The organism is Bacillus sp. EKM208B (genome assembly GCF_011800725.1).
Classification (GTDB): domain Bacteria; phylum Bacillota; class Bacilli; order Bacillales; family Bacillaceae; genus Bacillus; species Bacillus velezensis.
In genome coordinates this window covers 239,500-283,863 of record NZ_JAANHO010000007.1, presented here as the reverse complement: position 1 = coordinate 283,863, position 44,364 = coordinate 239,500, and the positions used below count along the sequence as shown (strand labels likewise).

Here is a 44,364-nt window from a genome sequence, read left to right as displayed (position 1 = left end):
CGGTAGTTCAGTTGGTTAGAATGCCTGCCTGTCACGCAGGAGGTCGCGGGTTCGAGTCCCGTCCGGACCGCCATTTTTATTGTAAACGAAACGATCATGTTTTCGTTTTTTTTTGTGTTTTCTTTTAAATGCTGGCAGCTTGGTATCTAACCAAGCTTTCTTTTATATCGTTAAAGTCTTGGATATTGAAACATAATCCGATACACTAGAAAGAGCTGTATTTCACAAGAGCGTCAGAAAGGGAGACGGGAGATATATGGATGAGTTTGATTTGATTCACAGTATTACGCCGCATTCGCATTATCATCCTTCCGTCGATGTAGGGATCGGTGATGATGGTGCGGTTTATACAGCGTCATCTCATATGCAGCAAATTGTCTGCCTTGATACAATGGTGGAGAATGTCCATTTTAAATTAGAGTATTCCTCTCCTCATGATATCGGTTATAAGGCGCTTGCTGTTAACATTAGTGACGTGGCGGCGATGGGAGGCATTCCGAAGTTTTATTTGGTGTCTCTAGCGGTTCCTTCTTGCTGGCAGAAAGCTGACGTCCAGGCAATGTATGAAGGAATGGCGGAACTGGCGAAACTATATCAAATGGATTTGATCGGGGGAGATACCGTCTCCGCTTCCGGTCAAGCCGTAATTACCGTTACTGTCATCGGAGAAGTTGAGAAGGATCGCGCTTGTCTGCGAAGCTCGGCAAGACCCGGGGATGTTGTGTTTGTTACGGGGGATATCGGCTCGTCCGCAGCAGGACTGTCTCTTTTATTGGGAGAAACACTCCCTTCTGCTTTTCATACGAGTGATTATTTTATCCGAAAACATAAACGGCCCGTTCCGAGAGTTCAGGTCGGCCGCTTCTGCTCTCAGCTTCAGCGCGCGGCTCTGAATGATATCAGTGACGGATTGGCCAGTGAGCTGCATGAAATAGCTGAGGCAAGTTCAGTTACGATAGAAATTGAAGAACAACTTCTGCCGGTGCATCCGGATTTGCCTGAGGCAGATTCTGAGTGGAAGAAATGGGTGTTATTCGGCGGTGAAGATTTTGAATTGGTTGGAACGGTTTCTCAGCAAGAGTGGATTTCTTTGCTTGATTACTGCACTCAATCGGGCATTCCGATTGCGAAGATAGGAGCGGTGTCTGAACGGAAGGAAGCATGTGTTCTTTTGACAGCCAATGATCACAGACAAATCGTCCTTGAGAAAAAAGGATACAATCATTTTAAATAAGACGGGTGACTCACTTTGAAGACATTACAATGGAGAACGAAAAACCCCGAAGAAACGAAAGCCGTAGCCAAGCTTGCCGCTTCTTTGGCAAAGCCGGGAGACATTTTGACACTGGAAGGCGACTTAGGCTCGGGAAAAACGACTTTTACAAAGGGTTTTGCCGAAGGACTGGGAATCACGAGAGTGGTAAACAGCCCGACTTTTACAATTATAAAAGAATACCATGACGGTTCGCTTCCTCTATATCATATGGATGTGTATCGTATGGAGGATGAAAGCGAAGACTTAGGGCTTGAAGAATATTTTGAGGGACAAGGCGTCTGTTTAATTGAATGGGCTCATTTAATTCAGGATCAGCTGCCTGCTGAACGGCTGCAGATCGTCATCAAGAGAGCCGGTGATGAGGCAAGGGACATTACCTTTACGGCTTGCGGAACACGGTATGAAACGCTTTGTGAGGAGATAAATAAACATGACAATACTGGCAATTGATACGTCAAATTACACGCTGGGTGCCGCGCTCGTTCGTGACAAAACGGTGATGGCGGAGTATATTACATATTTAAAAAAGAATCATTCCGTGCGGGCCATGCCTGCTGTCAATTCATTGCTGAAGGATTGCGGCCTAACACCGCAGGATCTTACAAAAATAGCGGTGGCAAAAGGACCGGGATCGTATACAGGTGTCAGAATCGGTGTGACGCTGGCAAAAACATTGGCATGGTCGCTGAAGCTTCCGGTTTCCGCTGTCTCGAGTCTGGAGGTGCTGGCGGCTAACGGACGGCACTTTCAAGGACTGATCTGCCCGTTATTTGATGCCCGGCGCGGACAGGTATATACGGGACTTTATGAATATCAGGACGGCCGATTACAATCCGTTCTTCCAGATCAGAATGTCCTTTTGACTGATTGGCTCGGCATGCTGAAAGAAAAAGCGTCTCCGGTTTTATTTTTAGGGCACGATACAGCGATTCATGAAGAAACCATTCTGCATGAGCTGACATCTCAAGCAGTGATAGGAACGGCTGCACAGCATAATCCGCGGCCGTCAGAGCTGGCGTTTTTAGGCTTGGAAAAAGAAGAAGCGGATGTCCACAGCCTTGTTCCGGATTATTTGCGTCTGGCAGAGGCTGAAGCGAAATGGATGGAATCTCAAAAATAGGGTGATAGGGATGAAAACGAAAACGGCGATTCGAAGCATGCGGCCGGAAGATATTGATCAAATTTATGAAATTGAAACAGCATCCTTTACTTCTCCGTGGACGAAGGATTCATTTTATCATGAGCTTTTGGAAAATCCGTATGCCCACTACCTTGTCATTGAAAAGGACGGCTGTCTGGCGGGGTATTGCGGAATCTGGATTATTATAGATGACGCGCAGATTACGAACATAGCCATTAAGCCGGAATATCGGGGCCAATCATTGGGAGAAGCGCTGTTTCGCTCTGCGATAGAATTGTGCAGAGAAAAAAAGGCAAGAAGGCTCTCTCTCGAAGTCAGGGTCTCAAATCATCCCGCCCAATCCTTATATAAAAAATTCGGTCTTCAGGCCGGTGGAATCAGAAAACAATACTATACAGATAACGGGGAAGATGCGTTATTAATGTGGGTGACATTACATGAGTGAAAAACAAGATATTTATGTATTAGGAATCGAAACAAGCTGTGATGAAACAGCGGCCTCAGTCGTAAAAAACGGGAATGAAATTATTTCAAACGTCGTCGCTTCTCAAATTGAAAGCCATAAACGTTTCGGCGGGGTCGTGCCTGAAATAGCGTCCAGACATCATGTGGAGCAGATCACCCTTGTGATTGAGGAAGCTCTTTCAAAAGCGGAGATGGGCTTTGATGATCTTGATGCGATTGCCGTAACGGAAGGACCCGGACTTGTCGGAGCCCTGTTAATCGGAGTCAATGCGGCAAAGGCGTTAAGCTTTGCCCATCAAATACCGCTAGTCGGTGTCCATCACATTGCGGGTCATATTTATGCAAACAGGCTGATAGGAGAGCTTCAGTTCCCGGCGCTTGCTTTGGTTGTGTCAGGCGGACATACGGAATTGGTTTATATGAAAGAGCACGGTTCATTTGAGGTTATCGGTGAAACGCTGGATGATGCCGCAGGCGAAGCTTACGACAAAGTGGCAAGAACGATGGGGCTTCCTTATCCGGGAGGGCCGCAGATTGATAAGCTGGCTGCTGTGGGAACGGATTCCATTCCGCTTCCGCGTGCGTGGCTGGAAGAAGGGTCTTACAATTTCAGCTTCAGCGGCCTAAAATCAGCCGTGATTAACACGCTTCATAACGCCTCGCAAAAAAATGAGGTGATTCCTCCGGAGGATCTTGCAGCAAGCTTTCAGCAGAGTGTCATTGATGTACTGACGGCAAAAACCTCTAAGGCCGCGAAAGAATACGGGGTTAAACAAGTGCTGCTGGCAGGGGGCGTAGCCGCTAACAAAGGGCTGAGAGCCGCACTTCAGCAGGAATTCAGCCATTCGGGAGATCCCGAGCTTATCATCCCGCCGCTTTCTTTATGCACGGACAATGCAGCGATGATTGCGGCTGCCGGAACCGTTGCTTTTGAAAAGGGGATTCGGGGCTCATATGATATGAACGGACAGCCCGGTTTGGAATTAACATCCTTTGATCGTCTCACGTTGTAAAACGTGAGGCTTTTTTTACTTATTAACAGATAATTCTAACATATCCACAGGATTGTGAGTATATCCAGAAATCCAGGCTGGATAAGGGGCTGTAAGTTGTTAGTAAAGTGGATAAAGTCAGAAAATTTTGTGGATAGTGTGTATAAAACGCTTACTTACATGGCTGACAAGGAGGATAGCTGTGGATAAAAAAGCACCCCTTAAAGAGGTGCTTGACTTTTTCTATTCTTCTGAGGAGAGTTCCTCCCATTCTGCTAATAAGTTCTCGAGCTCTTGATTCAGAGCTTCATTCTCCGCGTGAATGGTCTGTACCTTTTCATGATCCTGATACACGTCAGGATCGCACAGCAGCTCCTCATTGGCGCTGATTTTCTCTTCGGCGGATGAGACGGCTGCTTCGATTTCTTCAATGCGTCTCAGGCGCTGCCGTTCTTTCTTCTTCCATTCTTTTTCTTCCTCGTAAGTTCTTTTCGTATCCTGTTTGACCTTGCCGGCAGGCTGAGCCTGCTCCTTTTCCTGCCGCTTCATTTCTTCCAGTTCCAGCTGCTGGGCTTTTTTCTCGGTGTAATAGTCATAGTCTCCCAAATATTCTTCTGCATGATCAGGTGAGAGCTCCAGCACTCTTGTGGCGATCCTGTTAATAAAGTAGCGGTCATGCGAGACAAATAACAGTGTTCCCGGGTAGTCGATCAGGGCGTTTTCCAGCACCTCTTTACTGTCCAGGTCAAGGTGGTTTGTCGGTTCATCAAGGATGAGAAAGTTTGCTTTTTGAAGCATCAGCTTGGCAAGCGCGACTCTTGCTTTCTCCCCGCCGCTTAACGAACGGACCGGTTTCAGGACATCGTCTCCGCTGAACAGGAAGTTGCCGAGGCATGTCCTGATCTCTTTTTCCGGCATGTCCGGATATTCATCCCACAGCTCGTCCAGCACGCGTTTGGACGAGGTCAGTTCAGCCTGCTCCTGATCATAATAGCCGATTGTGACATTGGAACCGTACGTGATCGATCCGGATTCCGGACTGATTGTATTCATAATGGTTTTCAGCAAGGTTGATTTGCCGATTCCGTTCGGTCCGACGAGGGCGGCGCTTTCGCCTCTTGTCATGCCGAAGGTCAGGTTTTTCAAGAGCGGAGGCTGGCCGTCATAGCTGATGGAAACATCCTGTACGCGCAGGACGTCGTTTCCGCTCTGTTTTGTAATGTCAAAACGGAAGGCGGCTGATTTTTCATCCCCGAGCGGCTTTGCCATGACGTCCATCCGTTCAAGCTGTTTTCGTCTGCTTTGGGCTCTTTTCGTTGTAGAAGCTCTGGCCAGATTGCGGTCGACAAAATCTTGAAGCTTGGCGATTTCGTCCTGCTGTTTTTCATACAGCTTCAGGTCTTTCTCATACTGCTCAGCTTTTTGTTCTAAATAGGCGCTGTAGTTGCCGAGGTATTTTTTGCTTTCTGTCCGTGAGACCTCGTACACTTGGCTGACGACTTTATCAAGAAAGTATCTGTCGTGGGAAACGATCAGAATGGCGCCTGAATATCCCTGTAAATAATGCTCAAGCCATGTAAGCGTATCGATGTCGAGATGGTTCGTCGGTTCATCCAGAATAAGCAGATCAGGCTGGGTCAGCAGCAGCTTTCCGAGCGCAAGTCTTGTTTTCTGACCGCCGCTCAGGCTTTGCACTTTCACGGAATCGTCAAATTTTCCGAAGCCGAGGCCGTGAAGGATAGAGCGGACGTCCGCTTCATATTGATAGCCGCCTTTATCCTTGAAATCCTGCTGAAGCCTGTCATAGGTTTTCATCAGCGTCTCAAGCTCCGCCGGGGCGGCCGTGGCCATCTTTTCTTCAATAGAGCGCATCTCTTTTTCCATTGCTTTCAGGAAATCAAAAACACTCAGCAGTTCTTCTTTTATGGTAAGCTGGGATTCCAAGCCTGTGTGCTGGGCAAGATATCCCATCGTTAATTCTTTCGGTTTGATTAATTCACCCTTTTCATATGAAAGGTGACCTGCGATAATTTTAAGGAGAGTTGATTTGCCGGCTCCGTTTCTGCCTACTATGGCGATGCGATCCCGAGATCTGACTTCAAGCTTTATATTGTTTAAAATAGGATCAGCGCCAAAAGATTTGGATAGCTGATTAATTTGTAAGATCATCATATTATTTCACCTCTGTTATAATAAGTTAAGTGTAGCTTATCAACCTGCTGTCAGCAAACAATACATCAGAATTGGAACATTATAGGATAAGACATCAGGGAGAAAATAGTGTATGATCAGAAGTAAGGAGAGTTTAAATATGAATGGATTTTCTCATTTTAATGAAGAAGGCCGTGCCCGCATGGTGGATATAAGCGATAAATCTTCAACAGTCCGTACTGCCGCTGCGATATCCAGCGTACACATGAAGCATGACGTGTACAGCAGAATCAAAAACCGCGAGATCGGAAAAGGAGACGTGCTGGCTGTCGCACAGGTGGCAGGAATTATGGCCGCAAAGCAGACGTCAGCGATTATCCCGATGTGCCACCCGCTTTCTTTAAGCAGCGTCGACATTTCATTCGGCTGGGAGGAAAAGGATTCAGAAGCCGTTCTTCATATACAGGCAAGCGTAAAAACGAAAGGGAGTACAGGTGTGGAAATGGAAGCGCTAACTTCCGCTTCAGTCTGCGCTTTGACCGTTTATGACATGTGCAAGGCGCTGGATAAAGGAATGGTCATCGGCCCGACCTGCCTCATGGAAAAAACAGGAGGCAAAAACGGTGATTTTAAAAGAGATGCATCTGAGTATAAAGTGGAGGACCAATCATGAACAAGGATCAATCAAAAATTCCACAGGCGACGGCAAAACGGCTGCCGCTTTATTATCGCTTTTTAAAGAATTTACACGCGTCAGGAAAGCAGCGCGTTTCATCAGCTGAACTGAGCGACGCGGTAAAAGTCGATTCGGCCACGATCCGCCGGGATTTTTCCTATTTCGGGGCGCTCGGCAAAAAAGGATACGGCTATAATGTGGATTACCTGCTGTCATTTTTCAGAAAAACACTGGATCAGGATGAAACGACGAATGTCATTTTGATCGGTGTCGGGAATTTAGGGACGGCGTTTCTTCACTATAATTTCACAAAAAATAATAACACCAAAATATCTATGGCTTTTGATGTGAATCAGAGTAAAATAGGAACTGAGGTAGGCGGTGTGCCTGTCTTTGATCTTAATGATTTAGAGCTTCACATTAAGGATGAACCCGTGGCGATTCTTACCGTTCCGGCGGTTGCCGCGCAGTCAATCACCGACCGGCTCGTGTCGCTCGGAATCAAGGGAATCCTTAACTTTACGCCGGCCCGTTTGAATGTGCCGGATCACATTCGAATTCATCATATAGATTTAGCTGTAGAACTTCAATCATTGGTTTATTTCTTAAAGCATTATTCTGTTTTGGAAGAAATTGAATAGCGAAAGGAGGAGCTGCACATGATCGGTCCTGGAAGCCTGGCGGTTATCGGTGTGGTGGCGGTGATTATTTTCGGTCCGAAGAAGCTTCCCGAATTAGGAAAAGCGGCGGGAGACACGCTTCGTGAATTTAAGAATGCTACTAAGGGATTAGCCGGTGAAGAAGAGGAAAAAAAGAAAGAAGAACAGTAAGATAGGATGACGCGTATGAGAGTGAATCAAATGACGCTTGTGGAGCATATTGCCGAACTTCGGAAACGATTGCTGATTGTGGCGTTATCCTTTACGGTTTTCTTTATTGCAGGCTTTTTTCTGGCAAAACCTATCATTGTGTATCTTCAAAAAGCCGATGAAGTAAAAGAGCTCACCCTTAATGCTTTTAACCTGACGGATCCGCTGTTTATCTTTTTGCAGTTCGCGTTTATCATCGGCATCATTTTGACTTCGCCGATTATTCTCTATCAGATTTGGGCGTTTGTCAGCCCGGGTCTGTATGAGAAGGAGCGCAAAGTAACACTCAGCTATATTCCGATTTCGATCGTGCTGTTTGTCGGCGGTGTGTCGTTTTCTTATTATATTTTATTTCCGCTGGTCGTTGATTTTATGAAGCGGGTTTCGAATGACCTGGATGTCAACCAGGTGATCGGGATCACCGAGTACTTTCATTTTCTGCTGCAGCTGACGATTCCGTTCGGACTGCTGTTTCAGATGCCGGTGCTGATCATGTTTTTAACGAGACTCGGTGTTATCACGCCGAGGTTTTTATCGAAGATCAGGAAGTACGCGTATTTTGTGCTGCTTGTGATCGCCGCGATGATTGCGCCGCCTGAGCTGCTGTCTCACTTGATGATTACCATTCCGCTTTGCATTTTATACGAGATCAGCATTCTGATTTCAAAAGCGGCGTACCGGAAAAGACAGACCGGCAGTGAATCTGACCAGGACGTATCAGCATAGAAAAAGCCATTTCTCCATGATGAGAAATGGCTTTTCTTTTATTTTTGATTTTTCTTCACTTTAAATGAGAAGGCGAACATTTTAAACGAGATGCTGATATTATAAGCGGCGAAAACCATCAGCAGTATGGAATAAAAAGACCACATGCTTCCCGGAGAGCTTGCGGCCAAATACGTAAAGATACAGCCGACTGCGAAATAAATCAAGCCCCAAGTCATTGGGTTCCTCATACAAACAATCCTCCAATAATTAATTGCATTTGCTCACTATGCTGTTCAATATATTTTTGGGCGGGGCCGAGCTGCATGACCACGACAATGGTATTCATCATGACATGGGCGAATATCGGCACAATAATCCGTTTCGTCTGCACATACAAGAACGCAAAGGTAAAGCCCATGGCCGTATACAGCAGCAGGTGCGTGAGGTCTTGATGCACAATGCCGAAAATGACGGAACTGATCAGTCCGGCGACAAAGAAATTCGTTTTTTCATATAATACACCGAAGATGATCTTCCGGAAAATGATCTCTTCAAGAATCGGCCCGACGATAGAAGAAACGATAATCATGAGCGGCATGGCTTTAATAATGTTGAGAATGGCTTTCGTGTTTTCGGAACCGCTGCCCACATGAAAGACATACTGCTCAATCATCCCGGCGATTCCCTGAGAAAATAAAGCGAGCCATATTCCCGCGACCGCCCAGAGAACGGACATGCCGGCGGATGCTTTCTTCCCGTTTCTTAATGTCTGCTTCGGCGCGGTTCTCAAAATCAAGAGAACGATAATCAGGCAGATAAAAAAGCTTACGACGGAATAAATCCCCTGAGCCATGGTGAGATTCGCATTCGTAGGGTGCCCGCCCGCATAGCCGAATTTGTACATTAAAGGAATGCCGATCAATGCGGAAAGCTGCATGATAACATATGTCAAAATGATATACCAATACTGTTTTCTCAAATGATATGTACTCCTTTATCCTATAAAATCAACTTATTTGTTCTTATTGTAACACAAGTGAACTTGACGTGAAAAAAGGAGAAAATCAGTGCGAGAGAGAATCATGTAAGCGTGAAAATTTTTTATTCTTATGACTTGAAATTGGAAGTGAGATTCTTTATTATAATAACTGTGTTAGCACTCTTTAGAGCTGAGTGCTAAAATTACATATTCATACTATTGAGGAGGTTATTACATTGTTAAAGCCATTAGGTGATCGCGTTGTCATTGAACTCGTAGAATCTGAAGAAAAAACTGCCAGCGGAATCGTATTACCGGATTCTGCAAAAGAAAAGCCGCAAGAAGGCAAAATCGTGGCAGCCGGTTCAGGTCGCGTGTTGGAAAGCGGAGAGCGCGTTGCTTTAGAAGTAAAAGAGGGCGACCGCATTATCTTCTCAAAATACGCCGGTACTGAAGTGAAATACGAAGGTACTGAATACTTAATCTTACGTGAAAGCGACATTTTAGCTGTTATCGGCTAAGCAAATAAATATTTTTAAAAATTCGAGGAGGTTTCGTTAACATGGCAAAAGATATTAAGTTTAGTGAAGAAGCACGCCGCGCTATGCTTCGCGGTGTCGATGCGCTTGCTGACGCTGTAAAAGTAACTTTAGGGCCAAAAGGACGCAACGTGGTTCTGGAGAAAAAATTCGGTTCTCCGTTAATTACAAATGACGGTGTGACAATCGCAAAAGAAATTGAACTTGAAGATGCGTTTGAAAACATGGGTGCGAAGCTTGTAGCTGAAGTAGCCAGCAAAACAAACGACGTTGCCGGTGACGGTACGACGACTGCGACTGTACTTGCGCAGGCTATGATCCGCGAAGGCCTTAAAAACGTAACTGCGGGGGCTAACCCTGTCGGCGTGCGTAAAGGTATGGAACAAGCCGTGACTGTAGCAATCGAAAACTTAAAAGAAATTTCTAAGCCGATCGAAGGCAAAGAGTCTATCGCTCAGGTTGCTGCGATCTCTGCTGCTGATGAGGAAGTCGGAAGCCTTATCGCTGAAGCAATGGAGCGCGTAGGAAACGACGGCGTCATCACAATCGAAGAGTCTAAAGGTTTCACAACTGAGCTTGAAGTTGTGGAAGGTATGCAATTCGACCGCGGATATGCGTCTCCTTACATGGTGACTGACTCTGATAAGATGGAAGCGGTTCTTGACAATCCTTACATCTTAATCACAGACAAAAAAATCACAAACATTCAAGAAATCCTTCCTGTGCTTGAGCAAGTTGTACAGCAAGGCAAACCATTGCTTCTGATCGCTGAAGATGTTGAAGGGGAAGCTCTTGCTACACTCGTTGTCAACAAACTTCGCGGCACATTCAACGCTGTTGCCGTTAAAGCTCCTGGCTTCGGTGACCGCCGTAAAGCAATGCTTGAAGACATCTCTGTTCTTACAGGCGGAGAAGTAATCACAGAAGACTTAGGCCTTGACCTGAAATCTACTGAAATCGGACAATTGGGACGCGCTTCTAAAGTTGTGGTAACGAAAGAAAACACAACAATCGTAGAAGGCGCAGGCGACACTGAAAAAATCGCTGCACGTGTCAACCAAATCCGCGCTCAAGTGGAAGAAACAACTTCTGAATTCGACAGAGAAAAATTACAAGAGCGTCTTGCGAAACTTGCCGGCGGCGTAGCTGTCATCAAAGTCGGCGCTGCGACTGAAACTGAGCTGAAAGAGCGTAAACTTCGCATCGAAGACGCCCTCAACTCAACTCGCGCAGCTGTTGAAGAAGGTATCGTATCCGGCGGTGGTACAGCGCTTGTCAACGTATACAACAAAGTCGCTGCAGTTGAAGCTGAAGGCGATGCGCAAACAGGTATCAACATCGTGCTTCGCGCGCTTGAAGAACCGATCCGTCAAATCGCGCACAATGCAGGTCTTGAAGGATCTGTCATCGTTGAGCGCCTGAAAAACGAAAAAATCGGCGTAGGCTTCAACGCTGCAACCGGCGAATGGGTAAACATGATCGAAAAGGGTATCGTTGACCCTACAAAAGTGACACGTTCTGCTCTGCAAAACGCAGCTTCTGTAGCAGCAATGCTCTTAACAACTGAAGCTGTTGTCGCTGACAAACCGGAAGAAAACGCCGGCGGCGCAGGAATGCCTGACATGGGCGGCATGGGCGGTATGGGCGGCATGATGTAAACCGACAAAAAACCCTTGATTTACAAGGGTTTGTCGGCAACGGACGTCATTTTTAATGCCCTCTTGATGCCATTTAACTTTTCGAGGCTTCTCATGAGTTCACCGAACTTGTGAGAAGCTTCTTTTTTTCTGTCTTGCGGGCTTTCGATTAAATTATGTAATCGATTAAAGCTTCAAATTCAAAACAAAAAACATAGCATGTTCATCAATGAAATATTAACAGCCGCTTTTTCTATAGCTTAATATTATATTTGTCTATAATTTTTTGCATGTACTCTTCTACGTCTGGTTTATTTTCTGGGTGTCGTTCTAGATATTGATCAACAATTTTATTTAAATATTTATAGAAATTTTCGTAATCTAAAATTACTTCTTCATCTTCTTTGACTGCTGGGTAGTCGAAATAAAAAGCAATACCTTCATCTCCAAAGTAATCATCTTCCCACTCTTCGTAGTCATCAGCAAATACACACCAGACATTCTCTATACCATAACCTTCCCCGTTGGAGAATTTCTCTAAAATTCGTAAAAAACGTTCATCACCCATCACCTGAAAAAAGTAGTTAATTAAATCTTTACTTTTATTATCCATTTCATTTTCACTCCGAATTATTTAATCATTTAAAGTTGGGAAAAAATTTGTTATTTCTCCAGTTGCTTCATCAATATAACCTTCAAACTTGAGACCGTTTTTAGCGTATCCAGTTACTTTTCTCCCGACTACTTCTCCATTTCTCATTGCTTCTTCTCCCCACTGCAACATTTGTTCGTTTGAGATCTTCTCGGGATCATAAACTGTCTTTGGAGTACGAACTTTTTTTAGTTCTCCAGGTTTGATATTTCCCTCTCTATCTAATGCAGGTAATCCATATTCAATTTCATAGATACCATCAATTGTGGGGTGTTCCCTTTTTGAAATTATACAACTCTTTAAATCCCAACCTTTATCAATAAATGCCTTCTCAAAACTCTGTAGATTGTGACCGCCGACAATACCTTTATTTTTCTTTCTGACTATATCTTCTACCTCAACTAAATGGGTATCATATCCTTGCCTAAAAGTAACATTTATTTTGGAAAAAGCATTATTTTTTTCTTCTTCAATTATACTTTTTAACAATGGTGTGTTTTTAACATTGTGAGTATTCTCAATATCTTGTGCAATTCCTACAAGTGCAGGTTCATATCTGTTTTTAAAAAAGGGATTAAAAAAATTGTTGCCTTTTGTAATTCCTTTATTTACATGAGCAGCAGCTGTTCCGCTCTCAACCACTTTACCTACTTTAGAAAGCTTGGCAGTGGTTTGCACTGCGGCACCTGCACCTTTTGGACCAACGATATTACCGACCGCATAACTGATATAATGTGCTCTTGTGTATGCATCGCCATTTATCATTTTATCATTCCATGAATCGACGATGTTTTTCCAAATTATTTTAGGGTAGGAGGGGACACTTAAGACTGTTGTAATCGTTTTTGTAAGTTTTAGTTCAATAGGGAGTTGTGAAAATTCCCATGCGCCCACAACCAAGTCCTTGATGCCATATATCGTATCATCAATCGCATCGTTAAGCCCATCATTAACCCCATCGATGATATCCAATGCCGTTTTACCTGCGTTGATTACACTTTCACCGACAGCCTTCAGCTGTTTTGCTTGTTCAAGCTGTACCACATACTGAAGCTGTTCAGGGGTAAGACTCTCATACCCGACCTTCTTGGCAATTTCTAAGTAATCATCCGGGTCCGTCACTCCGTCAGCCAGTTTCTTCTTTAATTCTTTGATTTCTCGTTCTTTTGCTTCATCTTTCTTGATCTTCAGATAAGCTTTAGTCTGTTTCTCGATATCTCCTTTCTTCTTATGTATGTCACTTTCTCGATAAGCATTGGCATTGTAGTGAATGGGTGTAGCATTCTTGCCCTTGCCTGTAGATTCCTCAAGCTTTTGGAAGTCTTTCTTGATGAATTGCTCGATTGGCTCTGACTGGGCATATTCAGTAACAAGTGCTTCGTCCACGCTTCCTAATTTATCGACTGTTTTTTTACGTTTGTCCTCTGCATCTGCAAGTTCGTCTTTGAAGTCTTCTGTCGAGAACAAATCAAGCGGAAGAATATCATTGATATCAAGTAGGATATCTTTCATTGCTTTCTTCTGTTCAGACATAATGGATTTTGACTTGGTGTAGGCATTAGCCAGTTCGTGTTCCAGGAAGGATTCTTCTATGTATGCGCCAGACAAGCTGGCGTCCTCTAAAGCGCCTGAAATGCTTGTTAAAAAAGCAATCTTCATATCAATTAGATCAATCCAATTGTCAGCCACACCAGCGTGATCATGATAAAATGCTTTGATGTTGTCAGCGCCCTTTCCGGAAAACTCACTGTCCTCTAAATCAGCTACGGCTTTGAAGGCTTTTTTAAGATTGACCATCTGGCTTCTTAATTCTTTGTATTCTTTTGCACGTTTATCTGCTTCTGAAAGCAGTGTTTTGGCTTCAAATACTTTCATATTCATATCCTTTCATTTAAATAGATCAACAAGATTTTACCATGGGAAAATGAAGAAACAGACGAAATGTGATACAAAAGTGTGAAATGATCAATTTGATCTGTGTTATTTTACCTATATGAATCACTTTTTGGGAGACTGGCAATGTCGTTAGACGGTTCCAGTTGGATGTAAAGCTGACGGCTTTGATGAATCTAAGAAAAAGCGAAAATTGAAGAAGCGCTATTAATGAAAAGGATCCATCTTTTATTAGGATCTCAGAGTCGAGAAAATTTCTATACCCTGTTTGCTTACATTTGGTGGTGTAATTCTTAAAAAGTACATAAAAGATGTTGACGGAGTATTTTTGAAGTGATAAGATTCAATGGCAATGAAAATCAGTAATTTTAAAGAATTACTTTTTGAAGAGGGCGGGATATGCGACTTGAAGAGATTGTGACGGTTAAAATAGGGAGAAATCTTTCTAGAGGACACGAGAAAAATGATCCGACATTAGTTGCTTATACATATGAGGATTTAATAAATGATTTAGATGGCTCGTTTCTAGACTCACAAGTTAGTCTTGGTGCTGAACAATCAAATCATAGAGAAAGCTATTTGAGCAGTGCCGGGGATGTTGTTTTCAGCTTTGTCAGTTCCAAGGCTGGGATCGTGAGTAACTTACATCACGGAAAGGTGATAAACCAAAACTTTGCGAAACTCATGATTGAACACAATGATTTGGATAGTCGATATTTATGTTATGCATTAAATGAGTCGCACACAATGAAAAAGCAAATGGCGATTTCCATGCAAGGAAGTAATGTACCGAAATTGACTCCAGCGATATTAAAAGAATTGGAAATTAAGTTACCAAGTATTGAGAAACAAAAGACGATTGGAAATGCTTATTTCTGTTTGCGAAAGCGTCAAGCTTTGGCGAAGAAACAAGCGGTACTTGAAGAGCAACTTTATTTAGAAGCATTAAAGAGATTAGACCAACAATAGAAAAAGTGAGGAACACAACTATGGCTGAATTACACTCAAAATTATTTAGTGCCGCAGACAACTTGCGAAGCAAAATGGATGCATCAGAGTATAAAAACTACTTATTAGGATTGATCTTTTATAAATACTTATCTGATAAGTTATTAGAAAAAGTCGTTGAAATCGCAGATGAATCGCTAGAAGAATACTACACTCAAGAAAAACAAACGCAGTTGTACCGGGATTTATTAGCGGATGAAGAGATCAAAAATGATTTGATCGAGACGTTAGTCGATACATTAGGTTATGATATTGCGCCGAAGCATTTATTCAATGTATTAGCCAATCAAGCGAAACAAAATACGTTTCAGCTGAATGATTTGAATAAGGCATTTATCGATTTGTCTACGAAATATGACCAATTCAACGGGTTGTTTGACGATGTAGATTTGACATCAAAAAAACTGGGATCAGATGACCAACAGCGAAACATTACGATTACTGAAGTATTGAAGAAACTAAATGATGTCAATGTAATCGGTCATGATGGGGATGTCATTGGGGATGCCTATGAGTACTTAATTGGCCAATTTGCCTCAGAAGCTGGTAAGAAAGCGGGAGAATTTTACACACCTCATCAAGTATCTGACATGATGGCGCGTATTGCCGCAATCGGTCAAGAAGACAAAAAATTGTTTAGCGTATTTGACCCCACGATGGGATCTGGTTCTCTAATGTTGAATATTCGAAACTATATTCATTATCCAGATAGTGTGAAATATCATGGGCAAGAACTAAACACAACAACTTTTAATCTAGCGAAGATGAACTTAATTTTGCATGGTGTGAATAAAGAAGATATGCGTTTACGCAATGGGGATACATTGAACAAAGATTGGCCGACAGATGAGCCATATACCTTTGATTCTGTTCTTATGAATCCGCCTTACTCTGCAAAATGGTCTGCAGATGCTACATTCTTAGATGATTCACGTTTCAATCGTTACGGAAAGTTAGCGCCAAAATCAAAAGCCGACTTTGCTTTTCTTTTACATGGGTTCTACCATTTGAAAGATTCGGGAACGATGGCCATCGTCTTACCCCATGGGGTTCTGTTCCGTGGTGCGGCAGAAGGTGTGATTCGCAAGAAATTATTAGAAGATGGCAGCATTGATGCCGTGATTGGTATGCCAGCAAACTTATTCTTTGGCACATCGATCCCAACAACAGTCATCATCTTGAAGAAAAATCGCAGCACTCGTGATGTGTTATTTATTGATGCAAGTAAAGAGTTTATAAAAGGAAAGAACCAAAATAAACTTTCTAAAGAACATATTGATAGGATTGTCGAAACGTATAAGAAGCGAGAAGACGTTGAGAAATATGCCCACGTTGCAACATTCGAGGAAATCAAAGAGAATGATTTCAATTTGAACATCCCTCGATATGTCGATACGTTTGAAGAAGAAGAACCTGTGGATATGGCTGCAATTGGCTCGAAAATCAAAGATATTCGAAAAGAAAAAGCGGAACTAGAAGCTAGCTTGTATGACATGGTTTCTTCATTGCAATATGATGAAGAAAATGCAGAGTGGATCAAGGGTGCGTTAGAGGTGTTTCATCGTGGAGAATAAACGAGTGCCAGAAGTGAGGTTTGAGGGGTTTAGTGGAAAGTGGGAAAAACATAAGTTATCGGATATTAAAGATGTACGTGATGGAACACATGATTCACCAAAGTACTACAATAAAGGATTCCCATTAGTTACTTCGAAAAATTTAAAAGAAAATGGTTTGGATATGACTGATGTTTCACTTATTTCTGAAGAAGATTTTCAAGCTATCAATAAAAGATCCAAAGTTGACATTGGGGACGTTATTTTTGGGATGATTGGTACAATAGGTAATCCTGTTATAGTTGATAGAACAGGTTTTGCAATTAAAAATGTGGCCCTTATTAAACATGGGGGTGAAATTAGAAATGAGTATCTAATTCAACTATTGAGATCACCAATATTCAAAAAATATATACGAAATGAGAACGCAGGAAATACTCAGAAATTTTTAGGCTTGAGTAAGATTAGAGATTATCAATTTTTATCACCTTCTTATCAAGAACAAACCCAAATCGGCACCTTCTTCAAGCAACTAGACGACACGATCACGCTTCATCAGCAAGAACTAAGCACCCTCAAACAAGCAAAACAGGGATTCTTGCAAAAAATGTTTCCAAAAGAAGGGGAGTCTATGCCGGAGGTTCGTTTCTCAGGTTTTACTGGCGATTGGGAACAGCGTAAACTTCGTGAAATGTTGGCAGAGCCTGTTACTGATGGACCTCATGAAACTCCCAAACTTGAAGAGAGTGGAATCCCATTTATCTCAGTTGATGCAATCGTTGATAATCAGATTGATTTTGACAGAAAACGTGGATATATTTCTGAAGAGATTGATGAGTTGTACTCTAAAAAGTACAGACCTCAATATCATGATGTCTTCTTGGTTAAGTCAGGTTCAACTGTGGGTAAGACGGCAATCGTTGAAACTAAAGAGCGTTTTAATATTTGGTCTCCATTAGCTGCCATGCGCGTTGGTGAAGTGTCTGATCCGTACTTTTTGTATTTCTTATTGCAAACAAGAAAGATGCAAAACCAAGTAAAAGATAAAGCATCTAGCGGTACTCAGCCAAATTTAGGTATGCGAGAACTTGAAAAATTCCATACACAAATCACCCCTAATCTTGAGGAACAAAAGAAAATCGGTGCCTTTTTCCAGCAACTCGACAATCTCATCACCCTTCATCAGCGTGAATTAGAAGCCTTGAAAAAAACGAAAAAAGCATTTCTACAAAAGATGTTTGTGTAACGAATAAAGAGGGGGAGAATCATGGCAACGATCCAGCATAAAGATGAAGCAGAGGTAGAGCGCCGCCTGATTGAAGTGTTAGGTGAAGGGTATAATCAGTGGAATTATCGTCCTGATTTGAAATCTGAAGAAGACCTGTGGGAGAACTTGCGTCAAAAGATTACGCAAAATAACTTATCAGAAATTGGGGAACATCCAATGACTGATAAGGAATTTGACACAATAAAGACAGAGTTATTATCGAAAACACAGACCCCCTTTGATGCTGCTAAATGGCTCAAAGGGGAAAATGGAATTGCTCGAATTACGATTGAACGTGAAGATGTTTCATTGGGTTCCATGTCGTTGGTGCTGTATTCCAATCAAGATATTGGAGGCGGCATCTCTACATACGAAGTCGTTCACCAGATAGCGAAACAAAAAGCAAACGGTGATGGTCGAAATCGGCGATTTGACGTGACACTTCTCATTAATGGATTGCCCATTGTTCAAATTGAGTTAAAACAGGACAGTGCAAAAGACGGCGTATTCCAAGCCTATCATCAAATCAAGAAATACGCAGAAGAAGGAATGTTTCGAAACAATATCTTTTCCACCCTGCAGTTATTTGTCATTTCCAACGAACAAACGACTCGCTATTTTGCCAATGCGCTTCCAAAAGATATGCATAAGAAATTGATCTTTAGCTGGCGGACAACGGATAATCGAAAAGTAGAAAATCTCTATGAGTTTGTGAAACAAGTGTTAAACATTCCAGATGCACACCGCTTGATTGCCAATTATACAATTGTGAGTGAAGACCAAGACAACAAAGCTCTAGTGGTGTTAAAACCGTATCAAATTCATGCCATAGAAGCCTTGTTTACGTCCGCCATGAGGCATCAATCCGGCTTTGTTTGGCATGCGACCGGTTCAGGAAAAACGTTGACAAGTTTTGTGTCTACGAAGTTATTGGCTCGCAAACCAGGTGTAGACCGTACCATTATGCTGATTGACCGAAAAGACTTAGATAATCAAACGACGACAGAATTCACCAAATTTGCTTCCGAATTTAATACTGGTATTTCTTCTGGTGATGCAATATCGAATAGCTTGATTGTCGGAACTGGAAGTGCGAAGGAGTTAAGTGATACTCTACTGTCTGATGCCAATTCCAATACAGTGATTATTACCACTCGTCAAAAACTAGAAGCTGCCTTGCGCTATGCCCAAAGGCAAGAGGAGCAAAAAGGTACTCAGCGCTTTAAGAAACTGCTGGGACAACATATTGTCTTTGTCGTGGATGAATGCCATCGTGCGTTAAGTGCAGAAGGCATGGAAGTCATTAAGGGGTTCTTTCCAAATTCGACTTGGTTTGGATTTACAGGGACACCGATATTTAATGAAAATAAAAAACAAGCTAAAGGCCGATTAGCTCGCACCACCCGTGACCAATATGGAGACGTATTGCACACGTACACCATTAAGAATGCGTTAGACGATGGTGCTGTTTTAGGGTTTCAAGTAGAGCATGAAGATACAATTGACCCCACTTCATTAAATAATCATATTTTCGAACAGCTGCGTCATCAAGAAAAATACGCCAATTGTAGTGATGATGAAATCAACGATATGATTGATCGAATGGATGGAATCGAAAAAGAAGCATACCTTGAACCATCTTCGTTCGAGAATGATGAACATATTCAAAAAGTCATTCATAAGATTTTCAGGCCGGATAATGCCTATATCAAATTTGATTTTCAAAACGGCCGACCGCAAAAATCAGCTATTTTAACAACAAGTTCCATTGATATGGCGAAACGTTACTATCAGGCCATTAAAGAAATGACGAAAGATACAAATTGGCTGACAAAAGAGTTTGCGGGACACCCGATCCGAACAGGGCGTACAATTGAAGATCCTGACTTTCCTCGGATTGCGATTACGTATTCAATGCAAGAAAACGAGGAAGATTCCAAACAAACTCACGATGAAATGAAGGAGATCATCAAGGATTATAACGATTACTATCACACGGCATGGTCGCTAGAAGATATTGAACGATATAACGGCGATATTAATAATCGCTTGGCTCGTAAAAAAGGGGAATTCAAAGAATTTGGGAAACAAATTGATCTTATCATTGTAGTCGATCGGTTATTGACAGGTTTCGATGCACCAACGATTCAAACGTTATTTGTCGATCGAAATTTAAGTTATGCCAATTTGATTCAAGCCTTTTCCAGAACCAATCGTACGTATCCAGGAAAGACAAAAGGATTAATTGTGACATTCCGTAAACCTTTTACAATGGAACAAAACGTAAAGAATGCGACGAAGTTATATTCTCATGCACAGGAGGAATCTAGTCTTGTTTATCCAACGTATGATGAATCGAAGAAACGTTTTAAGAAGGCCCACAAAGTCCTAACTACGTTAATTCCCAATCCAATCGATATTGATGAGCACACATCTCTTGAAACCCGAATTGAGTTCGTAAAAGCATTTCAAGAGCTAAACAATTCTTACGAAGCGTTAGTTACATATGATGACTACAACGATGATATGGAGAAATCAGCAGCACTTCAAGAACAGGTGAAAACACTAGAAGAATATATTGGTATCTATCACACGATTAAAGGTTCACTTATAGATGAAGAGCGCCAAGATGGACCGGAGCTGGACTTTTCGGACATTGAATTCTATGGAGAAAACGCAGTGAAGATCTATGATATTGATTCAACGTATATTGATCGACTATTAGAAACATACTCGGCCAATAACCAGAATATCCGTGATGAGATCGAAAGCGCACTTCAAAAACTGGAGAAATCAGACATTGTTAAAGATGTATACCGTGAGATGTTAAATGCCATTGATACGAAAAACGTAGATGAAGAGGAAGATATTCTTGTAGTGAAAAGACGCTTCTTCACGAAAAAACGCAGCCAAGCAGTTAGGGAATTTGCGAATACTTGGTTTGTGGAAGAGGATGAGCTGCATTTATCTGCAGTTCAATATGTGATAGGGGCAGATCCTATTCCGAATATCGGGGGAATCATCAATAGCAAGCAATTTGATCAGTATAAAGCCGTACATCCAGATGCAAAACCTTTGAAATACGGACCAGAGTTGAAGCGTCAGTGGAGAAAGACGTTAGATGAAGTCATTGTACCTTTGGATGACGAGCTGAGATAAAGTCTATATAGGCCAACTACTGCGAATCTTGAGTTGGCCTATTCTGTTTATTATAAAGAAACATCATGTGGTTGATGACAGAACTACTATGCGTACTAGTCGTTTTCTTTAATCACCTTTTTCAATCTCTCAACCTCACCCCGAATCCCAATCCCAGGCTCCCACGAATCAATCAAACGAATCGCCTTTTGATTCGATTCCATCGCTTTCGTTTTCTCTCCTTTACGATACAACAGCTGTGCCATTCCGTAATAATAGTAGATCAACTCAACTTGATTGGCGTTGTGTTTGTCATAGAGCATTTGTTCAAAGGCTTTTTCCGCTTTTTCGAGTTGATCACACTTTACGTAAGCCATGCCCAGGTTGAAATAGGCTTCTATTGTTTTTTCGCCGCCGTATGCGGCGCTGGTTGTGTTTGCCGCTTCGTATAATGTGATGGCTTCTTCGTAGTGAGAGCGGGCGAAACTCAGGTCACCGCGAACCAGAAGAACCCTGTGCCGGATAATGGGGGAGACGGGCTGATCTTTGATGCCGTCCAGCATTGCTGCCGCTTTTTCCGGTTCTCCGGTTTTTAACAGCAGCCTCGATAGCAGGGCGGTTCCCCATACTTTCAAGTCGTCGTGATCCGGCGCGCCTGATTGTTCGAGTATCTTCAGGCCGGCTTCTATTTGCCTGAGAGCTCCGTCTGAATCGTTGACTTCCATCAGCGCCCAGCCTGCCGTGTCGATCCGAAAGTAAGCTTCCCGCGTGTGTTCGCCTGATTGACGGGAGGCATCGGCGGCTTTTAATCCGTATTCGATTCGCAGGGGCAGGTTGATTCTGCTTAGAAAGTGGCTGATGCGGATGATGAGTTTGATCAGGATGTCATGTTGTCCGGTTTCGCTCGACCATTCGATGACCTTTAGGATGTTCGGCCATTCCTTTTTCATTTGCTCTAAATTCCGTCCCAGCAAGTAGCTCCAATAGACTGAATTGGGCTGTTCCCGCTTTATATGGGTTTCCGCATAATCAATATAATAATGCGCCCAGCGGCTGCGGGCTTCTTTTGCAAATTCGTGATTTTCGGATAAGTGCTGTTCTCCGTAAGCGACAACGGTTTGATGGGCAGCGTATTGAATACTTCCTTCGCTTCGTTCCGGCTGTATTAAAGCATATGACCGCATTTGCTCAATCGCGTAATGAAACCGCCGGACGTCTAATCCAGCCGCTTGAGCCAAGCTTTTTTCATCAGGCGGCTTAGCGAAAAAGCAAAGCGTCTGCCACAGTTTTCGTGTGTCTTCATGACATCTGTCCCATGTGCGGCCAAAGAGAACCTCAAACAATTCCAATAATGAGTAGCCTGCTTGTTTAAGCTCTTGTATGAGCTGGGGAGCGGGGATGTCGTCGTCTGACATGTAAGCGATGCTGAGTGCCATGGCCTTCGGATTGCCGGCGGCTGCCGAGATGAATTCATTCTTAAGGTCAGGCGATAGCTGCAATAGCTGCTCCAGCTTTTCCCGTTTATGCGGGAAGTTGCATGTTTGCAGACAGCGGTGCACTTCTTGATGGAAAAATTCAAGGGCATCCGTTTGTTCAAGGCCGCTCAGCTGGATGGCCGCCAGTTCCCCGAGGCCGTCCCGGTATGTCTGTTTTACGTTTTCCCGTGCCGTAAGAAGGACTTTTACACCTTGCGGAAGGCCGATGATAAATTCGTGAATGTCACGTTCCGCTGTATCAATGCTGTCAACGATCAGCAATACTGGTTTTTCGTTTGAATGAGCGGCTAATGCATTGCGGACGACGAACCGTTTTTCGTTGATTGATTTGTCGATTTGTTCGGTGCGTCCGAGCTGATAGGCGATCGTGTTTAAAAAATCGCTGAAGCTCAATCCTTTCCAATCCGCACTGATCCAGATGATGCTGTTGAATGCCGGCCAATCTGGTGAACTGCCGGCACAAAGGTAGGCTGCTTCAAGAGCGATTGTTGTTTTTCCCATGCCGGCCCAGCCCGTGATTAAACAGACCGGTGACGGAGACAGCATCCATTGCCGGATTGCTTCCATATCAAAGCCGCGTCCGATAAAGTTCCCCGTCCGGCGTGACGGTAAGTTATGCGTGACGGACTTTCTTGTAAGCGCATTCGTTTCGTGGCTTGGTCTGTCATGAAACAACCGCTTTACTGCTTTTTCAACATCTTCATCACTCGGCGCTCCGAATGATCCGTCTTTCCGGAGTATTTTTGCTTTTTTTAGACAAGACGCCGTCCAAACGGGCAATGCGGGTTTGATGACGGGAATGGTGGTGGTTTCCAGAAGGCCGGTCAGCCATTCAGGATCCATGTCAGTCTTTTCTATAATGATCCAGATCATGCCGAACAGCTTTCCGTCGTCAATTCGTCCGGGAATGTAGTTTGCGCCCATCTGTCCGATCCAGCTTTTGATCGTGTTAGAGGAAACGCCTAATCGGAGTGCGATTTGATCTATATAAGACTGTCCTGTTTTTTCGTTCTTGTTCCTTCTGACTTTATAATCAGGATGAAGTTTCAGCGATTTGACGGCAGGTGCCAGCAGTTCTGCAAATTGTGTCCGGTTTTCAAGTTCAGCCATTAGCCTGCACCTCCTATTAGTACTATTTTATCAATTCAGTGTTTTTTGTATATGAAAAAATAAAAAGTACAGTGCGGCTGTCCTTTTATACAGCAGGAAAGGCTGTTGAACGTATGGAAAAGCAGATAAAATAGGGGCAGTAATAGAGAAAACAAAAATGTATGCACTTACATTTTATTTTCTAAAGAAAGGAATTTGCCAAATGACTCACACAGTGCCTCAAAACATGAAAGCGGCGGTTATGCACAACACGAGAGAAATCAAAATCGAAACATTGCCCGTGCCTGAGATCAATCATGATGAAGTGTTGATTAAGGTGATGGCTGTCGGAATTTGCGGATCTGATCTGCATTACTATACAAATGGCAGAATAGGCAATTATGTAGTGGAAAAACCATTTATCCTTGGGCATGAATGTGCGGGAGAAATCGCAGCTGTCGGCTCGTCTGTTGATCAATTCAAAGTCGGTGACCGCGTCGCTGTTGAACCTGGTGTTACGTGCGGACGCTGTGAGGCGTGTAAGGAGGGGCGTTATAACCTTTGCCCGGATGTACAGTTTTTGGCGACACCGCCGGTTGACGGCGCGTTTGTCCAATATATCAAAATGCGCCAGGACTTTGTTTTCTCGATTCCGGATTCACTATCCTATGAAGATGCGGCTTTGATTGAACCGTTTTCTGTCGGCATTCATGCGGCCTCGAGAACGAAGCTTCAGCCCGGTTCAACGGTTGCGATCATGGGAATGGGCCCTGTGGGGCTGATGGCCGTTGCGGCAGCGAAAGCATACGGGGCAGGCACAATTATTGTGACCGACTTGGAGCCGCTGCGGTTAGAAGCTGCGAAAAAAATGGGAGCGACGCATGTCATCAATGTCCGGGAACAGGATGCCGGTGAAGAAATCAAAACGATCACGAATGGCATAGGCGTTGATGCTGCTTGGGAAACAGCGGGGAATCCGGCGGCATTGCAATCCGCACTGGCTTCCGTGCGCCGGGGCGGAAAACTGGCGATTGTCGGTTTGCCTTCTCAGAACGAGATTCCGCTCAATGTGCCGTTTATTGCGGATAACGAGATTGATATTTACGGAATCTTCCGTTATGCGAATACGTATCCGAAGGGAATTGAATTTCTCGCTTCCGGCATAGTGGACACGAAGCACCTTATAACGGACCAATATCCGCTGGAGAAGACGCAAGAGGCGATGGAACGGGCCTTTCAATACAAAAATGAATGCTTAAAAGTGATGGTGTATCCAAATCGCTGAGTGAACGGGGAGGATCTTTGCATTCTCCCTCTTGCTTATCAAAAATGAAAACGGATTCTTGGGGTGGGAAATGATGATTGAAACAGAAAAAGCAGCGGCAGTAAAGACGAAATATCGCGGCCTGTCATGGATGGAACGGATCGGCTACGGATTCGGCGATATGTCGTACAATATTATCTTTCAGTTTGTAAACGCATACTTATTATTCTACTATACAGACGTCGGCGGCATTAAGCCTGCGGTCATCGCAGCTTTGTTTCTTATCGTAAGGGTGCTGGATGCTATTTTTGACCCGATTATGGGCGTGATTTTAGACAAGACGAATACAAGGTGGGGAAAGGCAAGGCCGTATCTTTTGTGGGTGGCGTTTCCTTTTGCGCTATTTACGTTCTTATGCTTCACGACGCCTCATTTCGGCGAGACGGGGAACATGGTTTATGCGTACATCACTTATATTCTGCTTGGGATGTCCTTCAGCATGCAGACGATTCCGGTCAACAGCTTAACGGGGCGGATGACGAATTCCGTGGAGGAACGGACGGTTCTGACGACGACCCGGATGATTTTGGTTTATATCGGAATTCTGTTATCGATTTCCTGTGCGACACCGCTTGCAGATCTGATCGGCGGGAAAGATCAGGCGTTTGGATTCCAGATGACGGCGCTTATCTATGCGGCGGTGAGCATCGCGTTGAATCTGTTCAGTTTCTTTACTGTGCGGGAACGGATTCAGCCTGAAAAAAGAAAAAAACAAGGAATGAAAAAGACGTTGTCTGTTTTGTTCCGAAACAAGCCTTTGCTCATTTTGGTTTCTGCATTTTTGGCGTTTGCGATTGGGTTTAACATTAAGCTCAGCACGATGGTGTACTATTTTACGTATAACGTCAGCCATAAGGAATTTGTGTTTTTAGGAACCGTGTTGTTTTTCGGCGCAGCGCTGATCAGCAATCTGTTTATTCCTTTCTTTTCTGAGAAGCGGGGCCGGAAGCAGGTTATGATCATCACGGCGGCGCTATCGCTGATTTCTTATGCGGGCCTTCAGTTTACATCGTATTCTTCGCTGCCGCTTATCTTCTTTTGGCTTTTCGTTTCGGGATTTTTTACGACGCCTTTAAATACGCTTGCTTGGGGAATGGTTGCCGATTGTGTCGATTATGCAGAATGGAAAACCGGAGTCCGGGCTGATGGCGTGGTGATTTCGAGCATGAGTTTCATCAATAAGCTCGGAGTTGCGTTAGCCGGGTCATTTTCGGCCGTTTATCTCGGAATCGCCGGATATGCCGCGAATACCGATCAGACGGCCTCGTCATTGAATGCGATTAAAAATATGAATGCACTCATCCCGGGATTGTTCATTCTGCTGTCTATTATTCTTATTTCTTTTTATCCTTTAACTGAAAAAAAATATCAGCAGATGATGTCTGATCTGGAGCAAAGAGCTGCAAGATGAGTATATGTAAAATTTAAAATATTCTATGTAAACGGTTGTATTTATGACAGAAAGCACTATACTGAAACTATAATCGAGAATTGATAAATGAGTGTGATAATGTGGGAAGCCAATCTGTTATTTGTATTGGAGAATTGTTAATTGATTTCTTTTGTACCGATGTGGATGTTGATTTGACGGTAGGACGTAATTTCTTAAAAAGTGCCGGCGGGGCACCGGCGAATGTGTCGGCAGCCATTGCTAAGCTGGGCGGAGACGCCGCTTTCAGCGGAAAAACAGGCAAAGATCCGTTCGGGTATTTTCTGAAGCAGACATTGGACGCCGTACACGTCGATACCTCTATGCTCGTCATGGATGAGAAAGCGCCTACAACGCTTGCGTTTGTTTCATTAAAACAAAATGGGGAGCGCGACTTTGTGTTTAACAGAGGAGCGGACGCTTTGTTTACGCTGGATGATATTGATCTGGAAAAGGTAAACGATGCGAAAATCCTTCATTTCGGATCAGCGACAGCATTGTTATCTGATCCGTTTTGCTCAGCCTATTTACGGCTGATGTCGATTGCGAAAGACAATGGACAGTTTATTTCCTTCGATCCTAACTACCGTGAGGATTTATGGAAAGGAAGAGTTTCAGAGTTTATAAACACCGCAAAAAAAGCCGTTGCCGTAAGTGATTTTGTGAAAGTCAGTGACGAAGAGCTTGAGATCATCAGCGGTGCGAAGGATCATAAAGAAGGTGTTGCGGTTCTTCATGAGATCGGAGCCGGCATTGTGGCGGTGACACTCGGGAAAAGCGGAACCCTTCTATCAAATGGGAAGGATATTGACATCATTCCGAGCATTCCGGTGACATCAATAGACTCAACGGGAGCGGGAGATGCGTTTGTCGGCGCGGCGCTGTATCAGCTGGCGCGCACCGATGAGATTCAGACGGCAGCCGATGATTTTGCGAAGTTGCGTGATATTGTCTCATTTGCCAATAAGGTGGGGGCGCTCGTGTGCACCAAAATCGGTGCGATCGATGCTTTGCCGAGCTTAAAAGAGGTTGAAGTATCACTGTAAAGTATGGAGGATGTTTCTTGAAAGTCATCGGACTTCGGGAAGCATCCTCTTTATTTAGGTCTGAAACCCTTTACGATATACGGTATACTTTAGAAAGGCATCCAGTAAATTGAACCGCTGTGAAGTACATACAATCACGTTTTTATCAGTTCTGAGTAAAACCAAGTTTCTGCTGCTGCCGTCATGTATAGTATGACGGCCTATGATATTGAACCGCGGAGGAATGTTTTTCATGAAACATGTTTTTCTTATTGTGCAATGCGCGTTTTCTGTTTTTTGTTTTCTTTGTCTCGCCGCTGTCAATTGGTATCAGGGGAGTGAGCTTGTTTCTGATTTGTTTGATTGGAATTATACGGCTAAATTCTCAAAGCTTTTGAATGGGACGGATACGATTACAAGTCCGGAACAGATTTCGCAGCTGGATTTCTTTGTGTATGCGGCGAAGCATTATCCGTTAGTGAGCGGGTTGATGATCGGGCTGTTTGTTTATTTTTTGTTCTCACTGTATCTGGTCATAAAGAATTTCCGCCGGCACAAATGGGCTGAATGAGACTATTTTCATATAAAAATACATAAATTCAAGAGAAAATGAAACTTTTTTTGAAAAAAACAGTATATATAACTGTGAACTTGTTACTATTTAATTTTGGGAGGAAAATGAAAAATGAGTATTTTAGGAAGATTTAAAGACATCATGTCAAGCAATATCAATGCGTTGCTGGATAAAGCTGAAAACCCTGAAAAAATGGTTGATCAATATTTGCGGAATCTGAACAGTGATTTAGGAAAAGTGAAAGCGGAGACGGCTTCTGTCATGGCTGAGGAACAGCGGGCGAAAAGAGCGTTAACAGAATGCCAGGCTGATGCCGAAAAGATGGAAAATTATGCGATGAAAGCGTTGCAGGCCGGCAATGAAGCTGATGCGCGGGCATTTTTGGAAAGGAAAGCGGCTGTTGAATCAAGACTGACCGAGCTGCAGACGGCTTATCAGCTCGCTTCATCCAACGCGTCTCAAATGCGCAAAATGCATGACAAGCTTGTCGCTGATATCGGAGAGCTTGAGTCGCGCCGAAATGCCATCAAAGCGAAGTGGTCTGTGGCAAAAACGCAGGAGAGAATGAACAAATTGGGGTCCTCTGTGTCAAATGCGGGCCAATCGCTGACAGCTTTCGGCAGAATGGAAGACAAGGTCAACCAAGCGCTTGATCACGCCAATGCGATGGCTGAGCTGAACGCGTCTCCGAAAGACGATATTGACGAGCTGACGGCTAAATATGACAGCAATCAAAGCAGTGTCGATGATGAATTGGCGGCGCTCAAGCAGAAAATGCTTTTCAGTAAAGATCAATAGACAGCGGGCTGCAGCTTTGTCCGATATAAAGAGAAAGTGAGAGAAACAGAATGATCATTTCTTATAAATGCCCGAACTGCGGCGATGATATGGTCTTTGACAGTTCATCCGGCATGCTGACATGTCACAGCTGCGGGCGGCAGGATCAGATTGAGAGCCTGCCAAAAGAGTATATAACGACGAGATTTTCTGAAAATGAGGCGAACGAGTACCGCTGTGAGAATTGCGGCGCGGTATTAATGACTGAGGCGGAAACGACGGCCACGACGTGCGGGTTTTGCGGAGGAGCCGCCGTTCTCGCCGACCGATTATCGGGAAATCTCGCGCCTTCGATGGTGATCCCTTTTACGATCAGTAAAGAAGAGGCCATGAGCGCTTTTAAAAAGTGGTGCCGAAACGGCCGTCTGACACCGAAAGGATTTATGTCTGCCGACCGGGTGAAGAGCATAACCGGCATGTACGTGCCGTTTTGGATGTTTGATTTAAACAGCAAGGTTCAGGTCAATGCCGTTTGTACGAGAGTGCATCACTATGATGATGGAGAATACCGGGTGACGGAGACCGAGTATTACAACGCGTACCGCGATATCAATCTTGATTATCTCAAAATTCCGGTCGACGCTTCAGAAAAAATGAATGATGAATTAATGGACAAATTGGAACCTTACTCATACAGTGAGCTGAAGGAGTTTAATACGGCCTATTTAGCGGGATATATAGCGGAAAAGTACAATTATACCGATGACGATCTCTTTCCTCGGGCGAAGGATAAAATCAGCCATTATATTGATTCTTATATCAGATCCACCTTCTCCGGATATACGACGGCTGACATTACGGATGAGCAGATTCAGACCGATAAAATCAGCAGCTTTTACGTACTGCTTCCGGTCTGGATGGTCAGCTACGACTATGAGCGGGCTGAGCACATTTTTGCGATGAACGGGCAGACGGGCAAGGTTGTCGGCAAACCGCCGATCAGTGCCGGAAAAGTGGCCGTGTGGTTCGGCGGCATAACCGCCGGTGCGTTTGTAGCATTAAGACTCGTCTCACTTATGATAGGAGGCGGTTTTTGATGAAAGTATCGATAAAAAAAGCGTGTCTCTTCTGCTTTGTCCTTTTTCTGATGCTGTCTTTTTCTTTACATACATCGGCGTCTGCCGCGGAACAGAAGCAATATGTTTACGACAATGCTCATTTATTAACGAAGGATGAAACGAAGAAACTTGAGGAATTGGCCGGGAAGCTGGGGGCAAAGCGCCATACCGATTTTATCATTCTTACCGCAAACGGAACGGGCGGTAAGGACATCGAGCAGTACGCCGGTGATTTTTATGACAGTCATTTTAGCGGAAGTACGGCGATATTGACCATTGATATGAAAAATCGGGAAGTATTTATCTCGGGATATAAAAAGGCGGAGACGTATTTGAATAACAGCCGGCTGAATACGATCAGGAATACGATCTCGTCAGATATTTCCGCAGGCCATTATGAAAAGGCGTTTCAGACCTACATCAAGATGGCTTATAAAGATATGGGGAAAAGCCCGGACGACAAGTCTGACAATCTGCTGCTCACATGGTGGTTTCAGCTGATTATTGCCGCAGCCGCGGCCGGAATCGCCGTCACCGTGATGGTGTACAATTCCGGCGGCAAGGTCACCGTCACCGGCAGCACGTATATGGATCACGATACGTCTGAAGTGCTGAGCCAGCACGACACATATATCCGAACCGACGTTACAAGAGAAAAAAAGCCTGATAAAGATAATGACAATGACGGCGGAGTCACGAGGGGCGGCACGAGTTACAGCGGAAGCAAGGGAAGTTTTTAAATTATATGTAAAGGATTTGAGCATACATGGGTTTTTTCAGAAATCAGTTAGCAAATGTGGTGGAGTGGGAAGAATTCAGAGACGACATGGTTTTCTATAAATGGAACAACCGTGAAATTAAAAAAGGCAGCCGTCTGATCATCCGGCCGGGACAGGATGCCATCTTTTTATACAACGGGAAGATTGAAGGGATTTTCCGTGATGACGGCGATTATGATATCGAATCAGAAATCATTCCGTTTCTATCTACACTAAAAGGGTTTAAGTTTGGTTTTAACAGCGGCATGCGGGCTGAAGTGCTGTTTGTGAATACGAAGGAGTTCACCGTGAAGTGGGGCACAAAAAACGCCATCAACATTCCGGCGGCAGGTATGCCGGGCGGTATGCCGATCCGCGCAAACGGCACATTTAACTTCAAGGTCATTGACTACATCGGATTGATTGATAAGATTGCGGGTGTCAAAGACAGCTATTTAGTGGAGGACATTAAAATCCGGATTACGTCTATTCTCGATCAGCTTTTGATGAAATGGATCACCAGAGAAGGAAAAGACATGTTCAATCTGCAGTCGAATTCCTTTGAAATCGGAAAAGGGATTCAAGAAGATCTTGATATGCAGCTGATCGGAGACGGCATGTCGATTACGGGCTTCAATATTATGAGCTTTAACTATCCGCAGGAAGTTCAGGATATGATTACGAAAAACGCTTCTTACGGCATGGTGGGCGATGTGAACCGCTATCAGCAGATTTCCATGACGGACGGAATGTCATCCGGCAAAATGAACGGAAGCGGCGCCGCCTCCGACATGGCGGGCATGATGATGGGAATGAATGTGGCAAATCAAATGATGAACCAAATGAATCAAAATCAGCAGAACCAGCCGCAGCAAGATCAAAGTCAGCAGAATCAGGGGACGGCACCGGCGAACGGCTTGGAAGGAGCGGCTAAGCCGAAATTCTGTCCGAACTGCGGAGCGAAAACGGAAGGCGCGAATTTTTGCCCGAATTGCGGACAGAAGCTTGCCTGACGATATACGAAAAAGAGGCCTTTTTGGGGCCTCTTTTTTTTGTCATGATTTCATTGTTTGAACGATGAGGGATGTCAGCGCTTTAGAACCCTCAGGTATGAGATGGACGCCGTCCGGTGTGAAGTATTCAGGGTGCTGCAATGCTTTTGCGTGCCAATCGACAAGCGTCACATTTTTCCGTGACTCGGCCTGCCGGCGCAATGATTCGTTTACTTTGCTTTCCCACTGCCGCGGCACACGTGTGTTGACAAGATAGATATCGGCTTTTGAAAAGGAGCTGATCAGTGATTCAATTTGGCTGTTTGTGAAATAGCCGTTCGTCCCTAACTCGATGATGACCGCTTTGTTCGGCTGATTAAATGACGCATATTCCGAAGTGAGCCGGAGTGCTTGAGAGACTTGTCTTCCTACCTTTCCGTCGATGGTGACATGAGGGAGGGACTGCCGCAGGTATGACGCAATGTCCAGCATCACCGAGTCACCGATGGCCAGCACGTCTTGCTGAGGCTGTGTTTGTTTTGAATCAGCCGTTTTTTGAGATGACCGTTCCTTTTTCTCTTCGTTTTTCTTTGTATTTGATTTGTCTGTTGGTTCTTTCTTGTTTTTGTCTGACGCGGTGTCCGTTTTTTCGCCGCCGTGTTTTTTCTTGCTGTCTTCTTCTTTTGCAGGCTGATCGTGATCGGCCGTTTTGTGCGAAGAGGCGGCGGTTTCTTGCTGATCATTTTGCGCGTACGTCCATTGCGGCTGTTTTTTCTCTTCGGCTATCCCTGACAGCCCGCCCGCAAATACGAGAATGGCGGCAAGAATGAGGCCGAGCGACATTCTGCTGATGACAGAGGACGTCTTCCATTCCAGAAAGCGGTTCAGAAACACGCGGCGTAAAAATGGCCGGAAGCCCGCAGTGCGGATCGGCTGTTCAATGAAATGGTAAGATAGCTCGGCAAGAATGAAAGTGGCGCCGATTCTGACGGCGCAGTGCCAATAAACCGGATTTCCGATTTCCTGTACGGGTGTGCTCAGCACGATAATCGGGTAATGCCAAAGATAGATTCCGTATGATCTCGTTCCGATCCAGCGAAGCGGCTTCCATGAAAGAACATGTCCCAAAAAGCTGCTCGGATGGCATAAACATGCGACAAGAACCGCTGCGGTGATGCTGATCAAAAGCATGCCGCCCTTGTACAGGAAGGGTTCATATTCATCCGTGTAAAAGACGCAAAGCAGCAGCGCGGCAAAAGCGGCAAGCTCCGTCCCGTGAAGCAGGTGTTTCATGCTGCTCGGCAGCCGTTTGGAAGATAATCGTTTCATCGGCCACACTAAAGCTAAAGCGCAGCCGATCAGCAATTCAAATGAGCGGGTATCCGTTCCGTAATAAACGCGGCTCGGATCTCCGCCGGGCACATACATCATACTCATTACGACTGCCGAACATAACGCGAGGAACATGACCGCGGCCGCAAGCCGGGCCCGTGTTTTACATATGTACATTCCCGCAAGCAGCAGGAAGGGCCATATGATATAAAACTGTTCTTCAATCGCCAGCGACCAAAGGTTTTTTAATGGCGAAGGGGAGCCGAAGCTGTCGAAATAAGAAAGTTTATGAAAGATAAACCACCAATTGCTTATGTAAAAAAGTGAGGAGACCGCATCTCCGCGTACGGTATGCAGGAGCTCGCTGTTAAACAATACGACCCAAATGACTGTCGTGATAATCATGAGATAAGCCGCCGGCAGAAGCCGCCTGATCCGGCGCACCCAAAAATCACGCAAATCAAGGGTGATGGCATTGCCTTGGGCAGGCAATATAATAGATGTAATTAAATACCCCGATAAAACAAAAAAGATATCAACACCGATGAAACCGCCGTCGGCCCAGTTAAAATTCAGATGATATGCGATAACTGCGAGGACGGCAAAGGCGCGAAGTCCATCCAGTCCGGGAATATAGCGGTGATGCAGTGACTTGTCTGACATGGTATTCCTCCAATAATGTGCGCGGAAATTCTCGCTGTTTTGCGGATGGCTATGGCAGATTTCTGTACAGTCTTCCATTTGTTCCGTTAATTAGACGCATTCGGAAGGGGATTTTGTTTCAGAAAAAATGAATGAAATGCTGTGATTTTCTTAAACTTTTCAGCCCCCGTCCGGCGTCTGTTATATGAAAAGGGTCCCTTATGCATCTTGGCTGTTGCAGGACGAAAGAAAAAATCCATGATCTGCGGATATCATGGATTTTTTTCTTTCTTTATCTGATGTAGCGGTCTCCGACAAGCAGCTTGGAGATGACGGAGGTCGGTATTGTAAACTCTGTAACGCCCATATATCCGGGTGCTGCTTCATATTCGTCAAATGAGATGACAAGTTTGTGCTTATCTGTAATATAAAAATTCTGGTCGGCGCGGATGGCTTTAAAAGGCTCCGTCATATCATCATCTTCGACCCAGTATATTTTATTCGGATCTTCTTTCATCTGTTTTTTCATTTGTTCTTTAATATTTTGGCTGATGACTTTAATATAACGGTCATCTTTAAATAAGCTCTTTAACGTAAGCACGGCCTCATTCTTTTTATCGATCGTGATGTAACGGCTTTGTGTATAAGAGGAAGCTTGCGTTTTTTCGATATCACGTCGGATTGAGATCAGATCCGCTGTGTCAGTAACGGTTTCATAATCGCTGTAAATACTGAGGTGGCCTTTTTTGCTTTTGGAGGTCGCCTTCATAAATTCCTGATACAGCTTTTTGCTTTCTTTCATGTAATGCCGGTTGATGCTGTCTTCGAGTTTATGATCGGAAAGGCCGGACAGAGCGGGCGTTTTCACATCAATGCTTGATTGGTTCTTTTCTTCCTTCATCTCCGTGAATGTGATGGCTTGGACGACTTTGCCGATGACGGGGATTTTAGACATGGCTTGTGCGGCATCCGGATTGATATTGACAACGGCGGTAAATAAGACGGCCGCAGCGACTGCCGCGGATGTCGGCCACATCACGATTCGTTTTTTCTTCGGTTTCTGCCGAAGGGCTTTTTCGACAATGCTGTCCAGTTCCTTAGGAATGGGCACACTTTTATACTCTTCTCTTAATTGTTCTAATCTCTTTTCCATTAAGAAAGATCCTCCTTCGTCAGCTGAATGCGCATGAGCTTCAGCCCCCTGTAAAGGCGTGTTTTGACGGTGTTGATGTTTTCCCCCGTGATGTCCGCGATTTCTTCTAATTTCAGGTCTTCAAAGAAACGCAGAATGATAATGGTTTTATATTGATGCGGCAGGTCATCGAGCGCTTCGTGAAGGTCTGTGTCCTTGTAGTGATCTTCCTTTCCGCGGCTTAAAAACTCGATCGTTTCATCGTCCATCACTTTCAGTTTTTTCTGTTTGCGGAGAAAATCAATGGCCGTGCGGACTAAAATTTTATAAAACCAGCTTTTGATCACATCGGGGTTTTTGACGGATTCGACCGATGTCAGCGCTTTTTGAATTGATTCCTGAACAATATCTAACGCGTCATCCTTGTTCTTTACGTAACTGTACGCAAGCCGGTAAAAGTCTTCCTTGCGCTCAGTTATGCACGTCGCAAGCGACGCTTTGGCTGTTTCGTTCTTCATTGCTTCAAAGGGCTCCTTTTTTAAAAATACGTATCATAGGCTGCTGCCTAAGGATAGACGGGACAGGGTAAAAAATAGTTTGCGCAGAGGGGATCATTTTTAAAAGGAAAAGGAAGGAAAGACGATGAGATGAAAAAAAGAGCCGGAACGGCTCTTTTTCGGATGTGTCTGATATTCAGCTGAACGGTTTAGTTCGGTTTGACTAAGATTTTCACTTGGTTTTTCTCTTTGATTAAAGCGCCGAAGCCTTCTTCAATCAGATCGTCGAGCACGATTTTTTTCGTGACGAGCTTATCTGCTGAGAAGTAGCCCTCTTTCATCAGTGCAAGAACGGAAGGGAAGATGTCACGGTATCCGATAATGCCTTTTACGGTCCGTTCTTTGATGACGATATCGTTCGGATGAATTTCCGCTCCTTTTTCCCAGATGCTGACGATAACCGTTTCACCGGCAATGTTTGTTGACTGGATCGCCTGGCGGAGAACGACAGGAACGCCTGTTACTTCATAAGAAACATCAACGCCGCCGTTTGTGCGTTTAGCGATTTCTTCAACGACATCGTCCGTTTTTGACGGATCAATGATGATAGCGCCGAGTTCTTTCGCTTTTTCCTGACGTTCCGGTGAAAGTTCAACCGCGTAAATATCTGTGGCGCCGGCCGCTTTCAGGGCTTCAATCACAAGCAGCCCGATCGGTCCGCAGCCAAAAACTGCCGCCTTGTCGCCCGCTTTTAATTTGCTTTGGCGGACGGCGTAAAGCGCTACCGCTGACGGCTCAACAAGCGCGCCCTGTTCGTAAGAAAGCTCTTCAGGAAGCTTAAACAGCAATTCTTCGTCAACGGATACATATTCAGAAAATCCGCCGCCGCCTCCGGCTAAGCCTAAGAATCCCATTTGTTCATCAAGGTTATAGGCTCCCTGATGTCCGTGTGTGGCAAAAATCGGTTCCACGACGACACGGTCGCCGACGCTGTAATTTTTGACGCCTTCGCCCACTTCAACGACTTCTCCTGAGAATTCGTGACCCATCGTGACGGGCGCCATTTCGTTTGTTAACGGATGAGGTTTGCCGACCGGAATAAAGATCGGGCCTCCCAAATATTCATGAAGGTCGCTTCCGCAAATCCCGCACCATTTGACTTTAATTTTGACTTTACCCGGTTCTGCTTTAGGTTCATCAATGTTTTCGATTCGAATGTCTTTTTGATTGTGCCATCTTGCCGCTTTCATTGATTATCACTCCTAGTCTGATTGAAACGAGTATAGGTACATGATCAATATGAACCACGGTTAAAAGGAATAAAGTGCCTGCTTCCTAAAGCCTGATTTCTCAAAATATATCATATTATGCAACTATCAATAGGCCTTATAAAAAGTCCATATTGAATGCAGAAATACTCTATGAATATTATAACGCTAATGAATTAAATTTTGTAGTATAATTTACCATGGAATTATATAGAACAGGAAATTGTGCCGTCGTTGTGTGCATGTCTCATCACGTTGTAATGAACATGTAAAGTGATTGAAATATTATAATCGTCTTCTTGGTGTATAATTTTGCCTAGAATAAAGAATCAGGAGGACGAAAGCTTGAAGAAGTTATTCTTAGCCTTATTGATTTTAGCAGGAAGCACGCTGGGAGCGATCAGTTACTCTTCTGATGCAAGTGCTAAAAAAGTGAACGGAAATATTACATGGTATAATGGAGTCGGTAAAAAAGGATCTTCCGGTAAAAAACTGGGACACTGGGATTGCGCGACAAAATTAGGATTTGACGTTCCGAGAAACGGAACGAAAATCAGAGCTTATGCCAAAGCAAAACCGAAAAAGGTTATCACCGTATACAAAAATGATGTAGGCCGTATGCCGAATGCCGTATTGGATGTCAGCCCGAAAGCGTTCAAAGCGCTTGGATATCCATTAAGCAAAGGAAGAGTATCCGGACACTACAGCTATTAAAATAGACCATCTTAAAAAGCAAGGACACTGATTCTTGCTTTTTCTGATTGACGGAGAGATTGATAATGAAGAAGAAACGATGGATCTGGATGTTGCTGGCCGCCGTTTTGGCGGCGGCGGTCATCGCGGCCGTTTTACTGATTAAAGGAAAAAGCGACGGCGGCGGGAAAGCCGTTGTCTCCGGCGGTCATGACAAGCTGCTTGTTTCCATTACAGACAAAGATCTGATGACGAAATATTACGAGGACGGCCGCGTGCTGTACGAGGAAAAGCTTTCGGCATATCCGGCGTTTGCGCTGGATGATGCCCATCAGGTGCTCTATTTTGTCGGGAATAATGACCAAAATGAGATGCGTCTGTATAAGCTTGATCTGAAGACGAAAAAGAAGACGGTGCTTTATAAAGGAACGGCAAGCGCTGACAGTCTGTTTTTATCAAAGGATCTGACGCACATTTATTTCCGTCTCGGAAAAGCGGATGAAGATATTTTCCGTCTCGCATCTTTTGATTTGAAAACGAAACGTTATGAAAATCTGTATCCCGCCGCCGATGAGAAAGACGACAGTGTAAGCAGCTTCTTTTATAACCGCAGCCAAAACGATTTTGCGCTTCTGCATTATTCCGTAAAAGAGGATTATCAAAAAACGGATGAGGCAAATGAGAAGGGGATTGACCCTGAACCGACGAATATCCGGTTTGCGGCAGGAGCGGGCGAACACCTTCAGGATCTGACAAACCTTGAACAGTTTATCAGCGACGTGGCGGTGTCACCGGACGGAAAGAACCTTGTCTTTACATCTTATACCCAAAAAGGGACGGAACAAAAAGCGTCCATCCGTCTGATGAATGTCAAAACGAAAAAAGATGAAACGATTATCTCAAACGGGAAGGACTTCGCTCCGCTGATTGATGCCCAGCCTCAGTTTTCTAAAGACGGCAGCATCATTTATTTCATGGCGGAAGCAAAAGGCGCTAAGCGTCTGAAGGATGAAACGGGGCGGAATGCGAAGGTCCGGACCATTTATGCTTATCATTTGGATACGAAAAAATGCGAAAAAGTCTGGGAAAATGACAACGGCATTATCAACAGTTTTTCCGTCATCCAATCATGAAAAAAACACTCAGCGCCCGCTGGGTGTTTTTTAATGAACAAAGCTGGCTGCGGCTGAGGCGAGCCATTTGAAAAAACGGAGAATCGGAACGGCAAAATGAAGCGTTTCGATGAATGACTGTGCGGCAAGGTTCATTTTCCGCCGTTTTGCCAATTCCTTCAGATCTTTCTGCTGCCGATCGTTTTTCATGTTCATTGCTCCTTTGCATCATAAAAGGACATGATAACGCAAAGGCCTCTCATGAGACATGGAGGCCTTCTCTATGTTGAGACTCGTAAAAGGGAGGTCTAACTTGATGCCGTTTGATTATTGTTTTGGAGATTTACCAACGAACGGACGCCGTCGATCATTTTACTGCCGCAAAGGGGGCAAGTCGGGGTATCACTGCCGGCAAAATTCTTTCTGCTCCAGCCAATACAGTCCTCTTTTGTGCATTCCCACGTACTGACATCTTCTTTAGGCAGCGGTTCCTGATTACGTTTGTTGTAGTAAGACATAAAGTCACTTCTTCCCTTATGAATTTTCGTGCACTCCTTCATTGTCTCATACTTTTCCCTAATCTCCTAATTCCTTTTTCTATCCAGATTTCCAATGAGGGTGCACCGTCTTCCTGTTATTACAGTATATGCAAATAAGTGTCTTCTTATTTTTTCTTTTTGGATAAATAAAAAAGCCCCTCTCAGAAAAGGGGGGATGTTTGTTTACTGCTTATCCGTGACGTCCATCGGTCTCATCATGTCGTAATCTTCGTGCTCTAAAATATGACAGTGCCATACGTAGCGTCCGCTGTAAGGAGCGAAAGTCGCCGCGATTCTGATGACCTCTCCCGAGTGCGCCTGCACGGTATCTTTCCAGCCTTTCTCACTTGGAGGAGGCGGGACGGCGGGGCCTGTATACACAATGTCGCCGAATTTGTTATAACGCTCTAAGTCAAAAGGACGCCGGTCAAGGATTTGGAAGGAAACAAGGTGCAGGTGTATCGGATGGGTGCCCCCCATCGGATTGATAATCGACCAGATTTCCGTTGTGCCGAGCTTCGGCGCTTCTGTCACAGGATCATGCCATCGCTTGTTATTCAGCGTCAAAACGGGCCGGCCGTATTTGTCTTGCGTATTTGTGAGTTTAAGCGTCCTGATATTGTGTATTCTCTTTGATGTCACATTAGGCATTGTTGAAAGATATTTAGGCTTACGGCTTGTGTCTTCTCCCTTCAGCGGTTTTGTGACGCGGAATTGCATCACATTGGCGTCTGTATCCGGATCGGCGTCGCCCCCGCAGCCGGTGCCGTTCGTTAAAATGATATGTTCTCCGTCAAAGGCGGAGAAATCGATGAGCACATCATACCGCTCTGCCGGGGCTAAGCTGATAGATTGTGTTTTGACAGAGCGGGGAAGCAGTCCGCCGTCAGAACCGATTTGGATAAACTTCCCGCCGTTATTGAGCGAGAGAGAAAATGTTCTTGTATTGGAGGCATTAAGGATGCGGAAACGATATGTCCGCGGTTCAACTTCCATATACGGCCACGCTTTACCATTGACGAGAATGGTATTTCCGCAAAAAAACGGGACGATGGAAGGGTCGGGCAGCGTTTCGGAAGGGTTAGCAGGTCCGCTCGGATAAGACAAGGAACCGTCGTCATTTAACGTGCGGTCCAAAATCATAAGCGGTACGTCATACTCTCCGGAGGGAAGCTTCAGCTGCTTTTCTTTTCGCTCGCGAATGATATACATCCCGGCAAGCCCGGCGTACACATTGAGCCTCGTAATCGCCATGGCGTGATCGTGATACCATAACAGAGCCCCGCGCTGTTTGTTTGGATAATGGTATACCTCTTTCTCAAAATAAGGACCCGTTTCCTTAAAATCCTTTGTGAACCAGGCTTCCGGGTAGCCGTCGCTGTCCGGCGGCGTTGCTCCTCCGTGTAAATGGACGACGGTTTTGACATCGGGTTCCTGATGGCCGCTTTCTGAATGGTGAATGGTATGATCCACAGGCAGAAAATGCTTATCCGGCAGGTCATTCATCCATTTAATATAGACGTTCTCATCTTGGTTCACGTCGATCGTCGGGCCGGGAAATAAACCGTTATACCCCCACAGCCGGGTCGGCGGGAGATCGCGGTGCAGCTTGTGAAAGCATTCCTTCATGGTGACTTCATAATACGTGCTGCCGTCTGATTTCTTCTGCGGCTGGAGTGTTTCAATAGTCGGCAGTTCATCTGCAAATTTTTCTAGTGCCATTTTTCATCCTGTCCTTATCATTTATTGAAATCCTGTACTACAGTTAATGCTGCCTGGAACAGGTTGGTTAAAAAAACACCCGCCCTTTTTTGAGGGGGGTGTTTGCGGTTATTGCGCAACCCGGCTTTCGGAAGCGCTCTCTTTCGGTTTTTGTTTTTTGCGGAATACATATGAGGCAAGCACCAGCAGAGTAATAAATCCTGTCAGCAGAAATTCAGACCGCATTGAGCTGATAAACAGCATAGATAACAAGATGGCGCAAATGGCGATGATCGTCAGGTAGGTTAAGTACGGATAGAACCACATTTTGATTTTAAGAGATTCAGGGTTTGTCCGTTCGATTTTCTTTCTCATTCTCAGATGTGAGACGGCGATGACGAGATAGACGAGCAGTGCGATCGCCCCTGATGAATTGACCAGAAATAAGAATACGGAGTCGGGAGAAAAGTAGTTCATAACAACGGCAATATAGGAGAAAAAGGTGCCGGCGATAATGGCTTGAACCGGTACGCCTCTTTTACTCAATTTCATAAAACGCCGCGGCGCTTCATTTCGCTCTGCCAGTGAATACAGCATCCGTGACGTCGTATAAAGCCCGGAGTTCAGGCAGGACAGAACGGCTGTCAGGACGATAAAATTCATGATTTGAGCGGCTGCGGGAACCCCGATATGGCTCAAAACGGCAACGAAGGGGCTTTCCAAAATATTGGCTGAATCCCACGGCAGCAGTGTGACCACAACCGCAATGGAGCCGACGTAAAAAATAATGATCCGCCAAACGACTGAGCGGGTCGCCTTTGTGACGGATTCGACCGGATTTGACGTTTCTCCCGCTGCGATTGCGACGATTTCAGATCCCATGAAAGAAAAAATGACAACGACGATGCCGAGCAGAACGGAACTTGGACCTTTAGGGAAAAATCCGCCGCTGCCCGCCAGATTTTCCAGCCCGACCGGCTTGCTGCCGGGGACGATTCCGAAAATGAACGCAAATCCCGCGATTAAGAAGACAACGATCGTCGCTACCTTCACTAAGGAAAGCCAGTATTCAAATTCGCCGAACGATTTAACTGAATAAATATTCGTCAGTGTTAACAGCACGGTCAGAAGCAGACTCGTCAGCCATAACGGAATGCCCGGGAACCAGTACTGTATGATTCCGGCGCCTGCAATGGCTTCAATAGCAATGACGATGACCCAGAAAAACCAATACAGCCATCCGATCGTAAAACCGGCCCAAGGACCGATGGCATCATGCGCGTACTGTGAAAACGAACCGCTTGTCGGGTTGACGGAGGACATTTCCCCCAGCATTCTCATAATAAAAATCACTAATAATCCTGCTAAAGCGTAGGAGACAATCGCTCCGGGTCCGGTGGAATGAATGACGGATCCGCTTCCGACAAATAATCCGGCGCCGATCACGCCGGCAATTGAAATCATAGTCATATGCCGGGTTTTTAATCCCTTTGATAAAGAGTTAGGCTGATTCATTCTTTGCCTCCTTTTGGCTTGTTTATGCTGAATATTCCGACAAGTATTATTCTATCATAAATGCCACAGACAGTTGAAAATGATGTAAGAAAATATGACATTTTTTCTCGTCCGTACAGCAGAAGGTGCCGGAAGGAAAAGAAATAATTTTCTGTTATTTTTGTGTTTTAATGTGTTTGAAAATAATTCCACGAAAACAAGGTGGCAAGAAGCCTTGGTACGATTGGGATGAGAGGGGTTTCGTGAATAAAAATAAGTTTCCTGAGCGCATAAATGTTCTATGCTTACTATTTTTCTGTGGAAAGTGAATCATGTTTCTATAGACCCACTGTGTCTTCGCTTTGTATGATAATGAAGGAAAAATTGAACGGGAAGGAGGATTTTCAGTGGAGAGATATCATGAATTGAAAAAAGGCGAAACCGGAGCGATTGTCAGTATTGGCGCATATGCGGCATTGTCGGCTGTGAAGCTTGTGATCGGTTATTTGTTTCACTCAGAAGCGCTTCAGGCCGACGGTTTAAATAATACGACTGATATCGTGGCATCTGCGGCTGTTTTCATCGGTTTGCGCATCTCTCAGAAACCTCCTGACGAAGATCATCCTTACGGCCATTTTCGGGCGGAGACCGTCGCGTCACTCATCGCTTCCATTATTATGATGCTTGTCGGAATGCAAGTGCTGTTCAGCGCCGCGCAATCTATTTTTTCCGTTAAAGAGGAAACACCGGATATGATAGCCGCCTGGACGGCCGCGGGGAGCGCCGTCGTGATGCTGATGGTCTACCGCTATACGAAAGGGCTTGCCAAAAAGGTAAACAGCCAGGCCCTTTCAGCTGCGGCCGCTGATAATAAATCAGATGCGCTCGTCAGTATCGGCACGTTTATCGGAATTTTTGCTTCACAGTTCCATTTGGCTTGGGTGGATACGGTTACCGCGTTTATCATCGGATTGATCATCTGCAAAACCGCGTGGGATATTTTTAAGGAATCCTCTCATTCGCTGACTGACGGTTTTGATGTCAAACATATTTCTGATTATAAAAAGACGATTGAACAGATTGCGGGCGTCAGCCGTTTAAAAGATATTAAAGCGAGATATCTGGGCAGCTCCGTTCATATTGATGTCGTCATTGAAGTGCCGTCTGATCTGAACATTAAAGAGAGTCATGAGATCGCAAATGAGGTAGAACGCAAGATGAAAGAGGAACATGCCATTGACCATTCACACGTTCATATGGAGCCTCTCCAACTGAAATAAAGCTTCCTTTCTAAAGGGAGCTTTTTCCTTTTTCAGACTGGAAACAATTTGCTGGAAACGTTTTTTTATACTGTTTATATTTTGTGGTAAAGTTAGGTTACGATAATTGAAATTTGAGAGATGACTAGGAGGAGAAGAATGGCTTATAAAGAAGAGCTGCATCCGCTGCTGGAGAAAGCCGTTGAGCATATTGAAAACATCATCATAGGAAAACGGGATATCGCCATACTCAGTCTGGCCGCCATTCTCGCAAAAGGGCATGTGCTGCTGGAAGACGTGCCGGGAGTCGGAAAAACGATGATGGTCCGCGCTTTGGCCAAGCTGATCGGAGCTGACTTTAAGAGGATTCAGTTCACGCCGGATCTTCTGCCGTCAGACGTGACGGGTGTCTCTATTTATAATACGAAAACGATGGAATTTGAATACCGCCCGGGACCGATCATGGGGAATATCGTGCTGGCTGATGAAATTAACAGAACCTCTCCGAAAACGCAGTCTTCCCTGCTTGAGGCGATGGAGGAAGGGAATGTCACGATTGACGGAAAGACAATGCGGCTGGCTGAGCCGTTTTTCGTCATGGCCACACAAAACCCGGTTGAATATGAAGGAACGTATCCGCTTCCCGAAGCCCAGCTTGACCGGTTTTTATTTAAGCTGCGCATGGGCTACCCGACTGCCGAGGAAGAGCTTCAAGTTCTGTCTTTGCAGGAAGGGCGCAATCTGCTTGAAACAATCGAGCCCGTCATTTCTAAAGAACAGTTTATCAGCCTTCAGCAAAAACTGGAGCAGGTGCGGGTGGATGATGGAATTAAAGCATATATCGTCGGCATTACTCAGCATACCCGCCGGCATCCGTCCGTACATCTGGGCGTAAGTCCGCGCGGTTCAATCTCATTAATGAAAGCCGCGCAGGCGTACGCGCTGCTTCATGACCGCGATTACGTCATTCCTGATGACGTCCAGTATTTGGCTCCGTATACGCTGCCGCACAGAATGATCTTGACCGCCGAGGCGAAATTTAACGATGTGACGCCGGAAGCGATTATAGAAGACATCATGCAAACGGAAAAAGTGCCCGTCCAAAGGATGTCGGTCCGCTAATGAGAAAGAAGATGCATTGGCTTCTATATGGCTGGAAGCTGCTTATG

At 44.6% G+C, this 44,364-nt stretch carries 42 protein-coding genes (1 of these 42 only partly in view); 28 read left to right on the top strand and 14 right to left on the bottom strand.

The features are described 5' to 3' along the window. The first annotated feature begins 256 nt into the window (after nucleotides 1-256). The 5 genes from thiL to tsaD are packed head-to-tail and all read left to right on the top strand — an operon-like array spanning nucleotide 257 to nucleotide 3,895. Nucleotides 257-1,234, top strand: coding sequence for a thiamine-phosphate kinase (gene thiL / locus G9F75_RS14690; protein WP_129091683.1), 978 nt, complete (start codon nucleotides 257-259; stop codon nucleotides 1,232-1,234). A 15-nt stretch (nucleotides 1,235-1,249) separates the two neighbouring features. Beyond that, complete coding sequence (tsaE, locus tag G9F75_RS14685; RefSeq protein ID WP_029973770.1) at nucleotides 1,250-1,726, top strand: tRNA (adenosine(37)-N6)-threonylcarbamoyltransferase complex ATPase subunit type 1 TsaE; 477 nt, start codon at nucleotides 1,250-1,252, stop codon at nucleotides 1,724-1,726. Beyond that, nucleotides 1,707-2,396, top strand: coding sequence for a tRNA (adenosine(37)-N6)-threonylcarbamoyltransferase complex dimerization subunit type 1 TsaB (gene tsaB, locus G9F75_RS14680; protein WP_007408854.1), 690 nt, complete (start codon nucleotides 1,707-1,709; stop codon nucleotides 2,394-2,396). The genes tsaE and tsaB overlap by 20 nt, the downstream gene beginning before the upstream one ends. Nucleotides 2,397-2,406: 10 nt before the next feature. Then, nucleotides 2,407-2,862 (top strand): ribosomal protein S18-alanine N-acetyltransferase, encoded by a 456-nt coding sequence (gene rimI, locus G9F75_RS14675; RefSeq protein WP_003155993.1) that lies wholly within the window; start codon nucleotides 2,407-2,409, stop codon nucleotides 2,860-2,862. Beyond that, nucleotides 2,855-3,895, top strand: coding sequence for a tRNA (adenosine(37)-N6)-threonylcarbamoyltransferase complex transferase subunit TsaD (gene tsaD, locus G9F75_RS14670; RefSeq protein WP_007408855.1), 1,041 nt, complete (start codon nucleotides 2,855-2,857; stop codon nucleotides 3,893-3,895). The genes rimI and tsaD overlap by 8 nt, the downstream gene beginning before the upstream one ends. 222 nt (nucleotides 3,896-4,117) lie before the next feature. Here the strand turns inward: tsaD and G9F75_RS14665 are convergent, their stop codons facing one another. Then, nucleotides 4,118-6,046 (bottom strand): ABC-F family ATP-binding cassette domain-containing protein, encoded by a 1,929-nt coding sequence (locus G9F75_RS14665; protein WP_021495210.1) that lies wholly within the window; start codon nucleotides 6,044-6,046, stop codon nucleotides 4,118-4,120. A 139-nt stretch (nucleotides 6,047-6,185) separates the two neighbouring features. Here G9F75_RS14665 and moaC point away from each other — a divergent pair, with 139 nt between their 5' ends. From moaC to tatC, 4 genes are read left to right on the top strand one after another with little or no spacing between them, the layout of a single operon-like run. Then, nucleotides 6,186-6,698 carry a cyclic pyranopterin monophosphate synthase MoaC gene (moaC, locus tag G9F75_RS14660; protein WP_003155986.1) on the top strand — a complete coding sequence of 171 codons (513 nt, stop codon included), beginning with the start codon at nucleotides 6,186-6,188 and terminating at the stop codon, nucleotides 6,696-6,698. After that, the gene (locus G9F75_RS14655; protein ID WP_003155984.1) at nucleotides 6,695-7,342 is read left to right on the top strand and encodes a redox-sensing transcriptional repressor Rex; all 648 of its coding nucleotides are present in this window, start codon (nucleotides 6,695-6,697) and stop codon (nucleotides 7,340-7,342) included. Before moaC ends, G9F75_RS14655 begins: the two co-directional genes overlap by 4 nt. An 18-nt stretch (nucleotides 7,343-7,360) precedes the next feature. Then, nucleotides 7,361-7,531 carry a twin-arginine translocase TatA/TatE family subunit gene (locus G9F75_RS14650; protein WP_003155981.1) on the top strand — a complete coding sequence of 57 codons (171 nt, stop codon included), beginning with the start codon at nucleotides 7,361-7,363 and terminating at the stop codon, nucleotides 7,529-7,531. A gap of 6 nt (nucleotides 7,532-7,537) precedes the next feature. Continuing rightward, entirely contained in the window at nucleotides 7,538-8,296 is a 759-nt protein-coding gene (gene tatC / locus G9F75_RS14645; protein ID WP_007609791.1) for a twin-arginine translocase subunit TatC, read from the top strand. Nucleotides 8,297-8,334: 38 nt separating this feature from the next. Here tatC and G9F75_RS14640 read toward each other — a convergent pair whose 3' ends face one another. Beyond that, nucleotides 8,335-8,526: a YdiK family protein gene (locus G9F75_RS14640; protein ID WP_003155975.1), complete on the bottom strand. Its 192-nt coding sequence runs from the start codon at nucleotides 8,524-8,526 to the stop codon at nucleotides 8,335-8,337. Beyond that, nucleotides 8,523-9,257 carry a CPBP family intramembrane glutamic endopeptidase gene (locus G9F75_RS14635; protein WP_095061226.1) on the bottom strand — a complete coding sequence of 245 codons (735 nt, stop codon included), beginning with the start codon at nucleotides 9,255-9,257 and terminating at the stop codon, nucleotides 8,523-8,525. The genes G9F75_RS14640 and G9F75_RS14635 overlap by 4 nt, the downstream gene beginning before the upstream one ends. Nucleotides 9,258-9,493: 236 nt before the next feature. On the opposite strand from G9F75_RS14635, the gene groES reads away from it, so the two are divergent. Then, a complete protein-coding gene (groES, locus tag G9F75_RS14630) occupies nucleotides 9,494-9,778 on the top strand; it encodes a co-chaperone GroES (protein WP_003155970.1) in 285 nt (94 codons plus the stop codon). A 41-nt stretch (nucleotides 9,779-9,819) separates the two neighbouring features. After that, the gene (gene groL / locus G9F75_RS14625; RefSeq protein ID WP_003155941.1) at nucleotides 9,820-11,454 is read left to right on the top strand and encodes a chaperonin GroEL; all 1,635 of its coding nucleotides are present in this window, start codon (nucleotides 9,820-9,822) and stop codon (nucleotides 11,452-11,454) included. Nucleotides 11,455-11,686: 232 nt separating this feature from the next. Here groL and cdiI read toward each other — a convergent pair whose 3' ends face one another. Both cdiI and G9F75_RS14615 read right to left on the bottom strand, forming a co-directional pair. Beyond that, nucleotides 11,687-12,046 (bottom strand): ribonuclease toxin immunity protein CdiI, encoded by a 360-nt coding sequence (gene cdiI / locus G9F75_RS14620; protein WP_020955422.1) that lies wholly within the window; start codon nucleotides 12,044-12,046, stop codon nucleotides 11,687-11,689. A gap of 21 nt (nucleotides 12,047-12,067) precedes the next feature. Beyond that, complete coding sequence (locus G9F75_RS14615) at nucleotides 12,068-13,960, bottom strand: T7SS effector LXG polymorphic toxin (protein ID WP_167409193.1); 1,893 nt, start codon at nucleotides 13,958-13,960, stop codon at nucleotides 12,068-12,070. 417 nt (nucleotides 13,961-14,377) lie between these two features. Here G9F75_RS14615 and G9F75_RS14610 point away from each other — a divergent pair, with 417 nt between their 5' ends. The 4 genes from G9F75_RS14610 to G9F75_RS14595 are packed head-to-tail and all read left to right on the top strand — an operon-like array spanning nucleotide 14,378 to nucleotide 20,965. Then, nucleotides 14,378-14,947, top strand: coding sequence for a restriction endonuclease subunit S (locus G9F75_RS14610; RefSeq protein WP_167409192.1), 570 nt, complete (start codon nucleotides 14,378-14,380; stop codon nucleotides 14,945-14,947). A 20-nt stretch (nucleotides 14,948-14,967) separates the two neighbouring features. Then, a complete protein-coding gene (locus G9F75_RS14605) occupies nucleotides 14,968-16,560 on the top strand; it encodes a type I restriction-modification system subunit M (protein ID WP_167409191.1) in 1,593 nt (530 codons plus the stop codon). Beyond that, nucleotides 16,550-17,785, top strand: a complete 1,236-nt coding sequence (locus G9F75_RS14600) for a restriction endonuclease subunit S (protein ID WP_232489391.1) — start codon at nucleotides 16,550-16,552, stop codon at nucleotides 17,783-17,785. The genes G9F75_RS14605 and G9F75_RS14600 overlap by 11 nt, the downstream gene beginning before the upstream one ends. Before the next feature lie 21 nt (nucleotides 17,786-17,806). Further along, nucleotides 17,807-20,965, top strand: coding sequence for a type I restriction endonuclease subunit R (locus G9F75_RS14595; protein WP_167409190.1), 3,159 nt, complete (start codon nucleotides 17,807-17,809; stop codon nucleotides 20,963-20,965). Between the two features lie 95 nt (nucleotides 20,966-21,060). On the opposite strand, the gene G9F75_RS14590 is transcribed toward G9F75_RS14595, so the two are convergent. After that, on the bottom strand, nucleotides 21,061-23,550 hold the full coding sequence (locus G9F75_RS14590; protein ID WP_167409189.1) for a tetratricopeptide repeat protein: 2,490 nt from the start codon (nucleotides 23,548-23,550) through the stop codon (nucleotides 21,061-21,063). A 202-nt stretch (nucleotides 23,551-23,752) separates the two neighbouring features. Here G9F75_RS14590 and gutB point away from each other — a divergent pair, with 202 nt between their 5' ends. The 8 genes from gutB to G9F75_RS14550 all read left to right on the top strand — a co-directional run bounded on the left by gutB (nucleotide 23,753) and on the right by G9F75_RS14550 (nucleotide 31,547). Then, nucleotides 23,753-24,814 (top strand): sorbitol dehydrogenase, encoded by a 1,062-nt coding sequence (gene gutB, locus G9F75_RS14585; protein ID WP_014417071.1) that lies wholly within the window; start codon nucleotides 23,753-23,755, stop codon nucleotides 24,812-24,814. A 73-nt stretch (nucleotides 24,815-24,887) separates the two neighbouring features. After that, a complete protein-coding gene (locus G9F75_RS14580; RefSeq protein WP_020861281.1) occupies nucleotides 24,888-26,264 on the top strand; it encodes an MFS transporter in 1,377 nt (458 codons plus the stop codon). Between the two features lie 101 nt (nucleotides 26,265-26,365). Next, nucleotides 26,366-27,328, top strand: coding sequence for a carbohydrate kinase family protein (locus G9F75_RS14575; RefSeq protein WP_167409188.1), 963 nt, complete (start codon nucleotides 26,366-26,368; stop codon nucleotides 27,326-27,328). Nucleotides 27,329-27,560: 232 nt separating this feature from the next. Further along, nucleotides 27,561-27,878 carry a YjdJ family protein gene (locus G9F75_RS14570; protein WP_128496485.1) on the top strand — a complete coding sequence of 106 codons (318 nt, stop codon included), beginning with the start codon at nucleotides 27,561-27,563 and terminating at the stop codon, nucleotides 27,876-27,878. Nucleotides 27,879-27,992: 114 nt separating this feature from the next. Then, complete coding sequence (locus tag G9F75_RS14565) at nucleotides 27,993-28,679, top strand: PspA/IM30 family protein (protein ID WP_029973762.1); 687 nt, start codon at nucleotides 27,993-27,995, stop codon at nucleotides 28,677-28,679. Nucleotides 28,680-28,729: 50 nt separating this feature from the next. Continuing rightward, nucleotides 28,730-29,755 (top strand): TFIIB-type zinc ribbon-containing protein, encoded by a 1,026-nt coding sequence (locus tag G9F75_RS14560; RefSeq protein ID WP_167409187.1) that lies wholly within the window; start codon nucleotides 28,730-28,732, stop codon nucleotides 29,753-29,755. Next, nucleotides 29,755-30,516, top strand: a complete 762-nt coding sequence (locus G9F75_RS14555) for a TPM domain-containing protein (protein ID WP_014417077.1) — start codon at nucleotides 29,755-29,757, stop codon at nucleotides 30,514-30,516. Before G9F75_RS14560 ends, G9F75_RS14555 begins: the two co-directional genes overlap by 1 nt. A 26-nt stretch (nucleotides 30,517-30,542) precedes the next feature. After that, nucleotides 30,543-31,547, top strand: a complete 1,005-nt coding sequence (locus G9F75_RS14550; RefSeq protein ID WP_167409186.1) for an SPFH domain-containing protein — start codon at nucleotides 30,543-30,545, stop codon at nucleotides 31,545-31,547. Between the two features lie 42 nt (nucleotides 31,548-31,589). Here the strand turns inward: G9F75_RS14550 and G9F75_RS14545 are convergent, their stop codons facing one another. The 4 genes from G9F75_RS14545 to G9F75_RS14530 all read right to left on the bottom strand — a co-directional run bounded on the left by G9F75_RS14545 (nucleotide 31,590) and on the right by G9F75_RS14530 (nucleotide 36,379). Beyond that, complete coding sequence (locus G9F75_RS14545) at nucleotides 31,590-33,521, bottom strand: acyltransferase family protein (RefSeq protein WP_167409185.1); 1,932 nt, start codon at nucleotides 33,519-33,521, stop codon at nucleotides 31,590-31,592. A gap of 271 nt (nucleotides 33,522-33,792) precedes the next feature. Beyond that, nucleotides 33,793-34,653, bottom strand: a complete 861-nt coding sequence (gene rsiV / locus G9F75_RS14540) for an anti-sigma-V factor RsiV (RefSeq protein ID WP_014417080.1) — start codon at nucleotides 34,651-34,653, stop codon at nucleotides 33,793-33,795. After that, entirely contained in the window at nucleotides 34,653-35,150 is a 498-nt protein-coding gene (locus G9F75_RS14535) for an RNA polymerase sigma factor SigV (RefSeq protein ID WP_154818012.1), read from the bottom strand. Before G9F75_RS14535 ends, rsiV begins: the two co-directional genes overlap by 1 nt. 188 nt (nucleotides 35,151-35,338) lie before the next feature. After that, the gene (locus tag G9F75_RS14530) at nucleotides 35,339-36,379 is read right to left on the bottom strand and encodes a 2,3-butanediol dehydrogenase (RefSeq protein WP_007408876.1); all 1,041 of its coding nucleotides are present in this window, start codon (nucleotides 36,377-36,379) and stop codon (nucleotides 35,339-35,341) included. Nucleotides 36,380-36,742: 363 nt separating this feature from the next. Between G9F75_RS14530 and G9F75_RS14525 the strand changes: the two genes are divergently transcribed. Together G9F75_RS14525 and G9F75_RS14520 are read left to right on the top strand one after the other, a co-directional pair. Further along, a complete protein-coding gene (locus tag G9F75_RS14525) occupies nucleotides 36,743-37,111 on the top strand; it encodes a septal ring lytic transglycosylase RlpA family protein (protein WP_014417081.1) in 369 nt (122 codons plus the stop codon). Between the two features lie 65 nt (nucleotides 37,112-37,176). Beyond that, nucleotides 37,177-38,223 (top strand): TolB family protein, encoded by a 1,047-nt coding sequence (locus G9F75_RS14520; RefSeq protein WP_012116984.1) that lies wholly within the window; start codon nucleotides 37,177-37,179, stop codon nucleotides 38,221-38,223. 30 nt (nucleotides 38,224-38,253) lie between these two features. On the opposite strand, the gene G9F75_RS14515 is transcribed toward G9F75_RS14520, so the two are convergent. The 4 genes from G9F75_RS14515 to gabP form a co-directional block, all read right to left on the bottom strand. After that, the gene (locus G9F75_RS14515; protein ID WP_021495202.1) at nucleotides 38,254-38,412 is read right to left on the bottom strand and encodes a hypothetical protein; all 159 of its coding nucleotides are present in this window, start codon (nucleotides 38,410-38,412) and stop codon (nucleotides 38,254-38,256) included. Between the two features lie 98 nt (nucleotides 38,413-38,510). Further along, nucleotides 38,511-38,720: a cold-shock protein gene (locus tag G9F75_RS14510; protein ID WP_007408879.1), complete on the bottom strand. Its 210-nt coding sequence runs from the start codon at nucleotides 38,718-38,720 to the stop codon at nucleotides 38,511-38,513. A gap of 204 nt (nucleotides 38,721-38,924) precedes the next feature. Then, nucleotides 38,925-40,463, bottom strand: coding sequence for an outer spore coat copper-dependent laccase CotA (cotA, locus tag G9F75_RS14505; RefSeq protein ID WP_167409184.1), 1,539 nt, complete (start codon nucleotides 40,461-40,463; stop codon nucleotides 38,925-38,927). A gap of 108 nt (nucleotides 40,464-40,571) precedes the next feature. Then, nucleotides 40,572-41,957: a GABA permease gene (gene gabP, locus G9F75_RS14500; RefSeq protein WP_012116987.1), complete on the bottom strand. Its 1,386-nt coding sequence runs from the start codon at nucleotides 41,955-41,957 to the stop codon at nucleotides 40,572-40,574. Between the two features lie 386 nt (nucleotides 41,958-42,343). Here gabP and G9F75_RS14495 point away from each other — a divergent pair, with 386 nt between their 5' ends. From G9F75_RS14495 to G9F75_RS14485, 3 genes are all read left to right on the top strand, one after another. Next, on the top strand, nucleotides 42,344-43,216 hold the full coding sequence (locus G9F75_RS14495) for a cation diffusion facilitator family transporter (protein ID WP_014417084.1): 873 nt from the start codon (nucleotides 42,344-42,346) through the stop codon (nucleotides 43,214-43,216). Between the two features lie 138 nt (nucleotides 43,217-43,354). Further along, nucleotides 43,355-44,317 (top strand): AAA family ATPase, encoded by a 963-nt coding sequence (locus G9F75_RS14490; RefSeq protein WP_021495200.1) that lies wholly within the window; start codon nucleotides 43,355-43,357, stop codon nucleotides 44,315-44,317. Next, nucleotides 44,317-44,364, top strand: partial view of a DUF58 domain-containing protein gene (locus G9F75_RS14485; RefSeq protein WP_167409183.1) — the beginning only. The gene runs 1,137 nt beyond the window's last position; the window shows 48 of its 1,185 coding nt (coding positions 1-48); the start codon lies at nucleotides 44,317-44,319; its stop codon lies off the right edge, out of view. The genes G9F75_RS14490 and G9F75_RS14485 overlap by 1 nt, the downstream gene beginning before the upstream one ends.

What these genes read in the sequence shown, in the direction of transcription:
- thiL (WP_129091683.1), top strand. Translation starts at nt 257, where the DNA reads ATGGATGAGTTTGATTTGATTCACAGTATTACGCCGCATTCGCATTAT.
- tsaB (WP_007408854.1), top strand. Translation starts at nt 1,707, where the DNA reads ATGACAATACTGGCAATTGATACGTCAAATTACACGCTGGGTGCCGCG.
- rimI (WP_003155993.1), top strand. Translation starts at nt 2,407, where the DNA reads ATGAAAACGAAAACGGCGATTCGAAGCATGCGGCCGGAAGATATTGAT.
- tsaD (WP_007408855.1), top strand. Translation starts at nt 2,855, where the DNA reads ATGAGTGAAAAACAAGATATTTATGTATTAGGAATCGAAACAAGCTGT.
- G9F75_RS14665 (WP_021495210.1), bottom strand. Translation starts at nt 6,046, where the DNA reads ATGATGATCTTACAAATTAATCAGCTATCCAAATCTTTTGGCGCTGAT.
- moaC (WP_003155986.1), top strand. Translation starts at nt 6,186, where the DNA reads ATGAATGGATTTTCTCATTTTAATGAAGAAGGCCGTGCCCGCATGGTG.
- G9F75_RS14655 (WP_003155984.1), top strand. Translation starts at nt 6,695, where the DNA reads ATGAACAAGGATCAATCAAAAATTCCACAGGCGACGGCAAAACGGCTG.
- G9F75_RS14650 (WP_003155981.1), top strand. Translation starts at nt 7,361, where the DNA reads ATGATCGGTCCTGGAAGCCTGGCGGTTATCGGTGTGGTGGCGGTGATT.
- tatC (WP_007609791.1), top strand. Translation starts at nt 7,538, where the DNA reads ATGACGCGTATGAGAGTGAATCAAATGACGCTTGTGGAGCATATTGCC.
- G9F75_RS14640 (WP_003155975.1), bottom strand. Translation starts at nt 8,526, where the DNA reads ATGAGGAACCCAATGACTTGGGGCTTGATTTATTTCGCAGTCGGCTGT.
- groL (WP_003155941.1), top strand. Translation starts at nt 9,820, where the DNA reads ATGGCAAAAGATATTAAGTTTAGTGAAGAAGCACGCCGCGCTATGCTT.
- cdiI (WP_020955422.1), bottom strand. Translation starts at nt 12,046, where the DNA reads ATGGATAATAAAAGTAAAGATTTAATTAACTACTTTTTTCAGGTGATG.
- G9F75_RS14615 (WP_167409193.1), bottom strand. Translation starts at nt 13,960, where the DNA reads ATGAAAGTATTTGAAGCCAAAACACTGCTTTCAGAAGCAGATAAACGT.
- G9F75_RS14610 (WP_167409192.1), top strand. Translation starts at nt 14,378, where the DNA reads ATGCGACTTGAAGAGATTGTGACGGTTAAAATAGGGAGAAATCTTTCT.
- G9F75_RS14605 (WP_167409191.1), top strand. Translation starts at nt 14,968, where the DNA reads ATGGCTGAATTACACTCAAAATTATTTAGTGCCGCAGACAACTTGCGA.
- G9F75_RS14595 (WP_167409190.1), top strand. Translation starts at nt 17,807, where the DNA reads ATGGCAACGATCCAGCATAAAGATGAAGCAGAGGTAGAGCGCCGCCTG.
- G9F75_RS14590 (WP_167409189.1), bottom strand. Translation starts at nt 23,550, where the DNA reads ATGGCTGAACTTGAAAACCGGACACAATTTGCAGAACTGCTGGCACCT.
- gutB (WP_014417071.1), top strand. Translation starts at nt 23,753, where the DNA reads ATGACTCACACAGTGCCTCAAAACATGAAAGCGGCGGTTATGCACAAC.
- G9F75_RS14580 (WP_020861281.1), top strand. Translation starts at nt 24,888, where the DNA reads ATGATTGAAACAGAAAAAGCAGCGGCAGTAAAGACGAAATATCGCGGC.
- G9F75_RS14570 (WP_128496485.1), top strand. Translation starts at nt 27,561, where the DNA reads ATGAAACATGTTTTTCTTATTGTGCAATGCGCGTTTTCTGTTTTTTGT.
- G9F75_RS14565 (WP_029973762.1), top strand. Translation starts at nt 27,993, where the DNA reads ATGAGTATTTTAGGAAGATTTAAAGACATCATGTCAAGCAATATCAAT.
- G9F75_RS14560 (WP_167409187.1), top strand. Translation starts at nt 28,730, where the DNA reads ATGATCATTTCTTATAAATGCCCGAACTGCGGCGATGATATGGTCTTT.
- G9F75_RS14555 (WP_014417077.1), top strand. Translation starts at nt 29,755, where the DNA reads ATGAAAGTATCGATAAAAAAAGCGTGTCTCTTCTGCTTTGTCCTTTTT.
- G9F75_RS14550 (WP_167409186.1), top strand. Translation starts at nt 30,543, where the DNA reads ATGGGTTTTTTCAGAAATCAGTTAGCAAATGTGGTGGAGTGGGAAGAA.
- G9F75_RS14545 (WP_167409185.1), bottom strand. Translation starts at nt 33,521, where the DNA reads ATGTCAGACAAGTCACTGCATCACCGCTATATTCCCGGACTGGATGGA.
- rsiV (WP_014417080.1), bottom strand. Translation starts at nt 34,653, where the DNA reads ATGGAAAAGAGATTAGAACAATTAAGAGAAGAGTATAAAAGTGTGCCC.
- G9F75_RS14535 (WP_154818012.1), bottom strand. Translation starts at nt 35,150, where the DNA reads ATGAAGAACGAAACAGCCAAAGCGTCGCTTGCGACGTGCATAACTGAG.
- G9F75_RS14530 (WP_007408876.1), bottom strand. Translation starts at nt 36,379, where the DNA reads ATGAAAGCGGCAAGATGGCACAATCAAAAAGACATTCGAATCGAAAAC.
- G9F75_RS14520 (WP_012116984.1), top strand. Translation starts at nt 37,177, where the DNA reads ATGAAGAAGAAACGATGGATCTGGATGTTGCTGGCCGCCGTTTTGGCG.
- G9F75_RS14515 (WP_021495202.1), bottom strand. Translation starts at nt 38,412, where the DNA reads ATGAAAAACGATCGGCAGCAGAAAGATCTGAAGGAATTGGCAAAACGG.
- G9F75_RS14510 (WP_007408879.1), bottom strand. Translation starts at nt 38,720, where the DNA reads ATGTCTTACTACAACAAACGTAATCAGGAACCGCTGCCTAAAGAAGAT.
- cotA (WP_167409184.1), bottom strand. Translation starts at nt 40,463, where the DNA reads ATGGCACTAGAAAAATTTGCAGATGAACTGCCGACTATTGAAACACTC.
- gabP (WP_012116987.1), bottom strand. Translation starts at nt 41,957, where the DNA reads ATGAATCAGCCTAACTCTTTATCAAAGGGATTAAAAACCCGGCATATG.
- G9F75_RS14490 (WP_021495200.1), top strand. Translation starts at nt 43,355, where the DNA reads ATGGCTTATAAAGAAGAGCTGCATCCGCTGCTGGAGAAAGCCGTTGAG.